The sequence below is a fragment of the Mycolicibacterium septicum DSM 44393 genome, from assembly GCF_000455325.1.
Taxonomy (GTDB): domain Bacteria; phylum Actinomycetota; class Actinomycetes; order Mycobacteriales; family Mycobacteriaceae; genus Mycobacterium; species Mycobacterium septicum.
In genome coordinates this window covers 247623-304264 of record NZ_HG322951.1, presented here as the reverse complement: position 1 = coordinate 304264, position 56642 = coordinate 247623, and the positions used below count along the sequence as shown (strand labels likewise).

At 68.1% G+C, this 56642-nt stretch carries 56 protein-coding genes and 1 pseudogene (2 of these 57 cut by a window edge); 27 read left to right on the top strand and 30 right to left on the bottom strand.

From position 1 onward, the window contains the following. Both TX88_RS01495 and TX88_RS01490 read right to left on the bottom strand, forming a co-directional pair. Positions 1–72: the 5' portion of a PDR/VanB family oxidoreductase gene (locus TX88_RS01495; protein ID WP_244438315.1), read on the bottom strand. The gene continues 954 nt to the left of window position 1, outside the view; only the first 72 of its 1026 coding nucleotides appear in the window; the start codon lies at positions 70–72; the stop codon falls past the left edge of the window. Between the two features lie 133 nt (positions 73–205). Then, on the bottom strand, positions 206–1105 hold the full coding sequence (locus TX88_RS01490; protein ID WP_244438313.1) for a metal-dependent hydrolase: 900 nt from the start codon (positions 1103–1105) through the stop codon (positions 206–208). A gap of 240 nt (positions 1106–1345) precedes the next feature. On the opposite strand from TX88_RS01490, the gene TX88_RS01485 reads away from it, so the two are divergent. The 3 genes from TX88_RS01485 to TX88_RS01475 are packed head-to-tail and all read left to right on the top strand — an operon-like array spanning position 1346 to position 3523. Further along, positions 1346–2218 (top strand): cyclopropane mycolic acid synthase family methyltransferase, encoded by an 873-nt coding sequence (locus TX88_RS01485; protein WP_044514115.1) that lies wholly within the window; start codon positions 1346–1348, stop codon positions 2216–2218. A gap of 43 nt (positions 2219–2261) precedes the next feature. Continuing rightward, positions 2262–2825, top strand: coding sequence for an ECF RNA polymerase sigma factor SigK (gene sigK, locus TX88_RS01480; RefSeq protein WP_044514112.1), 564 nt, complete (start codon positions 2262–2264; stop codon positions 2823–2825). Continuing rightward, the gene (locus TX88_RS01475) at positions 2822–3523 is read left to right on the top strand and encodes an anti-sigma factor (RefSeq protein WP_044514110.1); all 702 of its coding nucleotides are present in this window, start codon (positions 2822–2824) and stop codon (positions 3521–3523) included. Before sigK ends, TX88_RS01475 begins: the two co-directional genes overlap by 4 nt. Positions 3524–3548: 25 nt before the next feature. On the opposite strand, the gene TX88_RS01470 is transcribed toward TX88_RS01475, so the two are convergent. The 3 genes from TX88_RS01470 to TX88_RS01460 are packed head-to-tail and all read right to left on the bottom strand — an operon-like array spanning position 3549 to position 5828. Continuing rightward, a complete protein-coding gene (locus TX88_RS01470; protein WP_044514107.1) occupies positions 3549–4364 on the bottom strand; it encodes an SDR family NAD(P)-dependent oxidoreductase in 816 nt (271 codons plus the stop codon). Positions 4365–4374: 10 nt separating this feature from the next. Next, complete coding sequence (locus TX88_RS01465) at positions 4375–4779, bottom strand: nuclear transport factor 2 family protein (protein WP_044514105.1); 405 nt, start codon at positions 4777–4779, stop codon at positions 4375–4377. Beyond that, the gene (locus TX88_RS01460; RefSeq protein WP_044514102.1) at positions 4776–5828 is read right to left on the bottom strand and encodes an alcohol dehydrogenase catalytic domain-containing protein; all 1053 of its coding nucleotides are present in this window, start codon (positions 5826–5828) and stop codon (positions 4776–4778) included. Before TX88_RS01460 ends, TX88_RS01465 begins: the two co-directional genes overlap by 4 nt. Positions 5829–5945: 117 nt before the next feature. Here TX88_RS01460 and TX88_RS01455 point away from each other — a divergent pair, with 117 nt between their 5' ends. Continuing rightward, positions 5946–6776: an IclR family transcriptional regulator gene (locus tag TX88_RS01455; RefSeq protein WP_044514099.1), complete on the top strand. Its 831-nt coding sequence runs from the start codon at positions 5946–5948 to the stop codon at positions 6774–6776. Here the strand turns inward: TX88_RS01455 and TX88_RS01450 are convergent. Both TX88_RS01450 and TX88_RS01445 read right to left on the bottom strand, forming a co-directional pair. After that, complete coding sequence (locus tag TX88_RS01450) at positions 6742–7452, bottom strand: fumarylacetoacetate hydrolase family protein (RefSeq protein WP_044514097.1); 711 nt, start codon at positions 7450–7452, stop codon at positions 6742–6744. The two genes, TX88_RS01455 and TX88_RS01450, sit on opposite strands and share 35 nt — an antisense overlap. Before the next feature lie 24 nt (positions 7453–7476). Next, positions 7477–9309: an acyl-CoA dehydrogenase gene (locus TX88_RS01445; RefSeq protein ID WP_044518986.1), complete on the bottom strand. Its 1833-nt coding sequence runs from the start codon at positions 9307–9309 to the stop codon at positions 7477–7479. A 139-nt stretch (positions 9310–9448) separates the two neighbouring features. On the opposite strand from TX88_RS01445, the gene hrpA reads away from it, so the two are divergent. After that, positions 9449–13345 carry an ATP-dependent RNA helicase HrpA gene (gene hrpA, locus TX88_RS01440; protein ID WP_044514094.1) on the top strand — a complete coding sequence of 1299 codons (3897 nt, stop codon included), beginning with the start codon at positions 9449–9451 and terminating at the stop codon, positions 13343–13345. Here hrpA and TX88_RS01435 read toward each other — a convergent pair whose 3' ends face one another. Genes TX88_RS01435 through TX88_RS01420 form a run of 4 tightly spaced genes read right to left on the bottom strand, consistent with a single transcriptional unit; the run spans position 13346 to position 17500 of the window. Continuing rightward, positions 13346–14251: a fumarylacetoacetate hydrolase family protein gene (locus TX88_RS01435; RefSeq protein WP_044518985.1), complete on the bottom strand. Its 906-nt coding sequence runs from the start codon at positions 14249–14251 to the stop codon at positions 13346–13348. Then, complete coding sequence (locus tag TX88_RS01430; protein ID WP_044514092.1) at positions 14248–15096, bottom strand: alpha/beta fold hydrolase; 849 nt, start codon at positions 15094–15096, stop codon at positions 14248–14250. Before TX88_RS01430 ends, TX88_RS01435 begins: the two co-directional genes overlap by 4 nt. Positions 15097–15144: 48 nt before the next feature. After that, complete coding sequence (locus TX88_RS01425) at positions 15145–16335, bottom strand: acyl-CoA dehydrogenase family protein (protein ID WP_084621755.1); 1191 nt, start codon at positions 16333–16335, stop codon at positions 15145–15147. Beyond that, complete coding sequence (locus TX88_RS01420; RefSeq protein ID WP_044514089.1) at positions 16298–17500, bottom strand: acyl-CoA dehydrogenase family protein; 1203 nt, start codon at positions 17498–17500, stop codon at positions 16298–16300. The genes TX88_RS01425 and TX88_RS01420 overlap by 38 nt, the downstream gene beginning before the upstream one ends. 59 nt (positions 17501–17559) lie before the next feature. On the opposite strand from TX88_RS01420, the gene TX88_RS01415 reads away from it, so the two are divergent. Further along, a complete protein-coding gene (locus TX88_RS01415; protein WP_044514086.1) occupies positions 17560–18696 on the top strand; it encodes an FAD-dependent oxidoreductase in 1137 nt (378 codons plus the stop codon). Here the strand turns inward: TX88_RS01415 and TX88_RS01410 are convergent. The 3 genes and pseudogenes from TX88_RS01410 to TX88_RS33040 all read right to left on the bottom strand — a co-directional run. Further along, positions 18672–19088 carry a cupin domain-containing protein gene (locus TX88_RS01410; protein ID WP_044514084.1) on the bottom strand — a complete coding sequence of 139 codons (417 nt, stop codon included), beginning with the start codon at positions 19086–19088 and terminating at the stop codon, positions 18672–18674. The two genes, TX88_RS01415 and TX88_RS01410, sit on opposite strands and share 25 nt — an antisense overlap. A gap of 101 nt (positions 19089–19189) precedes the next feature. After that, complete coding sequence (locus tag TX88_RS01405) at positions 19190–20410, bottom strand: esterase family protein (protein WP_084621955.1); 1221 nt, start codon at positions 20408–20410, stop codon at positions 19190–19192. A 121-nt stretch (positions 20411–20531) separates the two neighbouring features. Next, positions 20532–21377, bottom strand: a pseudogene (locus TX88_RS33040) (helix-turn-helix domain-containing protein); the annotation flags it as partial. 74 nt (positions 21378–21451) lie between these two features. Here TX88_RS33040 and TX88_RS01395 point away from each other — a divergent pair. After that, the gene (locus TX88_RS01395) at positions 21452–22045 is read left to right on the top strand and encodes a class I SAM-dependent methyltransferase (protein WP_044518984.1); all 594 of its coding nucleotides are present in this window, start codon (positions 21452–21454) and stop codon (positions 22043–22045) included. Here TX88_RS01395 and TX88_RS01390 read toward each other — a convergent pair. The 3 genes from TX88_RS01390 to TX88_RS01380 all read right to left on the bottom strand — a co-directional run bounded on the left by TX88_RS01390 (position 22014) and on the right by TX88_RS01380 (position 25166). Continuing rightward, positions 22014–23963, bottom strand: a complete 1950-nt coding sequence (locus tag TX88_RS01390; protein ID WP_209446941.1) for a CocE/NonD family hydrolase — start codon at positions 23961–23963, stop codon at positions 22014–22016. The two genes, TX88_RS01395 and TX88_RS01390, sit on opposite strands and share 32 nt — an antisense overlap. Before the next feature lie 65 nt (positions 23964–24028). Beyond that, the gene (locus TX88_RS01385) at positions 24029–24427 is read right to left on the bottom strand and encodes a heme-binding protein (RefSeq protein WP_044518982.1); all 399 of its coding nucleotides are present in this window, start codon (positions 24425–24427) and stop codon (positions 24029–24031) included. 301 nt (positions 24428–24728) lie between these two features. After that, on the bottom strand, positions 24729–25166 hold the full coding sequence (locus TX88_RS01380; protein WP_044514078.1) for a DUF4383 domain-containing protein: 438 nt from the start codon (positions 25164–25166) through the stop codon (positions 24729–24731). A 58-nt stretch (positions 25167–25224) separates the two neighbouring features. On the opposite strand from TX88_RS01380, the gene TX88_RS01375 reads away from it, so the two are divergent. After that, positions 25225–25710: a GNAT family N-acetyltransferase gene (locus tag TX88_RS01375; RefSeq protein WP_044514077.1), complete on the top strand. Its 486-nt coding sequence runs from the start codon at positions 25225–25227 to the stop codon at positions 25708–25710. A gap of 4 nt (positions 25711–25714) precedes the next feature. On the opposite strand, the gene TX88_RS01370 is transcribed toward TX88_RS01375, so the two are convergent. Beyond that, positions 25715–27262 (bottom strand): acyl-CoA carboxylase subunit beta, encoded by a 1548-nt coding sequence (locus TX88_RS01370; protein WP_044518981.1) that lies wholly within the window; start codon positions 27260–27262, stop codon positions 25715–25717. Positions 27263–27311: 49 nt separating this feature from the next. Here TX88_RS01370 and TX88_RS01365 point away from each other — a divergent pair, with 49 nt between their 5' ends. Next, complete coding sequence (locus TX88_RS01365) at positions 27312–27752, top strand: PPOX class F420-dependent oxidoreductase (protein ID WP_044514075.1); 441 nt, start codon at positions 27312–27314, stop codon at positions 27750–27752. 1 nt (position 27753) lies between these two features. Here the strand turns inward: TX88_RS01365 and lipE are convergent, their stop codons facing one another. The 5 genes from lipE to TX88_RS01340 all read right to left on the bottom strand — a co-directional run bounded on the left by lipE (position 27754) and on the right by TX88_RS01340 (position 31273). Continuing rightward, on the bottom strand, positions 27754–28998 hold the full coding sequence (gene lipE / locus TX88_RS01360; RefSeq protein ID WP_044514072.1) for a lipase LipE: 1245 nt from the start codon (positions 28996–28998) through the stop codon (positions 27754–27756). Next, the gene (locus TX88_RS01355; RefSeq protein ID WP_210742446.1) at positions 28995–29504 is read right to left on the bottom strand and encodes a peroxynitrite isomerase; all 510 of its coding nucleotides are present in this window, start codon (positions 29502–29504) and stop codon (positions 28995–28997) included. Before TX88_RS01355 ends, lipE begins: the two co-directional genes overlap by 4 nt. Positions 29505–29536: 32 nt before the next feature. After that, the gene (locus tag TX88_RS01350; RefSeq protein ID WP_044514071.1) at positions 29537–30172 is read right to left on the bottom strand and encodes an SRPBCC family protein; all 636 of its coding nucleotides are present in this window, start codon (positions 30170–30172) and stop codon (positions 29537–29539) included. Next, the gene (locus TX88_RS01345) at positions 30169–30522 is read right to left on the bottom strand and encodes an ArsR/SmtB family transcription factor (protein ID WP_044514069.1); all 354 of its coding nucleotides are present in this window, start codon (positions 30520–30522) and stop codon (positions 30169–30171) included. The genes TX88_RS01350 and TX88_RS01345 overlap by 4 nt, the downstream gene beginning before the upstream one ends. A 115-nt stretch (positions 30523–30637) precedes the next feature. Further along, positions 30638–31273 carry a class I SAM-dependent DNA methyltransferase gene (locus TX88_RS01340; protein ID WP_044514068.1) on the bottom strand — a complete coding sequence of 212 codons (636 nt, stop codon included), beginning with the start codon at positions 31271–31273 and terminating at the stop codon, positions 30638–30640. Between the two features lie 62 nt (positions 31274–31335). Here TX88_RS01340 and TX88_RS01335 point away from each other — a divergent pair, with 62 nt between their 5' ends. The 4 genes from TX88_RS01335 (at position 31336) to TX88_RS01320 (ending at position 35099) form a co-directional block, all read left to right on the top strand. After that, positions 31336–31878: a hypothetical protein gene (locus tag TX88_RS01335; protein WP_044514066.1), complete on the top strand. Its 543-nt coding sequence runs from the start codon at positions 31336–31338 to the stop codon at positions 31876–31878. Between the two features lie 108 nt (positions 31879–31986). After that, positions 31987–33387: a PepSY-associated TM helix domain-containing protein gene (locus tag TX88_RS01330; RefSeq protein WP_044514065.1), complete on the top strand. Its 1401-nt coding sequence runs from the start codon at positions 31987–31989 to the stop codon at positions 33385–33387. After that, entirely contained in the window at positions 33380–33886 is a 507-nt protein-coding gene (locus tag TX88_RS01325; RefSeq protein WP_044514063.1) for a copper chaperone PCu(A)C, read from the top strand. Before TX88_RS01330 ends, TX88_RS01325 begins: the two co-directional genes overlap by 8 nt. Then, positions 33879–35099, top strand: a complete 1221-nt coding sequence (locus tag TX88_RS01320) for a Dyp-type peroxidase (RefSeq protein WP_044514062.1) — start codon at positions 33879–33881, stop codon at positions 35097–35099. The genes TX88_RS01325 and TX88_RS01320 overlap by 8 nt, the downstream gene beginning before the upstream one ends. A gap of 2 nt (positions 35100–35101) precedes the next feature. Here TX88_RS01320 and TX88_RS01315 read toward each other — a convergent pair whose 3' ends face one another. Continuing rightward, entirely contained in the window at positions 35102–36202 is a 1101-nt protein-coding gene (locus TX88_RS01315; RefSeq protein ID WP_044514060.1) for a helix-turn-helix transcriptional regulator, read from the bottom strand. Between the two features lie 355 nt (positions 36203–36557). On the opposite strand from TX88_RS01315, the gene TX88_RS01310 reads away from it, so the two are divergent. Then, positions 36558–37226 carry a GNAT family N-acetyltransferase gene (locus tag TX88_RS01310; RefSeq protein ID WP_044514059.1) on the top strand — a complete coding sequence of 223 codons (669 nt, stop codon included), beginning with the start codon at positions 36558–36560 and terminating at the stop codon, positions 37224–37226. An 11-nt stretch (positions 37227–37237) separates the two neighbouring features. Here TX88_RS01310 and TX88_RS01305 read toward each other — a convergent pair whose 3' ends face one another. Further along, entirely contained in the window at positions 37238–37828 is a 591-nt protein-coding gene (locus TX88_RS01305; RefSeq protein WP_084621754.1) for a TetR/AcrR family transcriptional regulator, read from the bottom strand. A 119-nt stretch (positions 37829–37947) separates the two neighbouring features. Between TX88_RS01305 and TX88_RS01300 the strand changes: the two genes are divergently transcribed. The 6 genes from TX88_RS01300 to TX88_RS01280 all read left to right on the top strand — a co-directional run bounded on the left by TX88_RS01300 (position 37948) and on the right by TX88_RS01280 (position 44114). Continuing rightward, positions 37948–38955: an NAD-dependent epimerase/dehydratase family protein gene (locus TX88_RS01300; RefSeq protein ID WP_044514058.1), complete on the top strand. Its 1008-nt coding sequence runs from the start codon at positions 37948–37950 to the stop codon at positions 38953–38955. Continuing rightward, complete coding sequence (locus tag TX88_RS01295; protein WP_084621753.1) at positions 38952–41183, top strand: acyl-CoA dehydrogenase family protein; 2232 nt, start codon at positions 38952–38954, stop codon at positions 41181–41183. Before TX88_RS01300 ends, TX88_RS01295 begins: the two co-directional genes overlap by 4 nt. A gap of 79 nt (positions 41184–41262) precedes the next feature. Continuing rightward, complete coding sequence (locus TX88_RS01290) at positions 41263–42414, top strand: thiolase family protein (RefSeq protein ID WP_044514056.1); 1152 nt, start codon at positions 41263–41265, stop codon at positions 42412–42414. 5 nt (positions 42415–42419) lie between these two features. Continuing rightward, a complete protein-coding gene (locus tag TX88_RS01285) occupies positions 42420–42842 on the top strand; it encodes a Zn-ribbon domain-containing OB-fold protein (RefSeq protein WP_044514054.1) in 423 nt (140 codons plus the stop codon). A 44-nt stretch (positions 42843–42886) separates the two neighbouring features. Next, positions 42887–43171 (top strand): hypothetical protein, encoded by a 285-nt coding sequence (locus TX88_RS33035; RefSeq protein WP_084621752.1) that lies wholly within the window; start codon positions 42887–42889, stop codon positions 43169–43171. A gap of 52 nt (positions 43172–43223) precedes the next feature. After that, positions 43224–44114 (top strand): SDR family NAD(P)-dependent oxidoreductase, encoded by an 891-nt coding sequence (locus TX88_RS01280; RefSeq protein ID WP_044514053.1) that lies wholly within the window; start codon positions 43224–43226, stop codon positions 44112–44114. Here TX88_RS01280 and TX88_RS01275 read toward each other — a convergent pair. Together TX88_RS01275 and TX88_RS01270 are read right to left on the bottom strand one after the other, a co-directional pair. Further along, positions 44111–44785, bottom strand: a complete 675-nt coding sequence (locus TX88_RS01275) for an enoyl-CoA hydratase-related protein (RefSeq protein WP_044514051.1) — start codon at positions 44783–44785, stop codon at positions 44111–44113. The two genes, TX88_RS01280 and TX88_RS01275, sit on opposite strands and share 4 nt — an antisense overlap. Beyond that, positions 44769–45398, bottom strand: coding sequence for a TetR/AcrR family transcriptional regulator (locus TX88_RS01270; protein WP_044518977.1), 630 nt, complete (start codon positions 45396–45398; stop codon positions 44769–44771). The genes TX88_RS01275 and TX88_RS01270 overlap by 17 nt, the downstream gene beginning before the upstream one ends. Positions 45399–45536: 138 nt before the next feature. Here TX88_RS01270 and TX88_RS01265 point away from each other — a divergent pair, with 138 nt between their 5' ends. From TX88_RS01265 to TX88_RS01245, 5 genes are all read left to right on the top strand, one after another. Next, a complete protein-coding gene (locus TX88_RS01265; RefSeq protein WP_244438312.1) occupies positions 45537–46220 on the top strand; it encodes a TetR/AcrR family transcriptional regulator in 684 nt (227 codons plus the stop codon). Further along, complete coding sequence (locus tag TX88_RS01260; protein WP_044514050.1) at positions 46220–48802, top strand: ABC transporter ATP-binding protein/permease; 2583 nt, start codon at positions 46220–46222, stop codon at positions 48800–48802. The genes TX88_RS01265 and TX88_RS01260 overlap by 1 nt, the downstream gene beginning before the upstream one ends. Continuing rightward, positions 48799–50535: an ABC transporter ATP-binding protein gene (locus TX88_RS01255; protein WP_044514048.1), complete on the top strand. Its 1737-nt coding sequence runs from the start codon at positions 48799–48801 to the stop codon at positions 50533–50535. Before TX88_RS01260 ends, TX88_RS01255 begins: the two co-directional genes overlap by 4 nt. A gap of 122 nt (positions 50536–50657) precedes the next feature. Continuing rightward, positions 50658–51863, top strand: a complete 1206-nt coding sequence (locus TX88_RS01250) for a cytochrome P450 (RefSeq protein ID WP_110917989.1) — start codon at positions 50658–50660, stop codon at positions 51861–51863. Then, positions 51860–52363, top strand: a complete 504-nt coding sequence (locus tag TX88_RS01245; protein WP_044518975.1) for a hypothetical protein — start codon at positions 51860–51862, stop codon at positions 52361–52363. Before TX88_RS01250 ends, TX88_RS01245 begins: the two co-directional genes overlap by 4 nt. A 4-nt stretch (positions 52364–52367) precedes the next feature. Here the strand turns inward: TX88_RS01245 and TX88_RS01240 are convergent, their stop codons facing one another. Next, the gene (locus TX88_RS01240) at positions 52368–53630 is read right to left on the bottom strand and encodes an amidohydrolase family protein (protein WP_044514045.1); all 1263 of its coding nucleotides are present in this window, start codon (positions 53628–53630) and stop codon (positions 52368–52370) included. A 24-nt stretch (positions 53631–53654) separates the two neighbouring features. Between TX88_RS01240 and TX88_RS01235 the strand changes: the two genes are divergently transcribed. Further along, positions 53655–54521 (top strand): AraC family transcriptional regulator, encoded by an 867-nt coding sequence (locus TX88_RS01235; RefSeq protein WP_209446940.1) that lies wholly within the window; start codon positions 53655–53657, stop codon positions 54519–54521. Here TX88_RS01235 and TX88_RS01230 read toward each other — a convergent pair. Further along, the gene (locus TX88_RS01230; RefSeq protein ID WP_044514041.1) at positions 54430–55248 is read right to left on the bottom strand and encodes a DUF2127 domain-containing protein; all 819 of its coding nucleotides are present in this window, start codon (positions 55246–55248) and stop codon (positions 54430–54432) included. The two genes, TX88_RS01235 and TX88_RS01230, sit on opposite strands and share 92 nt — an antisense overlap. 27 nt (positions 55249–55275) lie before the next feature. Next, a complete protein-coding gene (locus TX88_RS01225) occupies positions 55276–55935 on the bottom strand; it encodes an O-methyltransferase (RefSeq protein ID WP_044514039.1) in 660 nt (219 codons plus the stop codon). A gap of 29 nt (positions 55936–55964) precedes the next feature. Here TX88_RS01225 and TX88_RS01220 point away from each other — a divergent pair, with 29 nt between their 5' ends. Continuing rightward, a protein-coding gene (locus TX88_RS01220; RefSeq protein ID WP_044514038.1) for a histidine phosphatase family protein crosses the window boundary here: on the top strand, positions 55965–56642 show its 5' portion. The gene runs 15 nt beyond the window's last position; 678 of the gene's 693 nt are visible here — the first part of the coding sequence; it begins with the start codon at positions 55965–55967; its stop codon lies off the right edge, out of view.

The window sequence follows — 56642 nt, the reverse complement described above, 5'->3', positions numbered from 1 at the left end:
GATGCCGTAGCCGAGCTCGGGAAGGTCCCGATCCCCGCCCAGATGCGTCACCACGGATACGAAGTGGGACACGGCTGCCCCCGCCAATCGGATGGTGACATCGGGGCGAGAAGTTCGGTACAGCCCTGGCGGAGGTTCACCGGAATACGGTCTGAGCAGCCGCCGTACCGGCCGGGGTAAGCGGCGCACGCGAGCGTCGTCCGCCTCAGGCATGGGCCGCGCGTCCCGCCGGCGAAGTGGCCAGATATGCCACCGCTTGCGCGGTGATGCCCTCGTCGGCCGGGTTGTAGTCACGCCTGAGGAACCGCAGCCCCGAGCGCATCATGAAGCCCGCAGTCGGGATGGTTCCGCGCTTGCCGGAGGCGCGCAGCTTCCACAGGATGCGCAGGTACCCCGGATTCGGTAGCGCCGGATCCTCGTGGACGAGGAACTTCGTGGCCCTCAGCAGCAGCGTGAAGAACGCGACGCTGACCAGGACACCCGATATGGTCTGCGCGACGAAATCCATGCCGAAGTACCGGGCGACGTTGTAGGACACATGGCGGTGCTCCACCTCCTCGGCGCCATGCCACCGGTAGAGGTCGCACAACATCGGATCGACGTCCATGTCGTCCCAGGAGTTGTTGAGCGCCCAGTGGCCCAATACGCCGGTGAAATGCTCTGCGGCGCAAAGCGCATGGGTCCCCGAGGCCAGCGCTCTACGCCGACCCGGTCCGGTGTCCTCGGGCATTCGCCGGTCGAACTGGTCAGCGACCCACTCCAGTTGGCGACAAAAGGGCTCCGGATCGATCCCGTGCCGCCGCACATACTCGACAAGAACGTCGTCATGAGTCTTGGCGTGCACCGTTTCCTGGCCGATGAAGCCGATGATCTCCTCCCGCAGGCGCTCGTCGCGCACGTACTCCAAAGCACTGGACAGCAAATTGCTGAACCATCGTTCGGCGACCGGCAGAAACAGATTGAGCGCCGTCACGACATGCGAGCCGTAAGGATCCGCCGGAATCCAGTGCAAAGGCGCGGTCTCCCAATCGAACTGAACATGTCTTGGGCGCAGGGCCACTTCCTCGGGGGTGAACTGGTCCGCGACGCCATGGTTTGAAATCACTCCCGTGCGGCATACAGATGCCATCACTGCCCCCACTCGTTGGGGGACGGCATCCATCGCCGCCCCTCAATCGGTATTCGGAGCGGCGGGCGTGGCGGATGTGCCCTGAAGCGAAAATCCGCCTCCTGGAACCTCGGCAACAGTCGGAGTGATCCGCGAGGGTGTCGGCTCCGAATTACTTGAGCGGACGTGATGAACCGGCGCGTTCACCCGCACCTGTCAGAAAGGTGGACTCGACAAATGCCCAGTTTGATGCCGCACTTTGCGGACGTGCAGGCCCACTACGACCTGTCCGACGACTTCTTTCGCCTGTTCCTGGACCCGACACAGACATACAGCTGCGCCTACTTCGAACGTGACGAGATGACGTTGGAGGAAGCGCAGCTGGCCAAGATCGACCTGGCCCTCGGCAAGCTTCGACTCGAACCCGGAATGACGTTGCTCGACGTCGGCTGTGGCTGGGGAGCCACGATGCGGCGGGCGATCGAACGCTACGACGTCGACGTTGTCGGGTTGACGTTGTCGAAAAATCAGGCCGCACACGTGCAGGCGACGTTCGATGCGATGGACAGCCCACGACGCAGGCGCGTGATGTTGGCAGGTTGGGAGGAGTTCGACGAGCCGGTCGATCGCATCGTCTCGATCGGAGCGTTCGAGCACTTCGGTCATCAGCGGTATCCGGCGTTCTTCCAAATGGCCTACCAGGCGCTGCCGGCCGACGGGGTGATGTTGCTTCACACGATCTGCGGGCTGCATCCGAACGATGCCCGCCGGTTGGGCGTGCCGATCACATTCGAACTCGCCCGCTTCATCAAGTTCATCCTGACGGAGATCTTCCCCGGCGGACAGCTGCCCTCTGCGCCCATGGTGGAGCAGCGGGCAACCGAACAAGGCTTCGGGTTGACCCGCGAGCAGTCACTGCAACGGCACTATGCGACAACGTTGGACTTCTGGGCGGCAGCGCTGGAGTCCAATCGTCAGCAGGCCGTGGATATCCAGTCCGAGGACGTCTACCAGCGCTACATGAAGTACCTGACCGGCTGCGCGAACTTGTTCCGCAAGCGCCAGGTCGACGTCATCCAGTTCACCCTGGAGAAGTCGGGAGCACGGTGAACGATCGAATGCCACTACCCACTGACCGATACCGGCGCATCTGATGGCCGATCCAGGGCGGCCGGACGGCGATCTGGACAACGTGCTGAGGCGGGTGGCCCGGCAAGACGCCGCGGCATTCGCGATGTTCTATGACAGTACCCGCGCAAGGGTTTTCGGGCTGGTCAGCCAGATCCTCCGAGATCCGGGTTACAGCGAGGAAACCACGCAAGAGATCTACCTGCAGGTCTGGCGCAACGCGGCGTCGTTCGACCCCACGATGGGATCGGCGATGGCATGGCTGGTCACACTCGCGCACCGACGTGCAGTGGATCGGGTCCGGTCCGAGGAGGCCGCCCATCGCCGTGACTCCAGGTACGCGGCGACCTCGGGCGAACCGCCGGTCGACGTCGTGGTCGAGCGGGCCACGTTGTCCGAAGAACACCGCCAAGTCGTCGATTGCCTGGACGGACTGTCCGATGTTCAGCGGCGATGCATCGAGCTGGCCTACTACCGCGGCCTGACCTACCCGCAGGTGTCCGAGCGGATCGCCGTCAACCTCGCCACGGTGAAATCACGAATTCGGAATGGGCTGCGGAACCTCCGCCGCTGTATGGGGACGGCATGACCGGACCGGCGGAATCCGAACTGCTCGAGTTGGCGGCGCTCTATGCACTGGACGCCGTCTCAGACGGCGAGCGCATGGAAATCGACCGCAGGGTCGACGCTGCGCCTGCCGAGGTATCCGCAGCGTTCAACGACGAGCTGCGCGCCATACGGGAAATGATGGCCGTGTTGTCCAATCTCACCGCCGTCGAGCCACCCCCGGCTCTGCGGGAGCGGATCCTGTCCGCCATCGAGGTGCCGGTGCTGCGTCGAAATCGTTGGCGCACAGCCGCAGTCGCGGCCGCGGCAGCAGTAGTCATCGCCGGTGTGGGATTCGGTGCAGGCGTCGCCCTGCGGCCACCGTCACCGCCGCCGTCGGCGGCCGAGCAGGTGCTCGACGCCACGGACGTACGGTCGGTCAGCACGGTCGTTCCGGCCGGCGGTACGGCTACGGTCGTCTACTCCCGCGAGCGTGATACCGCGGTGCTCTTCTTGAGCAGGGTCAACCCACCCGCAGCCGACACCGTGTACCAGATGTGGTTACTCGATGACGGAAAGCCGCGGTCGGCGGGCGTATTGGGGGCTGCCGCCGTCGGCCCGTCGACGACCGACGTCGTCCGTGACCTCGGCGCCGCGAACACCCTCGCGTTCACGGTCGAACCGGGCACGGGTTCCGAACAACCGACAGGGGAGATATTCGCCCAGCTGCCGCTGGAGTGACCGGCGTCCGCTACCGGCGGGCCGGTCAGCCCTGACCCATCGCCGCGGTGACCGCCTGCGCGATGAACCGCACGGCGTCGTTGCGTGGAACCGCGGCCATCAGTTGTGCGGCGGCCTGGGTTTCGGCGCCCACCAGGCATGTCGGTCCGTCGGTGAGGTTGGCGAACGCGGCCGCCACCACATCGTCGACGGCGGCTGCCCCTGATGGGGCGAGGTCTGTGGACTCGATCTGGCCTCGTTCGTGCTCGAGCCTGCGCAGTGCGGGGGTGTCGGTCTTGCCGAGGATCAGCCCCAGCACATCGACGCCTTTGTCGTGCAGTTCGGTCCACAACGCCTCGGCGAACACCATGTCGAACGCCTTGCTCGCACCGTAGGCCACCATGTTCGGGCCGCCGGCGAATCCGGCGCCCGACCCGAACATGATGATGCCGCCGCGGCCCCGATCCACCATGGGCTGTGCGTAGTGGTGGCACAGCTGCATCGGCACCATGCAGTTGCGCTGCACCAGCGATTCGGCGTCCGAGAGCGGCCCGGACAAGAACGGTGCGAACTTGGGATCGGCACCCGCGCAGTACACCAGGAAGCCGATGTCCAGATCCGCGGTCGCCGAGATCACCGCGTCGGCGGCCCCGGGTGCGGCCAGATCGATTGCCAGCGTGCGGGTTCGCGCCCCGGTGCGGGCCGCGATACCTGCCGCGACGTCATCCAGGACGGCCTGGCGCCGGGCCAGCAGTGCCACGTTGAGGCCGCGCCGGGCCAGCTCTTCGGCCATCGCCGAGCCGACCCCGTCGGAGGCCCCGGCCACGAGTGCCCACGGCCCGTACTTGTCCGCGAATTCCATTGACGTCTCCCTAGACAGCTGTGACTCGGACCGGGGTGAACTGTCGCCGTGCGATGCGCCAGCCGTCGGCGGTACGCACCAGCTCGTCGTCGTAGAAACCGATGGCGTTGACGCCGGAGTTGTTGTCCTGCGCCATGATCAGCCCGTCGATGTAGGTCCGCGCCGTTGCCGAATCGCCATCGACGGCGATGGTGTGGTTGCTCAGCCGGTGCATGGTGTGCCCGGCCATCGCGTGGGATCGATCCATGAACTCGGTGACCGCGTCCACCCCGTTCCACTGCCCGATCTCGCCGTAGTCCAGCACGCAGTCGTCGGTGAACACGGTCCGGAACAACGGCCAGTCCCGCCGGTCGATACCGGTCGCGTAGCGGACCAGCACGTCGACGATGTCCAGGCGGTCTTCGTGGTAGGTCATGCGTGATCTCCGTTCGGATGCACAATGATTCGGGCCGGCCCTGCCGACCGGCGGGCCAGGTCGAGGGCGTCGGGAACCTCGTCGAGCGGCACCACCATGCCGATGCTGGGTGTCGGGTCCAGGTCTCCGGCGACGATGGCGCCCAGCGTCCCGTACCAGTCCTGCGGCCACGGCCCGCCGCCGAACTGCAGGGTCACGCCCTGGCGGGTGGCGGTCGTGATGTCGAGGGTGTCGCCGGTGTACCAGCCGCCGGCGCAGTAGATGCGGGTGCCCATGTCGGATTCCTCGACGATCCTCTGGATCAGTCCCGACGCGCCGACGCATTCGAACACCACGGCCGCGCCCCACAGGTTGCGTTCGGCGCGCACCTCGCGCCAGGCCTCCATCGGTGAGCGTTCGGCCGGGTCGACGGCGATGTGTGCGCCGAACTCCTTGCAGGCCAGTGCGCGTCGATCCGCCTGGTAGTCCGAGACGATGATCGGTTCGACACCGCGGCGGGCCAGCGCCGCCACTGCGGACAGCCCGATCGCGCCGGCACCGATCACTATGGGGACCTCGCCGGGTTCGAGTCGAGCGCTGCGGACGTAGAACTCGCCGACCGCGAAGGCGTCGGTGAGCGCGACGGCATCGTCGGAGGCGTCGCCTGTGACGGCGCGGGCGATCCCTTCGGTGACCACCACCAACTCGGCGAAACTTCCCGGCGAATCAGGGTGCTGGCCGATGATGTGTGCGCCGTCCGCGCCGCCGTTGATCAGTTTGATGGGGATCGAGGTGACCCGGGTGCCCACGGGGAACTGGTCGCCGCAGCCGGGACCGTGGCCGATGACCTCGCCGACGAACTCGTGGCCGAGCACCACGTCCTGCGCGGTGTCGTACAGCGATCGGCCGGTCGGATCATTGAGCCCGAGTTCCGGGTGGTCCATGAAGTGGACATCGGACGCGCAGATCGCGGTACTGCGCACCCGCAGCAGGAGCTCGCCCGGACCTGGTGCGGGATCGGCGATCTCACGCACCCGGAGTTGACCGGCCCGGAGGACGACTGCGCGCATGTCACCTACCATTTCTCGAATAATCGAGATAGTCTCTCGAATTAACAAGACCGACTGTAGGAACCGTCCAGAGGGGAGTCAAGGGTGCGTGGTGCGGGCTCGGCGCCGACAAGCCGGGTGCTCGACGTGATCGAGTTGCTGGCGAGCGCCGGCGATGCGCGGTTGCGGTTCTCCGACGTGGTCAGCGCGCTGGACCTGACGCAGGCCACCGCGCACGCGATCCTCAAGACCCTGTGCGACCGGGGCTGGCTGATCCGTGATCCCGTGGACAAGACGTTCGCCATCGGACCGGGCCTGGCCGTGGTGGCCGCCCGAACCGAGGCCGTGCGCCCGCTGGCACATGCGGCCCGCCTTGCCGCGCAGGAACTTTCACAGCAGCTCGGCTATGCCGCCTCGGTGGTCGAGCGGGCCGCGGAGGAGCTGGTGATCACCGCCTTCGAAGGCGCGGGGCCACGGCCCGCGGGCACGCCGGGCGATCGGATCCGGTACGCACCGCCGTTCGGCGTCGCCTTCGCGGCCTGGGACTCGCCTGCGCAGCAGCGGGCCTGGATCGACCGGGCGCCCACGACGGGCGATGCTCTCACCGAACGGCTCATCGAGGTTCTGGCCCAGACCCGGGAGCGGGGTTTCGACGTCGACTGGACGACGCCGGAGCTGACCCGGGCGGCGCAGATGGTCGGCTCGCTGCCGAGTGACGGACTGCCCGACCACGTCCGCGGCATCACCGATCAACTGCTCGCCGAGTTCACCACCATCGGCCTGGCCCCGGCCGGAGCCGCGGCGGGCAAGTCGCAGCCGGTGGCCACGATCGCCGCACCGGTGTTCGACGCTCACGGCCGGGTCGCGCTGATCCTGTCGGTACACCCGCTGCGACCCATGACCGCACGCCAGGTGGACGCCGCTGGACAGCGGGTCAGGCGGGCGGCCGATCGGCTGAGCCGACCGTGAAGCTGAACTCCGCAACCCCGTCGACACCGCCGGACACCACATCGCCGGGTTGCATCGGACCGACGCCGGCGGGGGTTCCGCTGTAGATCAGGTCGCCGGGCGCGAGATCGACGGCAGCCGAGATTGCGCTGATGACCTCCGGCACCGACCAGATCAGGTCCTTGAGGTCACCGTGCTGCTTGAGTTCGCCGTTGACCCGCAGCCAGATCTCGCCGCTGTCGGGGTGACCGACTTCGTCGACGGGATGGATCGGGGTGCACGGGGCGGATGCGTCGAAGCCCTTGGCCCAATCCCAGGGCCGGCTGAGTTTCTTGGCCTCGTCCTGCAGGTCGCGCCGGGTCAGGTCGACGCCGACACCGTAGCCCCAGACCAGGCCCAGCGCGTCCTCCGGTGCCACGTCGCGGCCACCGGCACCCAGTGCCACCACGAGTTCGATCTCGTGGTGGAACGACGAGGTCAGCGACGGATAGGGGACGGTGCCCGCCGCATCGATCACGGCGTCGGCCGGCTTCATGAAGAAGAACGGCGGCTCCCGGTCGGGGTCCTTGCCCATCTCCCGCGCGTGGGCCGCGTAATTGCGTCCGACGCAGAACACCCGCCGCACCGGGAAGCGCTCGGGCCCGGTGCTCACCGGGAGCGACGCCTGCGGTGGGAGTGGGATCACGAAGTCGGCCATGGGAACCATCTTCCCCGGCCGGCGTCAGAACGCGTCGTTGTCCAGTCGCATGACCTCGTCGTCGACCGACTCGACCACCTCGCGAACAGCCGTCAGCAGCGGCAACATGTTGTGCGCGAAGAACTTCGCCACCGCGATCTTGCCTTCGTAGAACGGCCGGTCGCGGTCGGCGGCCTGCCCGGCCAGCGCGGTCTGGGCGGCCTGCGCGCCGACCAGCAGGCGCCAGCCGATGAGCAGATCGCCCACCGCCAGCAGGAACCGCACCGAGCCGAGGCCGACCTTGTACAGCTGCTCGGGCTGTTCCTGAGCGGCCATCAGGTAGCCGGTGAGCGTGGCCGCCATCGACTGCACATCGGCCAGCGCAGTGGTCAGGCGTGCGATCTCGGGTTGAAGACCATCGGTGTTGGCCTCGATCGTCGCCGAGATCTGGGCCGCGACGTGGGCCAGCGCCCCACCCTGATCGCGGACGATCTTGCGGAAGAAGAAGTCCAGCGCCTGGATGGCGGTGGTGCCCTCGTAGAGCGAATCGATCTTGGCGTCGCGGATGTACTGCTCGATCGGGTAGTCCTGCAGGTATCCGGACCCGCCGAGGGTCTGCAGCGATTCGGTCAGGATCTCGTAGGCCTTCTCGGAGCCGACGCCCTTCACGATCGGCAGCAGCAGATCGTTGACGCGGTGCGCCAAGCCGGCATCGGCGCCCGAGACATGTTGCGCCACCACAGAATCCTGGTGCGCGGCGGTGTACAGGTACACCGACCGCAGGCCCTCGGCGTAGGCCTTCTGGGTGAGCAGGCTGCGCCGCACGTCGGGATGCTCGATGATCGCGACCCGCGGTGCGGTCTTGTCGGTCATCTTGAGCATGTCCGAGCCCTGGATGCGGTCCTTGGCGTACGCCAAGGCGTTGAGGTAGCCCGTCGACAGGGTGCCCGCGGACTTCACCCCCACGGTCATGCGGGCGTTCTCGATCACGCGGAACATCTGCGCGATCCCGTTGTGCACGTCGCCGACGAGATAACCGACGGCCGGGGTGCCGTGCGCGCCGAAGGTGACTTCGCACGTCGGCGACGACTTGATACCCATCTTGTGCTCGAGTCCGGTGACGAACACACCGTTGCGCTCCCCGAGTTCGAGGGTCTCCGGGTCGAAGTGGAACTTCGGGACATAGAACAGGCTCAGCCCCTTGGTGCCGGGACCGGCGCCCTCGGGACGGGCCAGCACGAGGTGGAAGACGTTCTCGGCGGTGTCCCCGACCTCGCCACCGGAGATGAAGCGTTTCACGCCATCGATGTGCCAGGTGCCGTCGGGCAGCGCGATGGCCTTCGTGCGCCCGGCGCCCACATCGGATCCGGCATCGGGCTCGGTCAGCACCATGGTGCCGGCCCAGCCCTTGTCCATGCTGATACGAGCCCAGCGCTGCTGCTGCTCGGTGCCGACCTCGGCCAGAGTGTGCGCCATCGCCGGGCCGAGCCCGTAGAAGAACATCGCCGACGGATTGGCGCACATGATCATTTCCTGGATGGCCCACACCAGCGACGCGGGCGCCGGTGTCCCGCCTGCGTTCTCGGCGATCCCGATGCGCCACCACTCGGCGTCCTTGACGGCCTGCACGGTCTTGGCCAGCGGGCCGGGCACTGTGATCTCGTGGGTGGCCGGATCGAACTCGGGCGGATTCCGGTCGGCATCGGCGAACGACTCTGCGACGACGCCTTCGGCAAAGCGGGCGACCTCGTCGAGCATGGTCTGTGCGGTCTCTGTGTCGAGGTCACCGAAGGCGCCCGAGTCGAGGACCGGACCCAAGCCGAGAACCTGGAAGAGATTGAATTCGATATCGCGGACATTGGCGATGTAGTGAGCCACGATGGGCAAGCGTCACCGAGGCCCGATGGGGTACGCAAGCGTAGGTTGCAGCAACCTACGGCTACGGAACCGGAGGTTGCCAGCTCCGCGTGGGATGTGAGCTACATCACATTTGATTCCAGCCCCTATCCTTGACCGAGTGTCCGAACCGTCAGTCGCCGAGCTGCGCTCCCGTCTCGACGACCTGACCATCCGCGACGCCGACCGGTTGCGCCGGCGCCTGCGCAATCTCCGCGGCACCGAGCCGGCCCAGATCGCGAAGATCGCCGAGCAGGTCGCGGCAGCGGAAGCCCTCGTGCTCACCCGTCAGGCCGCCGTCCCGGCCATCACCTATCCCGACCTGCCCGTCAGCCAGCACCGCGATGAGCTGGCCAAAGCCATCAGCGAGAACCAGGTGGTGGTGGTCGCCGGTGCGACGGGCTCGGGCAAGACCACGCAGCTGCCCAAGATCTGCCTGGACCTCGGTCGCGGGATCCGTGGCACCATCGGCCACACCCAACCCCGGCGGCTCGCGGCGCGCACGGTCGCGCAGCGCATCGCCGACGAACTCGGCACCCCGCTGGGCGACGCAGTCGGCTACACCGTGCGCTTCACCGACCAGGCCAGCGATTCGACCCTGATCAAGCTGATGACCGACGGCATTCTGCTCGCCGAGATTCAAAGAGACCGCCGCCTGCTGCGCTACGACACGCTGATTCTCGACGAGGCACACGAGCGCAGCCTCAACATCGACTTCCTGCTCGGCTATCTGCGTGAGCTGTTGCCCCGCCGCCCCGACCTCAAGGTCATCGTCACCTCGGCCACCATCGAGCCGGAACGGTTCGCGGCACACTTCAACGATGCTCCGATCGTCGAGGTGTCGGGGCGGACCTATCCCGTCGAGATCCGGTACCGGCCCCTGGAAGTCACTGTCAGCGGCGCAGACGACGACTCCGAGGATCCCGACGATCCCGATCACGAGATCGTGCGCACCGAGGTGAGGGATCCGACCGAGGCCATCGTCGACGCGGTCCGTGAACTGGAAGCCGAACCGCCCGGTGACGTGCTGGTGTTCCTGTCCGGTGAACGCGAAATCCGGGACACCGCGGAAGCACTGAAGGACCTGCGGAACACCGAGGTGCTGCCGCTGTATGCCCGGCTGCCCACCGCCGATCAGCAGAAGGTGTTCCAGCCCAGCCGCACCGGCCGGCGAATCGTGCTGGCCACCAACGTGGCCGAGACCTCACTCACCGTTCCGGGCATCCGCTACGTCGTCGACCCCGGCACCGCGCGCATCTCCCGCTACAGCCGTCGCACGAAGGTGCAGCGCCTGCCGATCGAGCCGATTTCCCAGGCGTCGGCTGCCCAGCGGGCGGGCCGCTCCGGGCGAACCGCTCCCGGCGTCTGCATCCGGCTGTACTCGGAGCAGGATTTCGAATCCCGGCCCCGCTACACCGATCCGGAGATCCTGCGGACCAACCTGGCCGCGGTCATCCTGCAGATGGCCGCCCTGCAGCTCGGCGAGATCGCGGAATTCCCCTTCCTGGACCCGCCGGACGCCCGCAGCATCCGTGACGGGGTGCAGTTGCTGCAGGAACTCGGCGCGTTCGACACGCAGGGCGCGCTGACCGACGTCGGACGGCGCCTGGCCCGGCTGCCGCTGGACCCGCGCGTCGGGCGGATGATCCTGCAGGCCGACACCGAGGGCTGCGTGCGTGAGGTGCTGGTGCTGGCGGCCGCGCTGTCGATCCCCGATCCGCGCGAGCGCCCGACCGACCGGGAGGACGCGGCGCGGCAGAAGCACGCGCGCTTCGCCGATGAGCATTCGGATTTCATCTCGTACCTCAACCTGTGGAACTACCTGCGGGAGCAGCGAAACCAGCGTTCCGGCAGTGCGTTCCGGCGGATGTGCCGGGAGGAGTTCCTGCACTACCTGCGGATCCGGGAGTGGCAGGACCTGACCGGCCAGCTGCGCAGTATCGCCCGCGACATCGGGATCCGCGAGAGTGACGAGCCTGCCGAGCCGGCGGCCATCCACGCCGCACTGACCGCCGGCCTGCTGTCCCACGTCGGGCTGCGGGAAGGGGAGTCTCGTGACTACGCGGGCGCGCGCAACTCCAAGTTCGTGCTCGCGCCGGGCTCGGTGCTGACGAAGAAGCCGCCGCGCTGGATCGTGGTGGCCGATCTGGTCGAGACGAGTCGGCTGTTCGGCCGCATCGCCGCCAAGGTCGAACCCGAGGCGATCGAGCGGGTGGCCGGACATCTGGTGCAACGCAACTACAGCGAGCCGCACTGGGAGGCCAGGCGGGGCGCGGTGGTGGCGTTCGAGCGGGTCACGCTCTACGGGCTGCCTCTGGTTCCGCGCCGGAAGATCGGATACACCGAGATCGATCCGGAGCTGTGCCGGGAGTTGTTCATCCGGCATGCCCTGGTGGAGGGGGACTGGCAGACCCGGCACCACTTCTTCCGCGACAACGCCCGGCTGCGGGCCGAACTCGAGGAGATCGAGGAACGGGCCCGTCGGCGTGACCTGCTGGTCGGCGACGACGACATCTACGCGCTCTACGACGCCCGCATCCCGGCCGACATCGTCTCCGCCCGTCACTTCGACGCGTGGTGGAAGAAGCAGCGGCACAAGACACCTGACCTGCTGACCTTCACCCGCGACGATCTGCTGCGGTCCGAGGACGGTGCGGACAACCCCGACACCTGGCAGACCGGCGATCTCGAACTGCCGCTGACCTACCGGTTCGAGCCGGGGGCCGCCGACGACGGCGTCACCGTGCACGTGCCGGTCGGCGTGCTGGCCCGGCTCGGTGGTGACGGCTTCGCCTGGCAGGTACCGGCTTTGCGGGAGGAACTGGTCACCGCACTGATCAAGTCACTGCCGAAGGATCTACGGCGTAACTTCGTCCCGGCTCCCGACACCGCGCGGGCCATCCTGGGTGACATCGATCCGTCCGCGGGGTCACTGCTGGACGAGATCCAGCGCGAACTGCGCAGGCGCAGCGGCATTCTGGTGCCGATCGACGCGTTCGACCTCGGCAAGATACCGGACCATCTGCGGATGACCTTCGCCGTGGAATCGGCCGACGGCAAAGAGGTGGCCCGCGGCAAGAACATCGACGCGCTGCGCGAGCAGTTGGCCGTGCCCGTCGCCCAGGCTGTGGCCGAGGCGCTGGGCGGCGACCTGGAACGCACCGGGTTGCGGGCCTGGCCCGAGGACCTCGACGAGCTGCCGCGCACGGTGGAGAACGTCAGTGGCGGGCACACCGTCCGCGGATACCCGGCCTTCGTGGATACCGGAAAGGCCGTCGACATCAAGGTGTTGGCGAATCCGGCCGACCAGTCCGCGGCCATGCGCCCCGGTCTTCGCCGGCTGCTGCGGCTGACCGCGCCGTCGCCGGTCAAGGCGATCGAACGAGGCCTGAGCACCCGGACCCGGCTTGCGCTCAACGCCAATCCCGACGGCACGCTGGCGGCGCTGCTCGACGATTGCGCCGATGCGGCCGCCGACGTGCTGGTTCCCAAGCCGGTGTGGACGAAGGCCGAGTTCGCCGGCATTCTGGCCCGGGCCGGCAAGGAACTCGGCCCCACCACGCAAGCCGGGGTGACCCGGGTCGAGAAGGTGCTGGCCGCCGTGCACGAAGCGCAGGTCGCGCTGCCCGACAAGCCGTCGCCCGCCCAGGCCGATGCGGTCGCCGATGTCCGATCGCAACTGGATCGCCTGTTGCCCAAGGGTTTCGTCACAGCGACCGGCATTGCGCGGCTGAACGACCTGACCCGATACGTCACCGCGATCACCCGGCGGTTGGAGCGGTTGCCGCAGGCACTCGCCGCCGATCGGGAGCGGATGTCGCGGGTGCATGCCGTCGAGGATGCCTATGACGAACTCGTCCAGGCGCTTTCGCCGGGCCGGGCGGCAGCCGCTGACATCCGTGACATCGCATGGCAGATCGAGGAACTGCGGGTCAGTCTGTGGGCCCAGCAGCTCGGCACCCCACGGCCGGTCAGCGAGCAGCGCATCTACAAGGCGATCGACGCCGTCATCAAGTAGTCAGGCGATGGTGTGTTCGATGCGGCCGATGTCGTCCAGGGTCAGGGTGAGGGTGTCCCCGGGGCGCAGCCAGTGACCCGTCTCCATGCCGCTTCCCCCGGGAAGTGTCCCGGTGCCGAAAAGTTCACCGGGATAGAGCGGTTCACTGCGTGACGCGTGCGCCAGCACCTCACCCAGGCTGTGCTGCATCCCGGCGCTGCTGACCGTGCTGACCACCGCCCCGTTGAGGGCGACGGAACCGGTGAGGGCGCCGACCCGGGGCAGGATCTCATCGGCGGTAACTGCGGTGTCCGACATCGAACTGGCGAAATGTTTGGACTTCTGCGGCCCGAAGCCGCTGAGCATCTCCGGACGCTGCACATCGCGGGCGCTGAAGTCATTGAGCACGACGAACGCGCCGATCGCCCCGGCCGCTTCCTCGGGTGTCGCATTGAACAACGGTGCGGCGAGGACGAATCCGATCTCCAGTTCGAAGTCGAGCGCCTGCGAATAGTCCGGTATCGCAACCGGCGTGCCGGTCGGCACGAAGGTCTGCGCGTTGGACATGTAGTAGATCGGCTGCCGGTAGAACAGCGGCTTGGGTTTGAACTGCGGCACCGGGCGGCCGGTGACGCGTTCGTACAGCGACGTCACCCGGTACAGGCCGGGATGGAAGCGCCGGATCAGTCCGCGAGCGGCGTCGATGTTGTGCTGCTCGTAGAGCATGAAGTCCCGGAACGACAGCGGCTGGAACGGCAGCAGATGGTCGCTGTGCTGCAGCTGACGTTCGGCCGAGGCCGCGAGCCACGCGTCGTCGAACACCCGGCCGCCGAGCGGCGCGATGTCGGAGTGCGCAGTCCAATTGCCATCGGAATCAAGCGCTTCCACACCCAGTCCGGTGGCCGTGCGGATACGACGCAGCTTCACCGGGCACATCCGAGTTGCCTGCGCAGGAACGCGGTGACATGCCCGGCCACCACATCGGGTTGTTCGAGCCAGGGCCAGTGGCCGGTCCCGGGCACCGGCTGGACCTCACAGTTCCGGAAGATCCGGCGGTACTCGTCGGTTTGTGCGAACGGCACATAGCGGTCATCGGCACCCCACACCACCAGGACGTCGCCTCCGTAATCGGCGAGCCGATCGACATACGGGGCAAGGGCATTCGGACCGGTGGACCGGTACAGCTTCACCACCGCATCGGGTGTGCCACGGGCGAACATGTGCTCGGCGATCGATTCCAGCGCATCGGGCGGCAGCCCCGGGTCCCGCATCGCGAGCACGCGACGTAGAACGGCCGGGTTGCCGACCCGCGACAGTGCCTCGGCCAGCACGGGTGTCCGCCACAGCTTGGCAGCGAAGTGGTTGATCACCACCGGGGCGTTGATCAACGTGATGCTGGCGACCGAGTCGAGATGGTCGACGGCCCACGCGAGTGCCCAGGGCCCGCCGAAGTCATGGGCGACCAGATGCGCGCGTTCGACACCGAGTTGGTCCAGGATCGCGTCGAGGTGTGCCGCGTAGGCAGCCACCGTGTACGGCCACTGGGCCGGCTTGTCGGCCGCGCCGAAACCAGGCATCTCCGGGGCGATCACCCGCGCGAAACCGGCGACCGGCGTCAGCAACCGGTCCCACCTGGCCCCGGCGTTGTTGCCGTGCACGAACACCACTGCTTCTGATGCTTGTTGCCGGTCCGGGCCTGACGGACCGGCAACAAGCACCGGCGACCGCACCCCGTCGACAGCCAGCGTGCGGTGTTCGGCAGCGCTGTCCATCAGCGGGATTTTACGGTCGCGCAACGCCTGCCGCGCGTTTTCAACCGATCATTGCGTACCCGTCGCCACCCACGGCGCGCGCTCGGCTTCCACGTCGTCGAGAACCAGTTCGGCCACCCGCGACCGGTGGGCCTCCGCACTGCCCAGCAGCGCGGCATCGGTGGTGGCTCGCTTGAAGTACAGATGCGCCTGGTGTTCCCAGGTGAATCCGATCCCCCCGTGCACCTGGATGGTGTCGGCAGCAACCTTTGCGAACGCCGCCGACGCGGTGGCCTGGGCGATGCTGGCCGCCAGCGCCGGGTCGTCGGTGCCGTCGGTCAGTGCCCACGCCGCGTGATAGGTCGCCGACCGGGCGTGCTCGAGATCCACCAGGCAGTCCGCCAGCCGATGCTTGACAGCCTGGAAGGAGCCGATCTGCCTGCCGAACTGCAGTCTCGATTTCGCGTATTCCACGGACAGATCCAGCAGATGCTGTGCGGCACCGACCTGTTCGGCGGCCAGCAGTGTGGAGGCCACCTGGAATGCGTGGGTGATGACGCGGTCGGCCTCGCCGCTGCCGGCCACCAGTTGCGCGGGGGCCGCGGTCAAGACGACGGTGGCCTGCGGCCGGGTGAGGTCGAGCGTGGTCAGCGGGTTCCGCTGCACGCCAGGGCCCGTCGCCTCGACCGAGTACAGAGCCACGCCGTCGGGTCCCGTGGCGGCCACCAGCAACACATCTGCCGCGTCGCCGTCCACGACGCGTTCGACCGTGCCGGTGAGTGTCCCGTCCTCGGCGACACTCACATTCACCGCGGCGGGATCGAAGGCGCCCGCCCGATCCGGGACCGCGAACGCCGCCGTGCGGGTGCCTTCGGCGAGTGTGCCGAGGAGTTCGTCGCGCACCGGACCTGCCGAGGAGGCGACCAGCGCCGGGATCGACAGCAACACGGTGCCGAACACCGGACCGCAGGCCAATGCCGCGCCGAGTTCCTCGACCGCGATGGCCTGGTCGACGAGTGTGCCGCCGGCTCCGCCGTCGGCCTCGGGAACCGCCAGGCCGAGCACGCCGAGCTCGGCACCCAACCGCGCCCACACCGACGGATCGAACCGGGGTTCGGACTCCATCAGGCCCCGCACGGTCTGCTCGTCGAAGTTCTCGGCACAGAACTTGCGGACCGCCGTCCGCAGCTGGGCCTGTTCGTCGGTGAACGTGAACTCAGAATCAGCCACGCGGGATCTCCTTCCACGGCATACCGGCATCGGCCCGCAGATCGCCGGGCAACCCGAGGATCCGTTCGCCGAGAATGTTGCGCATCACCTCTGACGTGCCGCCTTCGATGGTGTTGGCCTTGCTGCGCAGAAAACGCTGCTGGATGGGGCCGCGCCAGTCGGTGCTCTTCTCATCTTCGTCCCGGTCGCCCGTCCCGTACCCGTGATACAGGATCCCTTCGGGCCCAAGAAGATCCATGCACCACTGGTAGATGTGCTGGTTGAGCTCGGCGCCGACGAGCTTTCCGATCGAGCCTTCGGGACCCGGCCCGCCGACGGTGGCGGCCGCACGCGACCGCTCGGCGGTCAGGCGCTGGGCCTCGGAGCGCAGCCAGAGCTGGGTCAGCCGATCCCGCAGCACCGGAGTCCGCAGATCCGGGCGTGATGCCCACAGCGCCACGGCATCCGAGATGGTCCCGGCGCCGCGACGGTTGCCGCTGCCGCCGAGCGCGCTGCGCTCGTTCATCAGCGTCGTCATCGCCACGTTCCAGCCGTTGCCGACCTCCCCGAGCCGATGAGCGTCGGGAATGCGGGCGTCGGTGATGTACACCTCGTTGAACTCGGCCTGGCCGGTCATCTGCCGCAGCGGCCTGGTCTCGACGCCCGGCCCGTGCATATCCAGGACGAAGTAGGTGAGGCCTTTGTGTTTGGCCACATCGGGATTCGAGCGGGCCAGCAGCAGACCCCAGCGTGCCCGGTGCGCCAGGCTGGTCCACACCTTCTGGCCGTTCAGCACCCACTCGTCACCGTCGCGGACCGCGGACGTGGCCAGCCCGGCCAGGTCCGATCCTGCGCCCGGCTCGGAGAACAGCTGGCACCAGATGTGTTCGGTGCTCGCCAGCGGGCGCAGCCAGGACTTCTTGAGCTCCTCGGACTGAGCGTGTTCGCGCACCGTCGGGGCGGCCATGCCGTAGCCCATCGGATTGAGGCCCAGCGGTATGGGGCCGCCGGCGCCCTGCAGGATGCGGTCGGCCACGGCCTGCAGACCGCGCGACACCCCGAGACCGCCGAGGCCCTCGGGGAAGTGCACCCAGGACAGGCCCGCGTCGTAACAGGCGGCCAGGTACTCGGGGATCGGGACTTTCTTGGGGTCGTGGTCGGCCACGACCCGGCGGGCGAGGTCGGCGACCCGGTCCGCATCAGCGACGCTGCTCATCCAGCCACGATAGGGAAAGGGATTCAGCGGCCCGCGCGCGGGCGGTAGCGTCACCGGTCATGGACCGAAAGCGCGTGGTGATCGCCGGGCTCGGTGACACCGGCGTGCTCACCGCGATCCGGTTGGCACGCCGGTTCGACGTCGTCGGCATCTCGGTGAACCCCGGACTGGTCAGCGGTCAGGAGCTCGGCACGCGGCTGGCCCGACCCGATGACTGGGCACGCAATTACTGGATCGGCTTCGACCGGTTCCGCGAACTCGATCGCGTCCGTACCGTGCACGGCACGCTCACCAGCGCCGACTTCTCGGCCCGCACGGTCAGCGTGCGTGAGGCCGACGGGAACGAGCGGGTGGAACCCTATGACGCGCTGGTCATCTCCACCGGTGTCACCAACGGCTTCTGGCGACAAGCCGTTCTGCAGTCCGTGGGGGATGTCGATTCCGGGCTGCGGACCGCGCACGAGCGGTTGGGTTCGGCAGGGTCGGTCGCCGTCATCGGCGGCGGGGCAGCGGCGGCCAGCAGCGCGGCCAACATCGCCGTCCGGTGGCCGGATACCAGGGTCGGCCTGTACTACCCGGGCGAACACCCTCTGCCACAGCATCATTGGCGGGCCCGCAAGCGGGTCGAAGACAGGTTGGCGGCCGCGGGCGTGACGCTGCACCCCGGACACCGGGCAGTGGTGCCCGAAGGTTTCGACTGCGCGGCCATCACGTCCGAACCCGTTCACTTCAGCGGCGGCCAGGCGCCGGTGCAGGCCGATGCCGTGCTGTGGGCCATCGGCCGGGTGCGGCCCAACACGGCCTGGCTGCCCGCCGACGTCCTCGACGAGCGCGGGTTCGTGCGGGTGACACCGGAACTGCGGGTGCCCGGGCACGACGACGTGTTCGCCGTCGGCGATGTCGCGGCCACCGACCCGCTGCGCTCCTCGGCGCGCAACCGGGCCGACGGACTGCTCGCCCGGAACGTGAGTGCCTACTTCACCGGCGGCCGCATGCGCGGTTACCGTCCGCCGGCCAGTCGCTGGGGATCGGTACTGGGTGTGCTGCCGGACGGGCTGGAAGTGTTCGCACCCAACGGGTTTGCGTTCCGATTCCCGTCCTGGTCCATCGAACGGGTGCTGCAGCCGTGGATCGTCCGCCGCGGCATCTACCGTGGCGTGCGGTCCGACGATCAGTACATGGTCACCAACGGCTGATCGACCGGCACCACGTAGGTGGACAGCATCAGGGTCCGCACGGTGCCGACGTTGTGTGCGTTGTGGACGACGCCGGGCGGGATGAGGAACGGGTCTCCCGAATGCAGGTGCTGGGTCGGCCGGTCATCGAACACCATGTCCACGTCTCCCTGGACGATGTAGCCCACTTCCGGCCCCGGATGACTGTGGCGGCCCGACTCCTTGCCGACCGGGATCTCGAATCTGGTCTGGACGATCTCGAATCCCGGCGTGGGAGCCGCGGAACGCTGAAGCTCGGTGCGCGACACACCCGCGGTCGGGTCATCGGCGAGCGCGGCCGGCGCGGTGATCAGAGCGCCGGTCGCGGCGGTGGTCAAGGCGAAGGCGGCCAGGGCGAGGCGTGTGCGTGTCATGCCTCCATGACACTCGCCTCAGTCCATCGAGTCCAACGATGCTTTTTGATGAAAGTCATCAGCATCAGTGATGACTCTCTCTGGCGTTACGTACGCGATCGCTACCGCGGCAGCGCGACGGGCACCGTCTGCAGGCCGGGATATACCGGAGCGGGAGCAGCCGGCGCCGGAACCACACCTGGCACCCCCGCTACTCGGGGCACCCCGGCCACTCCGGGCACCTGGCCGGGTACTCCGGCCACGCCAGGAACCGCTGGTGTAGCTGGGGCTGCTGCCACTCCGGGGACCTGACCGGGCACCGGCGCGACCTGTCCGGGCACTCCTGGTGCCGGAGCCGCTGGTGCCGGCGGGGCAGCCGCCGCTGCCGCGTTCTGGCTGAGCACCCGCAGCAGGTCGGGCTTCATCTGCTGCAGCTGCGATCCCCAGTAGTTCCAGTTGTGGGTGCCGTTCGACGGGAAGTCGAACTTCGCGTTGCGCCCGCCAGCGGCCACGTACTTCTGCTGGAACTCCTTGTTGGAGTTGATGGTGATGTTCTCCAGGAACTGCGCGCTGTACAGCGTGCCGAAGTTGCCGCCGGAACCGTCGAGTTCGGAGGGAACGCCGTTGCCGCAGTACACCCAGATCGCGGTGTTGTTGGCCACCAGCCGGTTGATGTTGACCATCGGGTCGTTGCGGCGCCAGGCGGGATCGTTGGAGATGCCCCACATGTCGGTCGAGTTGTAGCCGCCGGCATCCTTCATCGCGAAGCCGATCATGGTGGGCCACAGGCCCTGTGACGGATTCAAGAACCCGGACAGTGCCCCGGCGAAGATGAACTGGGCGGGATGCCAGATGGCCAGGGTCAGCGCCGCTCCGCCGGACATCGACAGTCCGACGACGGCGTTGCCGGTAGGCGCCACGTCGCGCTTGGCGGCCAGGTAGGCCGGGAGTTCCTGGGTCAGAAAGGTTTCCCACTTGTAGGTGGTGGTGCCCGCGCTGCCGGCCGCAGGCCGGTACCAGTCGCTGTAGAAGCTGGACTGCCCGCCCACCGGCATGACGACCGAGATGCCCGACTGGTAGAACCACTCGAACGCGGCGGTGTTGATGTCCCAGCCGTTGTCGTCGTCCTGGGCGCGCAACCCGTCGAGCAGGTACAGCGCGTGCGGACCACCGCCCTGGAACTGCACCGTGATGTCGCGGCCCATTGCGGCGGACGGCACCTGCAGGCGTTCCACCGGCAGCCCGTCGCGCGAATACGCCGCAGCGGTCGGTGCCGGTCCGGCCATCACCAGTGCCGGCAACATCAACCCTGCCATCGTCGCGGCCGCCACGCGCCGGGACATCCGACCGAACATTCTCAGTCTCACACCGGCACGCTAACAACGCCTGAGTAGCGCCTACCGGGGCCGCGCCTGGCGTAACCCCTCCGTTATCAAGGTGATTCGGTTCCGATGCCGGAGGCCCGGATCGGCGCCACTCGCGCGGTGACCGGCCGTGCGCCCGTCGGAACTGACGGCTGAAGTACCCCGGGTCTGCCATGCCCACCCGCGCGGCGACCTCGGCCACCGAGAGGTCGGTATCGCTGAGCAGGGCACGAGCCCGACTCATCCGGCGCTCGTTGATCCACTCGCCGACCGTGCGCCCGGTCCGCCGGCGGACCAACGTGGTGAGATGACCCGCTGTCATTCCGACCTCGTCGGCGACATCGCGCAACGACAGCGGCTCCGACAACCTGCGGTCGATCGCTGCGAACACCTCGGCCAGCAACGGCTCTCCACTGCGCCGCAGGTCGCCGACCACGTCGTCGGCGAGACGCGCCAGGTCGATGAGCAACAGGGTCAGATGAGCCAGCGCGGCCTGACGATAGCCCTCCCGCCGGCCGGTGAGCTCCGCCTCGATCGATCGGATCGTGCTCTCCCACAGCGGCTGTCGATCGGTGGGGATGTGCAATTGCAGTAGTCCACCGGACTTCCCGTGGATGAACGGGAACAGCAGCGGGTGGGCCTGCCAGGTGGGCCATGGCGAGCCGGTGTCGTAGCCCAGCGCGGCGGGGTCGAAGTACACGCCGATCCCGTCGGACTCGGTGGTCAGCGGACGAGGGTCGATCACCTCGCCCGCTGCCACCACGTAGACCACCGCGTCGGTCGCCACGTACCAGAGCACCGGGAAGTCGTGGATGTGCGGACGGTGTTCGGGGAGGTCGGCGCGCCGGCCCCTTGTCACCGAAACCGGCGGGGCGTCACGGTCGGTCCAGTACCGGTAGACGGGGACGCCATCGCGGTGGCGGACCAGGCGGGACACGTCGGACATCACACCAAAGATAATCCTGATTCGCCCAATCTTCGCCCAACTATCCTTGCCCGATCCGATGAATCATGGAATTCATGACCGAACATCGTCCACATCTCCTGAAGAACCGGCATGACTACCTGCCTGCCGCGGGTCATGACGCATTCCTGCCCGGCTACGACCTCCTGACGCGGATCCTGGGGATGAATCCCGCCTACCGCGACCTGGTCGCGCAGGCCGGAATCGCAGACGGCCAGCGGGTCGTCGAAATAGGTTGTGGAACAGGCAACCTCACCGTCCGCGCCAAGAAGGCATGTCCCGGCGCCGACATCGTCGGGACGGACCCCGATCCACGGGCGCTGCGGCGGGCGGAACGAAAAGCCAAGGGCATGACCGGTATCGGGTTCACCCGGGCCTACGCCCAGGAATTGCCGTTCGACGACGGCGAGTTCGACCGGGCGCTGTCGTCGATGATGCTGCACCACCTCGACGAAGCCACCAAGATCGCGGCCGCCCGTGAGCTGTTCCGGGTGCTGCGGCCAGGCGGCAGCCTGCACGTCGTCGACGTGCGCGGCGACGCCCTCTCCCGGCTGTTCGAGGATGCCGGATTCGATTGCGCGGTGGTGGGATCCGGGCACATCCGGCTGGCCGGAAGGCTTACGTATCTCCGGGCGACTCGTCCGGCGTGAACGCCGCGGGGTCGGCGAGCGGGATGAGCAGGCTCGACGGCGCGCTTCCGCCCTGCCGGATCCGGTAGGTGCCGCCGGCCAGGGCCTGGCGGGCCGGCTGGGTGGGCACCAGGTGGGGGAAGTCGTAGGTGGTCAGGGTCAGCCGTAGCCGATGGCCCGGTTCGATCAGCGCCCCGGTGGGGAAGATCTCCAGGTCGTAGCGGGTCAGCTCACCGGGCACCACCGGCTCGGCGGCCGCGCGGGTGCTCACGTGATGCGGCCGGATGACCGTTCCGTCCGGCGCGTACCAGGTCTTCTCCGGATCCAGCGCCCGGTGCGATCCGAGCAGCGCGCCCTGGGTCAGCGGTCGGCTGGCCCCGTCCGGTGCCACATCGTCGAGGTGTGCCACCCACAGGGTCTCGGTGCTGTCGGCCGTCGCCTGCACGGTCAAAGTGACCGGTCCCGCGATGAGTTGGGCTTCGGTGAACTCGGCGGTGGTGTAGGTCAGGGCCTCTCGCTGAAGCCGGCGGTTGTCCAGGTCGTAGCGGATTCGCCGGCCCGCCTGGCCGGCCATGAAGCTGCCCATCCCCAGGGTCCACTGCTCGAGGCTGCGACCCGATATCGGACCACGCACCGCGTAGCGCAGGATGGCATCGGTCTGCTCACCGGCCGGTTCGGCGGCGAGGTGCCCGCCCTCGGCCAGATACAGCCGCGTCGGCGTGGCCTCGGGGAACGGATAGTCCTGTGCCTGGAACCAGGCCTTGCTGCCGATGGCCTGGAAGCGGATCGGCGAACCCGTGACCGCGGCATCGGCGTCGTCCTTGAGCCAGCGGTCGAACCACCGCAGCTGCAGCGCATGCAGATGCAGACCGTCCAGATCCGAGACGTGATACCAGGGGCCCATGATCAACTGCACCCGGTCGGTGAGCGGCTGGCCGGGCTCCATCGGAGCGTTGGTCGGTCTACCCGTGTAGGCGTTCTGCAGCGCGGCGTAGTTGAGCGGGGCGCCGCGCTGGAAGGCGTCGTGCCAGCCTCCGACCAGGAAGACCGCGACCTTGTTCTCGGCGATGTCGGGCAGCACGTCCGAGGCCCGCATGGTGTCCCAGAACGGACCGTCGAAGGCGGTGTCCCCGCCGGCTGTGGCGTCGCCGATCATGGTGCGGAAGTACTGGCGCTGGTCACGCCCGCGCTGGCGGACCGCGGCCAGGCCACCGACCCGGGGCCGCTCATGAGCGCCGCGTTTGGCGAACTCCAGCGCCGGGTTGACCACGTTGAGCAGTGAGTAGACCGCGCCGTAGGCCCGCACCGTGCGCATGTGCGGTACCCCGCCCATGGTGACCACGTCGCGGTAGAAATCGTTGGCGGCCATCACCGGGAAGATCGCCTTCAGCGGTGAGTCGGGGCCGACCGCGGCGGCGGTGAGAAGCTGGTTGATGGCCAGGTAGGAGATGCCGAACATTCCGACCCTGCCGTTGGAATTCGGCAACCGCGCAGCCCAATTGACCAGATCGACACCGTCCTGGACCTGGACGGCGCCAAGCATCTCGAACGAGCCGCCCGATGCCCCGGTGCCCCGCACATCGGCCATCACCTCGATGTAGCCGCGCCGGATCAGGTACGGGGTGGCCCCGCCGCCGATCTGGGCGGCCGGTGGCGGGGCCTTCTTGCCGTAGGGCGTGATGGACAGCAGCACCGGGAACGGTCCCACTGCCGGCGCGCCGGTCTCGGGGACCGTCGGATAGTGGATGTCGGCACGCAGCACCGTGCCATCGGAGGCGCGGATCGCGACGTTGTGGTGGACTCCGACGCCGTAGCGGGCCGCCGGGGCCGTCCAGGCCGGTTCGAGCGGTGACGGGTTGCGTTTACGGGCGCGTGCCGCCGATTGTCCGGCCACCTTGGTGCCGCGGTTGCCTCGGACCGTCTGCCACTGGTTCGCCATCCGTCCTCCTTGACGTGTCGGCCTGGCACCACGGTATCCAGTGGGCCGAACATCGTGCCGACGGACTACCCGGCCATGAACTCCGAGTAGGCCGAGGCCAGTTCGGGTGACAGTCCGGTCACGTTGCACGCGCGCTGCGTGTCCCCGATGGGCGCCAGGATGCCCCGCAGGTCGTGGTACTCCTGCGGGTTCGCGGTGAAGTACCCGCGCAGCGTGGCCGCGGCCTGCGGACGCGGCTGGTTGAACGCGGTGGTCACGGCCCGGTTGGCGCCCGGGTGGCTGTCCAGATAGGCGCGCGCGGCGCCGGTGGTGCTGCTGACTGTGCCGGCCACCCCGCTGGCGCTGCAGTCGGGTGCGGCGGCTGCCGTCGGCGCGACGATCATTGTCGCGGCCACCCCGCCGAGCAGGCCGGCGGCGCAAGCGCCGGCAATTCCGCGGCGTGCGGTGATACCAGTGAATTTCATGATCATTTTCCTTTGGGATTCTGGGATTCTCATCGGTTCGCGATTCTCGATCGCTGTCCCCGGCCCGAATTCGAAAGTAACCGCGATGAGGTCGAGCAAAACATCTGCGCTGTGAAACGGCTGTGACGGGTGTGGTGGTGTTACCGCCTGCGCCGTGAATTACGCCTCAATGCCGCCGAATTGCGGGCATTGATCTTGAAATGCCTCAGAGACCGGACGCCATTCTTAATTGATCGTGATCTGCGGCGCCCGATGTAGTGACCGAATCGTTATCCGGGAGACGCTCAGCTAACTGATCCGTTCATCGCTTGAGAGTTAGCCCGGACAGCGAGTTGCGCAGCCCGCCATCGCGGTAGATCTGCACACCTGCCACGGCCAGCATCACCGCAGCGGTTGCCAGATGCACGACGGCGTCGGTGGTGTTGTTGGGGAAGGCGAATACGTAGGCCACCTGGTTCGAGAAGAACGCCCAGATTCCCGGCAGGGCTCCGGCCACCGCGGCCAGGAGGAGATAGAGCACGGCCCAGGATTTTCGCCGGCACAACACCAGGCCGGGCCCGAACAATGCCAGGCCGGCCACCGCATGCCAGCCGTTGTAGTCCATGCCGAGAATGGGGGTGGTCGGTGCGTCGGGGCCGATCGCGAAACTCGGCTCGGCAATGAAACCGATGATTGCCTGCACCACGTGGAACAGCGAGATGATCAGCAGTCCCCACTGGGCGAAACTCCACCTGCGCATGTCGGGACGCTACGTCTACTACAGCGTGTAGTCAACGATGCGGCCGTATGGTCAGGACGTGGAGATCCGTACCGCCACGGCCGATGACATCGCCGAGATTGCGCCGTTCTTCCGGGCCATCGTCGCCGACGGCGAAAGCTACACATACCCCGATGACCTGACCGACGAGCAGATCCAAGAGCTCTGGCCGGCTCCCGCGCCCGGGCACACCATCGTCGCCGTGGTCGACGGGGCCATCGTCGGCACCGCGCGGATGGGGCCCAACAAACCCGGCCGTGGCGACCACGTCGGCACCGCGAGCTTCATGGTCGATCCGGCCTCGTCGGCGCGGGGCACCGGCCGGGCCATGGCGCGGTGGGTGATCGATTGGCACCGGGAGAACGGTTACCGGGCAATCCAGTTCAATGCCGTGGTCGAGACGAATACCCGGGCGGTCGCGCTCTGGCAGGACCTGGGCTTCCGGATCATCGGCACGGTGCCGAGGGCCTACCGGTCCCGGACCCAGGGCCTGGTCGGGTTGCACATCATGTACCTGGAGCTGTGAGGAGTCACCAGGTGTCGACGAACCGTGAACGGGCCGGGGGACGTTCGTGCTCCGCAGCCGCGGCCAGCGTGGCGGCGATCAGCCCCCGGGTCTCCGCCGGGTCGATGACATCGTCGATCTCGAACAGCGTGGCGGAGTTGAGGGCCCGTGCGTTCTCCTCGGCCGCCGCGGTGGCGGCCCGTACGGCCTGCTCGCGCTCGTCCTCGTCGGCGATGGCCTCCAGTTCCTTCCGCAGGCCCAGGCGGACGGCTCCCTCCAGGCCCATCGGGCCAAGGTGGGCACCGGGCCAGGCCACCGTGAGCAGGGGCTCGTGCAGGCTGCCCCCGCACATCGCCTGTGCCCCAAGCCCGTAACCCCGCCGCAGGATCACCGCGACCAGCGGCACCGTGAGCGCCGCACCGGCGATCAGCAGCCGTGAACCGCGCCGCACCAGGGCTTCGGCCTCGGCGGCCGGGCCGACCATGTAGCCGGGGCAGTCGACCAGGGAGACGACCGGCAGGCCGAATGCGTTGCACAGCTGCAGGAACCGGGCGGCCTTGTCGGATGCGGCGGCCGTGATGGCACCGGCCATCACCGTCGTGTTGTTGGCGATGATGCCCACCGGCCTGCCGTCGATGCGGGCCAGGGCCGTCACCATTTCCGGGGCGAACTTCTCCCGCAGCACGGTGACCGAGCCGGTATCGGTGAGCGTCTCGATGATCGGCGCGACCGGGTAGGCGCGCCGGGCGCGTTCGGGAACCATTGTGCGCAGGGCTGTTTGGTCGGCAGTGGGGCCGGGTTCGGCCGGCCCGGTGAAGTAACCCATCAAGGTCCGGGTGGCCGCGACCGCGTCCGCCTCGTCGGCCACCACGACATCGACCACACCATTGCGCGCCTGCACCGAGATCGGGCCGACGTCGTCGGGCGCGACATCCCCGAGGCCGCCGCCGGCGATCATCGCGGGCCCACCCATCCCGATGGAGCTGTCCTGGGTGGCGACGATCAGGTCGGCCGCACCGGCGATCACCGCATTGCCCGCGAAGCACCTGCCCTTGACCACAGCGATTCGCGGCACCACGCCGGACAGCCCCGCCCACAACGCGAATGCGCGGATCTCCAGGGACGAGACCGTCGGAATGTCGGTGTCGCCGGGGCGTCCGCCGCCGCCTTCGGCGAAGAACACCGTCGGCAGCTTCAGCCGCTCGATGATCTCGAACAGCCGGTCCTTCTTACGGTGGCCCAGGGCGCCCTGGGTACCGGCCAGGACGGTGTAGTCGTAGGACAGCACCGCGCACGCGGCGCCGCCGATCCGTGCGGTCCCGGCCAGCAGACCGTCCGCGGGCGTGCGTTCGACGAGATCGTCGAGGGCGCGACGTTGCCGTTGAGCCGCGATCGCGAACCGCCCGTACTCGACGAACGATCCCTCGTCGACCAGGTCGGCGATGTTCTCCCGCGCGGTGCGGCCCCCTGCCGCGTGCCGGCGGGCCACGGCATCGGGCCGGCCCGCGTCCTGCGTCAACGCCCTTCGGCGCAGCAGTTCGGCGAGATCGTCGCGGAGCGGTTCGTCGGGCATCGGCAGGCTCCTGGAATAGCGGGCGTGCGGTCGGAGGTTGCGCACACATGTGACCGCCACCTCATCTAACCCGTTCGATCCGCACGAACTCCTGGCCGAGGCCCGGTTGGGCGTGTTGGCCACCATCAAGGCATCCGGGATCCCGCAACTGTCACCGGTGACACCGTTCTACGACCGGGCCGCCGGCGTCATCTACGTCTCGATGACCGAAGGCCGCGCCAAGACCGTCAACCTGCGGCGCGATCCCCGCGCGGCGCTGGAGGTGACCAGTGCCGACGGCTGGGCCTGGGCCACCGCCGAAGGGCCGGTGACGTTGACCGGCCCGGGTACCGATCCGCACGGCCCCGAGGTCGAGGCCCTGGTCGACTACTACCGCAGCGCGGCGGGGGAGCACCCTGACTGGGATGAGTACCGGTCGGTGATGGTGTCCGATCGCCGGGTGCTGATGCGGCTGACCGTCGATCGGGCGTACGGGGAGAAGCTGCGCTGACTCAGCCGACCGGAATCTCGGCCGCGATCCGGTCCAGCACCGCGGGATAGCGGTTGGCCTCCCGGTGTGCCCCGGGCTTTCCGCTACTCACGACCGCGGCCGACAGGCTGCGTTGCGGGTCGGCCCACACCGCGATGTCGACCAGCCCGGTGTGCCCGAACGCGCCCTCGGTATTGCGGCCGAACGGCCCGAAACGCTTGCCGCCCAGCATGTATCCGGTGCCCCAGCGCATCGGCTTGAGCCCGGTTGCCACATCCGGTCGCATCCGCCGGGCCGGTGCCGTCGCGGCCTGCAACGTCTCCGGCTTCATGATCCGGACCCCGTCGAGTTCGCCCCCCCGGCGCAGGATCTCGGCGAACCGGGACAGCTCGTCGGCGTTGGAGACGGTGGTCGACGACGGGATGACACTGGTCAGGAACAGCGGGGTGTTGCTCAGCGGGATGATGCGGTCCAGCGTCCCGCCCACGGCGGCCCGGAACGCCGCGGCGATCGGTGCGGGCAGCGGCTTGCCCGTGACGTGGCTGGGTGCCACCAGCGGAACCTCTTCTGCTGCAACGCCGTAATTGGTCCACCGGAACCCCAGCGGGTCGAGGATCTCCTCGGCCAGGATGTCGCGGATGTTGCGGCCAGTGGCCGCCGAGACGATCTCACGGACCAGCGGACCCCAGGTCAGACCGTGATAGATGTGCACGAGGCCGGGCCGGTACACCGGTTTGAGCAGGGCGAGTTGCTCACGGGTGTACTCGCTGTCGTCCACGCGGGTGACATCGGGCCGCGGTCCGGTGTGGATCGGCACGCCGGCGCTGTGGGTGATCACGTGCCGGATCGTGGTGCGGTCCTTGCCGTGGCTGGTGTAGTTCGGCAGGTAGTCGCAGACCCGGTCGTCGAGGGAGAAATGTCCCTGCTCGACGAGCATGTGGACCACGGTCGTACTGATCGCCTTGGCCGCCGAGTAGACGCAGAACGGGGTCGCGGTGGTGACCGGAATCTTCTCGGCGTCCGGCGCATCGTCGGGGCCGTTGCCCCAGCCGTGGCCGATCGCGCGGTTCAGCACGGTTTTTCCGTTGCGCCGCAAGCACACTTGGATGGCCGGGTGCAGGCCGGCCCCGTACCAGTACCGGACGGATTCCCAGATCCGCTCGACGGCCCTCGGGTCGATCTCCGAACGGTCCTCGTCGCCGATGTCGGTGACGGCGTCCAGGTCGGAGGGGAGGGCGATCTTGCCGGTCGGCGCTTGTTGGCTCATTCGCTCTTCCTGGTCAGGGTCGCGGAAAGGTGGTGCTGCAGTGGCTGTCCGACGGCGCCCATCTGCAGGTCGTAGGTCAGTTGGTCTCCGGCGACCCGGACGGAACGCGACAGTGCCGCAACATTTTTGGCCGACGCGGTCAGCCCGATGGTGGTCGCGGAAAGGTCGAGGTCGATGCGCCCGTCGACGACGCGCACCGTGCCCTCCTGGATCTCGGTGATGCCGGTCGGATGCGCGAGCACCCACTCGACCCGGCCGGGTGCCGGGACCCGGAGATATCCGGTCTCGGCGTGCAGCGGCCGGCCGTCGTCGCGTGCCCTGGTGCGCTGGCTGTAGGCCAGGAACGGCTTGCCGACGTGGCCGAAGGTGATCTCTTCGAGGTACTCGAACGATTCGATCGTCGGATACTCACCGGCGCCGGGACCGGCCCAGGTACCGAGCAGCGGAGCCAGCACGGTCAGGTTCGGGTGGAGGTCGGGCACAACGACAGGGTACGGCGGCGGCATGGCTGGGCCCCATCGCGTCGCGTCGGCCCAGGTCAGCTCGCGGTGTAGGCCTCGGCGGTGCGATCTGCCGCGGCGCGGGCCTGTGCCGGATCCTCGCCGGCCGCCAGGTCCGCCTGGTACCAGAGTTCACTCGCCGTGGTCATGAAGCCACGGCCCTCCTCGCCGGCCGCCCACGCCGCGCCCTCCTCCGGCGTGATGCGGTCACCGCCAACGAGGTATCCGGCCAGGCCGAGAAGTGCCGAGTCCCAACCGACTCCGACCGCTCCCGGTCCGAACTGCAACCAGAACTCGTCGTCGTCGCCGGAGTGCATGATGTGGTCCAGCGTGAAGGTGGCCCGGTCCTCACCCGCGGCGGTGATGGTGACCTCGACCCAGCTGGTCGCCCCCATGGCCTCCCATGTGGTCGTGAACGAGCGCGGCGGATCGCAGCTCAGCACCTCGCCGGACGCGTTCCCTTCCAGCTGGAAACGGCCTCCCAGCTGCAGGTCGCCCGTGACCGGCAGGAACCAGCGGGGGATCCGTTCGATGCTGGTGCAGGCATCCCACAGGTCGGCGGCGTCGGTGTCGTAGGTCTGGCTGACGCTCACGACGCGCGCCTCACGGGCCTCGAACGTCTTGCGGCCCACGCTGCGGCGGACTGCGTTGAGCTGGTGTTGGACGTCGATCACGGGGAAGCCTCCTTGTTCGTGGTTCTTCTTCGTTCACGTTTGCCGCGCGCGATCTCGGTCGCCAGGGCATCCAGGTGCGGTGTCCAGTTGCGCCGGAACCGCTCCAGCCACTGGTCGACCTCGCGCAGCGGCGCGGTGTCGACGCTGTACAGCCGGCGGGTGCCCTCAGCTCGAACGCTCGCGAAACCGTTGTCCCGCAACACCTTGAGGTGTTGCGAAACCGCAGGCTGGCTGATCTCGAACTCGGCTCGGATCACGTCGGTGATGGCACCGGATGACATCTCACCCGTCTGGATGAGCTCGAGGATCCGCCTGCGCACCGGGTCTCCGAGGATGTCGAAGGCGTGCACGGGACCCAGAGTAGAAGTTGTTACTTATATAAGTCAAGACTGAACCTTGCACCGCGACCGACCGTGTCTGTACGCAACACGCCGCGAAACTGCGACCATTTGGGGTCGCTCGCGGTTACGACGTGTGCGCGATGACCATGGCCTGGGCGGTGGGTTCATCCAGTTGCGCCTGACGCGCCCGCTTGGTCGTCGCGTACACGGTGAAGCCCGATGCCTGAAGCGCCGCGCATACCGGGGCGATGTCGTGGCGGAGGAACGTCAACGCCACATCCCGGCCGAACGCGTGGTCGTAGACCGCCGTCTCGCCGTCGGTCTGGAAACCCAGCAGCAACCAGCCCGGATCGGTCAGGACCCGGCGGTACCCGGTGAACAGCTCAGGCAGTGCCTCGGCGGGAGTGTGGATGATCGAGTACCAGGCGCACACCGCATCGAAGGTCCCCGGCTCGAACGGGAGGTCGAACATGTCGGCGGTGTGAAACCGCACCTCCGGCCACTGTTGCCTGGCCAGGGCGATCATCGCCGCGGATCCGTCGACACCTTCGGTGCGCAACCCGCAGGAAGCCAGCTCGGCGGCGGCCTCCCCGGGCCCGCATCCCACATCGAGGGCGCTCGTACCGCCGGACCGGACCGCCAGGTCCGCGAAGGACCGCAGGACCGCACGATCGAAGGGGCGGGATTCGAACTCGCCGGCGAACGTCCGGGCGTACTCGTCGGCGATCACGTCGTACTGCTCATATGCCCGGCCACCCACCGCGCCAACTCTAGGGCCCGACGCCGGAAGCCCAGCTCAGGCCGCACGGTAAGGTTCCGCAGGTGAGCACGTCAGCCAAGCACGCCGCGCGTCTGCGCGGTGGTCTGGTCGGCGCGTGCTCGGCACTCACCGCAACGGTCGCACACACCGCGGCCGGCGGGATGGCCCCGACGAGCAGCCCGCTCATCGTGCTGTTGCTGCTGTGCGCGGCGCTCGGTGCCGCCGTGGGTGGCCTGAACCCGCAGACGCCCCCGGTCAAGACCGGTCTGCTCATCGCGGGCCTGGGCGCCGGGCAGCTACTCGGTCACTTCGCACTGGCGATGTCCGGCGGGCACCATCACGGGGCATCGCTTCTCACCGCACCCATGATCGGGATGCACGCCGCGGCCGCGGTGGGCCTCGGTTTGGTGATCGGCATGGCCGAGTACCTGTTCGTGGTCGGCGCCTCGGTGCTGTCCTGGTTGCGGATCTTCGCAACCGCCCGGATCCGCCCGTTGGTGCGTGAGCTCTGGTGGCCGTCGAATGTGGTTGTGGCGCGGCCTGTTCTGCTGCACGCCGGCCTGGGGATGCGGGCACCGCCGGCGGTGCCCGGCACGGTCGGCTGACGCCCACCTCTTCATTCTGAGCCCGTCGAACTGACGGGCTGTTACCCGTTTGTGCGCCCGCGCGCACTGTTCCGGTGTTCTCAAGATCTTTTCCGCGAAGGCATTTCCATGACCATCACCCCTGACGATCAACTACGCGACGAGTCCCCTCCGCCCGTCAAGTCCCACTCCATCCGCCCACTTCTGGTGCGGCTGCACTTCTACGCCGGCGTATTCGTCGGTCCGTTCATCCTGATCGCGGCCGTCACCGGTCTGCTCTACGCGCTGATCCCGCAGATCGACACCTTCGTCTACCGGCACGAGCTGACGGTCGCGCAGGTCGGGACCGAGCGGCTGCCGCTGGCCGACCAGCTGGCCGCGGCGCGCCATGCCCATCCCGAAGGCACGGTGGAGAGCATCCGCCCGCCCGCGGCCCCTGACGAGACCACCCAGATCAGCCTGCTGGTGGGTCCGGAATTCAAGGACGTCCCGCCGGACTACTCGCGCACGGTGTTCGTCGACCCCTACACCGGCGAGGTGCGCGGGGCGCTGACCACCTACGGACAGTGGATGCCGATGCGGGCCTGGTTCGACGAGCTGCACCGCAACCTGCATCTCGGGGCGTTCGGCCGCAACTACAGCGAACTGGCCGCCAGCTGGATGTGGGTGATCGCACTGGCCGGGCTGGCCCTGTGGGTCATGCGGCGCCGGGAGAACCGGGCGATGCGCGATCTGGTTCTGCCCGACCGGACGGCCTCGGGCCGTCGACGCACGCTGTCCTGGCACGGTGCGGTGGGCGTGTGGATCGTGGCCGTCCTGTTGGCGCTGTCGGTTTCGGGTATCACCTGGTCCCGTTACGGGGGCGAGACCGTCAACAGCATCCAGGCACGGCTGAACACCACGGCGCCCGCCGTGGACACCGCGCTGTCCGGGACCCCGGCGCCGGAGGTGGCACACCACGGGCAGCACGGCGGCCAGTCCGAGGTGCGCGGCGCCGATACCGTGCTGCGGACCGCCGAACAGGCGGGGCTGCGCGGCCCGATGTGGCTGTACCCGCCGGCCGAAGCCGGTGAGGCCTGGAAAGTCGCCGAGCGCAAACGTGATTGGCCCACCCGTGCCGACGCGATCGCGGTCGACCCTGAAACCGGGGCGGTGACCGATCGGGTGAACCTGGCGCAGTGGCCGTTGCTGGCCAAGCTCACGGACTGGACGATCGACGCCCATATGGGCCTGCTGTTCGGTATTGCCAACCAGATCGTGCTGGCGATCACGATGGTTGGGCTGATCACCGTCATCGTGCGCGGCTACCGAATGTGGTGGCAGCGCAGGCCCACGCGTGGTTCGGCCTGGGCCGTGGGCCGGGCGCCGCTGCGCGGCGCGCTGCGGCAGCTACCGCCCTGGGGCGGCGTGGCGATCGTCGCCGTGGCGGCCGTCATCGGGTGGTCCCTCCCGCTGTTCGGGTTGAGCCTGGTGGCTTTCCTGCTGGCCGATGTCGCTGTGGCCTGGTGGAAGGAACGATCGAATGTCTAAGGTCGCAGCTGTTCTGACGGGGGCCGCACTGGCGTTGGCGGTAGGACTGGGCGCCTGCACCGAGCAACATCACGACGAGAAGATGGCCGAGACGGTGCAGGTCAGTGAGCAATGGGCCAGCGCTGCCGACGGCGGAATGACCGCTGTCTTCGGCACGCTCAAGAACACCGGCCACCATGACGTTCGCATCGTCTCGGCGACCTCGCCCGCGGCCGGCATGGTGGAACTGCACGAGGTGGTCAGCGATGGCAACGGGTCGAAAACCATGCGGCCCAAGGACGGCGGGCTCAGCATCGCGGCCGGGGATACCCATGACCTGGTCCCCGGCGGGGATCACCTGATGCTGATGGACCTGAAGGCGCCACTGCAGCCCGGTGCCGACGTTCCGGTCTCGCTGGTGTTCGAGGACGGATCGTCCCTCCCTGTCACGGCCCAGGTGCGGGATTTCGCCGGCGGTAACGAGAACTATCAGCCGGCGTCCCCGCACGGACATGGCTGAGCCGTCCCGCCTCGCGGTCAATCGGCGGCGTCTCCTCACCGGAGGCGCTGCCGCGCTCGCCGGCGGCGCGGTCCTGAACCAGTCCGGCGCGGCCCATTCCGCCACTGTGCAAAGCGGTTTCGGTGTCGACGTGGAACCGTTCCACGGACCGCACCAGGGCGGGATCGCCACCGCACCGCAGTCGCACGGGCTGTTCGTGGCATTCGATCTGAACGAAGGCGCAAAGGCCGACGCGCGGCGCACGGAACGGCAAACCGTCGCCGCGATCCTCAGGTTGTGGACGGCCGACGCCGCCCGCCTGACTCGCGGTGCCCCCGCGCTGGCAGACACCGAACCCGAACTCGCCACCCGCCCAGCCAGATTGACGATCACGGTCGGACTGGGAATCGGGCTGTTCGACCGGATCGGGCCGGCGGGATCCCGGCCGCGGTCGGCCCGTGAGCTGCCGGTGTTCGACGTGGACCGGCTCGAAGACAGATGGTCCGGCGGTGATCTGGTGCTGCAGATCTGTGCCGATGATCCGGTGACGGTGGCCCACGCCAACCGGGTGCTGACCAAGAACGTCCGGTCCATGGCGACCCCGCGCTGGCGGCAGGCCGGGTTCCGCAATGCCCGCGGCGCCGACGCGAACGGCACCACCATGCGCAACCTGATGGGACAGGTCGACGGCACCGCGAACCTCACCGCCGCGGACTTCGATGATCTGGTCTGGATGTCCGGCCCGGTGCACCCGGGTCTGGCCGGCGGCACGCTGATGGTCATCCGGCGTATCGCCATGCACCTGGACACGTGGGACGAGCTGGACCGTCAGAGCAAGGAGTTCACCGTCGGCCGCACCCTGGATTCCGGGGCTCCACTGACCGGGAGCCGTGAGGCGGACGAACCGGATTTCTCCTTGATGCACAACGGAATTCCGGTCATTCCGCAGAACTCGCACGTCGCGCTGGCACACCATCGCGGCACGCGGGAACGCTTTCTGCGCAGGCCCTACAACTACGACGATCCGCCGGGGCCCGGTCAGACCTCGAACACCGGGTTGATCTTCGCGACCTTCCAACGCGATATCGACGAGCAGTTCCTGCCGGTGCAGCGCCGCCTGGCCCAGTTCGATGCGCTCAACCAGTGGACCACGGCCATCGGGTCGTCGGTGTTCGTGGTGCCCGGCGGGGTGCGGACAGCCGACGGCTATCTGGGGCAGGAATTGATCGGCTGAACTCAGGCCACCGGATGCAGGGTGAGCAGCAGCCGCACCAGTTCGACCTGGCGGTGCGTGTCGGTCTTGTCGAATATCCGGTGCAGATGCGTCCGCACGGTGGTGATCGATATCGACAGGTCCTCGGCGATGTGTTTGGGGTCGGCGCCGTGGGCGACGCGCAGTGCGATGTCGGCCTCGGTACGGGTCAGGTGGTACAGGCGTTGCAGGAGTGCCGTGCTGGGTTCGGCTTCGTGGGCAGGATCGACCAATATCACCAGCGCCCGACGCCGGTCCGGCTCCTCGAGGCGGTGTAGCGGCAGGATGTGGAGGATGAACGGCCTTGCATCCGAGGGTCTTTGGACGGTGAACGAGATCCCGCTGCGAATGTTGTCGGAGGTGCCGGTCAGTGCCGAATTGAGGGCGCGGTTGAGGGTTCTGTTGGCCGCGGCGTCGGCCGCCGTGATGCGACCGGCGGTGACCTGAAGTCCGTCATCGCCGCGCAGGGCTTTCTCGGCGGACGCGTTGAGGTTGAGCACCTGCCCGTTCGGTCCCACCACGACGATGCCGTGGTCCACCGAATCCAGTGCGGCGTGCAGGTCGGCGTCCTCGTGGGCGAAGCCGTCGAGCGCGCCTTGCGCTCGCAGTGCCTGTTGCAGGTGCGGTACCAGGCCGCTGAACTGCCGGATCCGCTCCCTCGTGCCGAACGGCTCGGACGTCACCGCGGAGTGCAGCAGGAAGCACGCCGGGTGAGAGCCCCGGGACAGCCGGATGAACAGGCCGTCCTCCAATTCGTTGGGGTGCAACCAATCTGCGTAGAACTCCGAGCGTCGAATCGGGATGACCAGTTCTGTTCCGGTGCGGACGGTACCCACCGCGCCCTTCTCCACCGCGGCCATCGGGGCGTCGAGCCGGTGGTAGTAGGCGGCATAGCCGGCGGCCGCGCCGGCCGGGAGGATCGAGTTCTGGATCGACCAGACGGACTGCTCGGCGGTGAGCAGCGCGCCACCGTTGCCGCCGATGGTGCGCTGGATGTCGCGGATCGTGGACTCCCAGTGCTGGGGAGCGATCGCGGCGGCGTAGATGCCGGCTACGAGGCGCGAGAATCCTTCGACCGTGAACATGTCACGGATCCCGATTCGTTCGTCGTTGAGTTCATGTGCCTGGCCCTGACGCCAGAGTAATCCACATCAATATCAACCGGATGAATGATGTATCGGCGCGAGCGGGGTGGTTGTCTGCGGGTACGAGCTAGCGAAGGGGGCCGGCCATGTTCTCGTCCACCCCGTCACGACCGATGAACGTTGCCCATCAGCCGTGGCATCTGCAGATCGACGGTCACGACCACGGCCGCCATCCCTTTGAATGCGCATCGAGGTTGGTCTATTTCGAGTGGTCGGAGATGGCGCGGGAAATGGACCGGCTCTGAGCTGACGGTTGCTCTGCACAGACCGCACACTGCTGATCTACTCTCGCGGTATGACCGATCACGACAAAGCCGCGGCCCGGCGCGAAATTGCCGACGCTCTGCTCAACGCCCTCAACCGGCGCCACGAAGTGCTCGACGTGATCGTGGACGCCGACGATCGCCCGGCTGCCATCGACGCGGTTGCTGGACTGCTCGGCACCTCGCACGCCGCGGCCGAAGCCGTGGTGGGGTTGTCGTTCGCGCAGATCACCAAGGACTCGCGACGCGCGATCGCGGCCGAGCTCGACGACCTCAACACCCAGCTCAGCTTCACGGTGTCGGAGCGTCCGGCGGCCTCGGGTGAGTCTCTGGATCTGCGGCCGTTCGCCGCCGAAACCGACCGCGACATCTTCGTCGCCCGGACCACCGACGTCGGTGCCTCCGGCGACGGCTCGGGCGCGCCCGCGGCCGATGTCGACGACGAGATCCGCGCGGCGCTGGGCCGGGTGGACGCCGAAGAAGCCGCCTGGTTCGTGGCGTTGGAGGGCGACCAGAAGGTCGGCATGGTGTTCGGCGAACTGACCCACGGCGAGGTCAACGTCCGGATCTGGATCCACCCGGACTTCCGTAAGCGCGGCTACGGCACCGCCGCCCTGCGTAAGTGTCGCTCCGAGATGGCGACGTACTTTCCCGCCGTACCGATGGTGGTGCGGGCGCCCGGGGCCCTTCCCGGGGCGTAACGCGCCGGCGTTCAGCCGGTCTGGCTGTGCAGGCTCGCGACGATGATGCGGGCCAGGCCTTCGGCGCGCTGCCGGGAGTAGTTCCGCCCCTCCGACAGGACCGGATAGACCACGCCGCCGAGCAGGGCGTCGGCCGCGGCTGACGCCAGGTCGGCGTCGATGTGATCGGCCAGCAGCCGGTTGCGCACGGATTCGACCAGCGGGCGGCTGAAGCCCGCGCGCAGTCGTGCGGCGGTGTCCTCGTGCTCGAGTGAGGCCGCGGTCAGGATGCGCAGCATGGCATTGCCGCGCTTCGTGGTCAGGGCCGAGGCCAGGGTTCCGGCCCAGGAGGCCAGGTCGGCGGTGACATCGTCGGTGTGCGGCATGGTGGCCAGAATCTTGTCGGCGTCCTCCAGCAGGACGTCGGCGACCAGTGCGGGCCGGCTCGGCCACCAGCGGTAGATGGTCTGCTTGCCGACTCCGGCTCGTGCGGCGACGGCCTCGATGCTCAGCCCGTCGAAACCCCGCTCCAGCAGTAGTGCGCGGGTGGCATCGATGATGGCCACCCGCGACTTCTCGCTGCGTCGCCGCGGGGGCGTCACCTCATCGGTAGTGGGGATCATCGGTACGTCCTCGTCGGTCCTCTGAACGGATCTTTACACGGCAAGCTACCCACCGTAGTCTCCCACAAGACGAGACGTAGCGTCTCGTGAATACCGGAGAACGACGGACGCAAGGGCGCATGGCAACAAAGAAACTGGTCATCGGGGCCAGCGGATTCCTCGGTTCGCATGTCGCCAGGCGACTGGTGGAGCGTGGCGAGGACGTACGGGTGCTCATCCGCAGCACCAGTTCCACCCGCGGGATCGACGACCTAGACGTGGAGCGGGTCTACGGCGACATCTTCGACGCCGATTCAGTGCGTGCCGCGATGGACGATTGTGACGTCGTGTACTACTGCGTCGTCGACGCCCGGGCGTGGCTGAGCGACCCGGCTCCACTGTGGAGAACCAATATCGAAGGGCTGCAAGAGGTCCTGGATGTCGCGGTCGAGGCGGGGCTGAGCAAGTTCGTCTTCACCAGCTCGATCGCCACCATCGGCATTGCCGAATCCGGCCCTGCCACTGAGGATCTGCCGCACAACTGGCTCGACGTGGGCGGTGACTATGTGCACACCCGGGTGCTCGCCGAACAGATGGTGCTGCGGTACGCCCGTGAGCACGGACTGCCCGCGGTGGCGATGTGTGTGTCCAACACCTACGGCCCCGGCGACTGGCTGCCGACGCCGCACGGTGGCCTGGTCGCCGCCGCGGTGCGCGGCAGGATGCCGTTCTACGTCAACGGCGCGGCTGCCGAGACCGTCGGCATCGCCGATGCCGCCGAGGCGTTGATCCTGGCCGGCGAACGGGGTCGGGTCGGTGAGCGCTACATCGTGTCCGAGCGTTTCATGACCGCCCGTGAGATCTACCGAACCGCCTGTGCGGCCGTCGATGTCGAAGCGCCCCGGCGCGGGGTCCCGATCCGTCTGCTGGCAGCGGCCGGCGCGGTGGTCGATCCCCTGGCCCGGCTGCGCAAGAAGGAGAACCAGCTCAGCCCGCTGACCGTGCGGCTCATGCATGTGATGTCGCCGATGGATCACGGCAAGGCGGTCCGCGAACTCGGATGGCAGCCGCGACCGACGACCGAGGCCATCGCCGAGGGCGCACGATTCTTCACCTCCAGTCTCTTCGCATCCAGGCGGCGCGCATGACCACCCACATCTCCATCGCACTGACACCCGAACAACAACAGCTGAGCCAGGCCGTCGAGCAGTTCGCGGGACGGCACGCACCGATCGACGCGACCCGGGCAGGACTCGACGACCTGGCCGCCGGGCGGCTGCCGTCCTGGTGGAACGCACTGGTGGACAACGGTTTTCATGCCGTACACCTGCCCGAAGCGGTGGGCGGGCAGGGTGGCGGGCTGGAAGACATGGCCTGCGTGCTGGAGGCCGCGGGATCGGCGCTGCTGCCGGGTCCGCTGCTCACCACGGCGGTCGCCGGGGCGGCCCTGGCCTCGCTGCAGGGCACCGACGCCGAGCCGTTGCTCAAGGAGATCGCCGCAGGTGCCACCGCCGTCGTGGTGTCCAGCGAGCGGTCCGACATCGCGGGCCACCCCGCCGGCGACGGTTGGCGCCTCACCGGTTCGACCGGCCTGACCCTGGGCATGTGCTCGGCGCAGCGCGTCGTGGTGCCCTTCGCCGACGAGACCGGTGCGCTGCGATGGGCGGCGTTGAGTCCTGCCGAGGGGCAGGTCGAGTCGCGCCGCGGCACCGACCTGACCACGGACCTGGGTCTGCTGCGCCTGCACGATCACGCGGTGCCTGCCGCTGCCGTGCTGACCGGGCTGGACGCCGATCTGGTCACCGGGCTGACCGTTGCGTTCACCGCGTCGACAGCGGCCGGCATCACCCAGTGGTGTGTGGACGCCGTCACCGAACACCTGCGCACCCGTGAACAATTCGGCAAGCCGATCGGGACGTTCCAGGCGTTGCAGCACAAGGCGGCGATGCTGCTGGTGAACAGCGCGTTGGCGACGGCGGCGGCCTGGGATGCGGTGCGCGCCCTCGGCGGATCGACGGACGTCGACCAGCACCGGCTGACGGCCTGCTCGGCCGCGGTGAGAGCCGTCATGCCGGTTCCCGGCCTGGTGCTCGAGGCGCTCACCATGCTCGGAGCGATCGGATTCACCTGGGAACACGACCTGCACCTCTACTGGCGCCGGGCCACCAGCCTGGCCGCCTCGATCGGCCCGGTGTCGCGCTGGACCCGCAACCTCGGCGAACTGTCGGCCACCGCCACGCGGGACGTGACGGTGAACCTCGGCGAGTCCGACGCCGATTTCCGGGCCCGGGTCAGCGAAACCCTGGACCGCGCACTCACCCTGTCCGACAACGGTTTCGGACGACAGGGTGACTATCCGGAGTTCGCGGTCGGGGCGCGGCGCGTCCTGCTGGCCGACGCCGGACTGATCGCTCCGCACTGGCCTGCGCCGTGGGGACGCGACGCGACGGTGCGCCAGCAGCTCATCGTGGACGAGGAGTTCGGCAAGCGATCCGGCCTGGTGCGGCCGTCGGTCGGCATTGCCGAATGGATTCTGCCCAGCGTCATGGCGGCCGGATCCCCGGAACTGCAAGAACGTTTCGTGCCCACCACGCTGCGCGGGGAACTGTCCTGGTGCCAGCTGTTCAGCGAGCCGGGTGCGGGGTCCGACCTGGCGTCCCTGAGCACCCGGGCCGTGCGCGTCGAGGGTGGATGGCGGATCAACGGACACAAGATCTGGACCTCGTTGGCGCATCGAGCCGATTTCGGCGCGCTGCTGGCCCGCACCGATCCGGACGCTCCCAAACACCGGGGCATCGGCTACTTCGTTCTCGACATGCGGTCACCTGGAGTCGAGTTCCGGCAGATCACCCAGTCCAGCGGGCGGGCCGAGTTCAACGAGGTGTTCCTCACCGACGTCTTCATTCCCGACGAGATGGTGCTCGGAGACCCCGCGTCGGGCTGGCAGTTGGCCATCAGCACCATGGCTCACGAGCGGGTGGCGATCAGCGGCTACGTCAACATCGACCGGATGGGCGCGCTGCGCGAGCTCGTCGCGGTGAGCCCGGATCCCGATCCGGTGTTGCACGCCATCGGCGAGATCGACGCCTACACAAACGCTCTCAAGGCGCTCGGGGTGCGGGAGACCCTGCGGCTGCTCGACGGGCAGGCCCCGGGGCCTGCGTCCAGCATCGCCAAGGTGGCCACCAACGTGATGTTGCGCCGGGCCGCCGAGCTCACCCTGGGCCTCACCGGACCACTGGCCCTGGAACAGGACAGCCAACCCGCCGTGGTGGCGCCGTACCTGGACCTGCCCGCCGAACTGATCGGCGGCGGCACCACCGAGATCCAGCTCAACATCATCGCCCAGATGATTCTGGGTCTGCCCCGAAAGTAAGGAGACGACATTGGGATCGCGTAGGGGACTACAGGGCGAGGCCGCGATCGTCGGCTACGTCGAACTGCCTCCCGAGAAGATGAACAAGGCGGGTCCGGCACCGTTCACCCTGGAACAGTGGGCGCTGCTGGCCGCCGCCGCTTTGGACGACGCCGGCCTGTCGGCCGAGCAGGTCGACGGCATCGTCACCTCGCACCTGGGTGAGTCGGAGATCTTCGTCCCGTCCACGGTGGCCGAATACCTGGGCGTACGAGCTAACTTCGCCGAGTTGCTCGACCTCGGCGGGGCCAGTGCGGCGGGCATGGTGTGGCGGGCGGCCGCCGCGATCGAACTCGGTTTGTGCGACGTGGTGCTGTGCGCCCTACCTGCTCGTTACATCACCTCGAGCTCGGAATTGAAGCCGAAGGCGCTGACCGACGCGGTGTTCTTCGGGTCGTCGAGCAACCAATTCGGTTCACCGCAGGCCGAATTCGAGATTCCCTACGGCAACCTCGGCCAGAACGGCCCCTACGGGCAGGTGGCCCAGCGCTACGCCTACGAGTACGGCTACGACGAGCGGGCGATGGCCAAGATCGTGGTGGACCAGCGGGTCAACGCCAACCACACCGACGGCGCCATCTGGAAAGACACTCCGCTGAGCGTCGAGGATGTGCTGGCCAGCCCGGTGATCGCCGATCCGCTGCACATGCTGGAGATCGTGATGCCGTGCGTCGGCGGGGCCGCCGTCGTCGTGGCCAGCGCCGAGGTCGCCGCCCGGGCCCGCAACCGGCCGGTGTGGGTCAAGGGTTTTGGTGAGCACGTGCCCTTCAAGACGCCCACGTACGCCGAGGACCTGCTCGACACACCGATCCGCAAGGCGGCCGATACCGCGTTCGGGATGACGGGGCTCACCCGCGATCAGATGGACATGGTGTCGATCTACGACTGCTACACCATCACGGTGCTGCTCAGCCTGGAGGACGCCGGGTTCTGCGAGAAGGGCAAGGGCATGTCCTTCATCTCCGATCACGACCTCACTTTCCGCGGCGATTTCCCGCTGAACACCGCCGGCGGCCAACTCGGTTTCGGGCAAGCAGGTTTGGCCGGCGGCATGCATCACGTTTGCGATGCCACCCGCCAGATCATGGGCCGCGCCGGCGCCGCCCAGGTCACCGATTGCAACCGCGCGTTCGTGTCGGGCAACGGTGGCATCCTGTCCGAGCAAACCACTCTGATCCTGGAAGGCGACTGAGACCGATGACCGGATTCGCCCGGCCGATGCCGGTGAAAACTCCTACCAGCGCACCGTTCTGGGATGCGCTGGCACAGCATCGCATCGTCATCCAATATTCGCCGTCGACCCAGGCCTACGTGTTCTATCCCCGGGTGCTGGCGCCCCGGACGCTCGCCGATGACCTCGAGTGGCGGGAGATCTCGGGGATGGGCACGCTGTATTCGTTCACCGTGGCGCGCCGCCCGGTCGGGCCGCACTTCGCCGACGCCGTTCCGCAAATTTTGGGTATCGTGGAATGGGATGAGGGTCCGCGGTTCTCGACGGAACTCGTTGACGTCGCACCCGAGGAACTCTGCGTCGGAATGCGGGTCAAGCCCGTTTTCTGCGATTACCCGGACGCCTTTGCTGGGACTGGTGTGACAATGCTGCGCTACACGCGGGCTTGATCACATCACTTGGCAGGAGGCTCACAGGAGAGGAGTATGGAGCCATGCTAACCATACGAAAACTCATGGGATCAGTGTTCGTAGCGGGAGCCGCAGCGGTGATTGCAGCAGGACCGACCGCCGCACTTATGACCGACGCACCTGCTTCGACAACGACAATCAGTGCTCAGCCCAGCGGCGGCGGCGACGCCGGCGGTGGCGGTGGCTGCGACAGCGGTCCCGGCTGGAACGGCTGTGGCGGCTGGAACCCGGGCCAGGGTGGCTGGGGCCACGGCTGCCTCAACGGTATCTGCGGTGGCTGGGACGGCCAGCGCGGCTGGGGCAACTGACATCCCGGTGGTGGTCGTCCCGGCATGACCTTGCCGGGATGGTCACCCTGCCATGACCACGCAGTGGACGCCCGGCCGTCTCGGCGATCTCACCGGCACCCGCGTCATCGTGACCGGGGCGACCAACGGGGTCGGCCTCGGTACGGCCAGGGCGTTGGCGCGCGCCGGTGCGCACGTGATCCTCGCGGTGCGTAACACCGATCTGGGCGCGCAACGCTCGGCCGAGATCGGCGGATCCACCGAGGTGATCGAACTCGACCTCGCCGACCTGTCTTCGGTGCGAGCCTTTCCCGGGCGCCTCGACGGTGACGTCGACATCCTGATCAACAACGCCGGTGCGCTCACCCAACACCGGACCGACACGGTCGATGGTTTCGAGATGACCATCGGCACAAACCTTCTCGGCCCGTTCGCGTTGACGAATCTGCTGTTCGGCCGGATCCGCAGGCAGATCGTCAACGTCGGCTCGGAAGCGCACAAGTCGGCGACGTTGCGGCTGGACGACATGCACCTGCGCCACCACAAGTGGGCCGTGATGGGTGCATACGGCCGGTCGAAGCTGGCCGTCATGTTGTGGGGCCTGGAGCTCGACCGCCGCTTGCGGGCTGCCAAATCGCCGGTGGTCACCCAACTCACGCATCCGGGCTGGGTGGCTTCCAACCTGCCGAACGTCTCGGACAAACCGTTGATGAGTGCGGTGCAGCGCGGCGTGAAGGCGGTGGCTGACGTGTTCGCCAACGACATCGACGCCGGCGCCGCACCCACGCTGTACTGCCTGAGCGAGCCGATCCCGCCCGGGAGCTATGTCGGCGTCGACGGCAGGTTCGGCCTGCGCGGCGGACCGGTGCTCATCGGGCGCTCCGCGGTGGCCTGCGACTACGAAATCGCCGCAGGCGTCGTAGAATTCGCCGAGCGGGAGACCGGCACCGTCATACCGGTCTAGCGGGCCGCCCCCGAACCGGCAGCGGTCAGGGCGACGACGGCGGGGCCGAACATGCCCTGCTTGATCGCGCCCAGGGTGCCGGAATCCTTGCCGCCCAACGGGCGCAGCAGATCGGTGGCCGCAGTGGTCACCGAGCCCTCGGGGGCGGTGGCGTCGACCAGTCCGTAGGCCTTGGCATCGACGCCGCCGAACCGGCGGCCGGTGGTCATGGACGCGACCGCCGCCTGCGGGGTCAGCTTGGCCTGGATCAGCGCGGCCATTCCCGGGGTGAACGGGATCCGGATGTCGACCTCGGGGAAACAGAAGAAGCCGCGGTCGTCACGCATCACCCGGAAGTCGTGGGCGGTGGCGAGCATCGCGCCGGCACCGAAGGCGTGCCCGACCACCGCGGCGGCCGTCGGGATCGGCAGCGTCAGCATCCGCGCCAGCAGGCCCTGCACCCGGCCGACGTACCAATCGCCCTGATCACTGTGGGCGCCAAGCCAATCCAGATCAAGGCCGTTCGAGTAGAACTTGCTGTCGGCCGTGGTGACCAGGCCGTGCGCGCCCTTGGCCAGGACGGCGTCGAGTTGTGCGTCGACCTCGTCGAGGAACTCCGGGGAGAACCGGTTCTCGTCGTCGCCGAGGTCGAGGATGGCGATCTCGCCGTCGTAGTCAAGGGTTGTTGCCATGGGATTCCTTCTTTCGGGGGTTGGGGGCAGGACCCACTGCCAGCACGGCCGCCACGGCGGCATTGAGATGGTGGCGGGCAGTCGGGTCGTGGAGGCGGTTGCGATGCAGCAGGATTGCCGTGGGCAGGTCCACGATGCACGTCGTCACGGTGTCCACGGCGGCCCGGTCGCGCCGGTCCCACGCAGTCACCGCGAGTTCGATCATCAAGTCCACCAACTGCTTTTCCAGCTCACGTGCCTGCTCGGCCAACTCGGCGGGCAGATCGTGACCGAGCACCTGCTCACGCCGGACCTGCAGCAGCAACCGTGCCGAGGCCGGGTGGCGCTCGGCGAAGATCACCGGTGCGTAGGCCGCCGCGGCGATCCCGTCGGCACCCTGTTGCGCCGCCTCGACCAGTTCGCGCTGCAGGGCCAGGAACCGTCGCCCGGCACGAAGCCAGACCTGACCGAGCAGGCCGGCCCGCGAGCCGAACGAGTGGTACAGCGCGCCGTTGGACAGCCCGACCGCGTCACTGATGGCCCGGATGGTCACCGATGCCGGTCCGGAGTGCACGGCCAGGGATTCCGCGGCGTCGAGGACCGCATCCGGGTCGTAGAGGCGAGGACGTGGCACCGCGTCACCGTAACAGAGCAATCGCTCTGTTACTAACGAAGCGGTTGACGATCAGTAAGGTGACCCTTAGTTTGTGGGGGTAACTTTCCTGTGGAGGTGGTCGTGGCCGGATCCGGTGTCCCCACGCGTGTAGCACGCGTGGGTGGGCGCCCGCCGCTCATCGCGGTGTCCGACATCGTCGCCGCAGGACGCGACCTCGGCATGCGCAACCTGAGCGTCAACGCGGTGGCCGCCCGCCTCGGGGTGTCGGCGACCGCGCTGTACCGCCACATCAGCGGCCGCTGGGAGCTCGAACGGCTGGTCGGGGAGAGCCTGCTGGCCGAGCTCGAGTTCGTCGACGATCCGGACAGATCGGTCGAGGACCATCTGCTGGCCTTCGGGGTCAGCCTGCACCGCTACACCCTGAACAACCCCGGCCTGGCCACCTACATGCAGGTGCTGTTCCCGCGCGGGGAAGCCGGTGCACAGCTGCTCGCCGACGAGATCGCCGCGCTGGGCCAGCGGGGCTACACCGCCGAGGGCGCGGCGCTGCTGAGCAGCTCGGTGGCTGTGCTGGCCATCGGGCTGGCGGCCCAGCACGAGCTCAAGGCGGAGGCCAGCGGCGGCGACGAATTCGTCGTGGAACGCGATGCCGCCGCCCAGCGCCTGGCCGGTGACGCCGCCCTGGGCCCGGTGCACACCGCGGGCATGCAGCTGAGCAGTCCGCAATATCTCGAACTTCTGATGACCGCGCTGATCCGGGGACTGCTGACGTCCGTGGCACCCGGCAGGCCGATTACCGACATCGTGGCGGATCTGACCGCCAGGGGAGGGGACCGCTGATGGCACGTGGATTCCAGGGAGTGATGATGCGCGGCTTCGGCGCGCGCGATCACCAGGCGACCGTGGTCGAGACCACCTACCTGACACCGAACCTGCTGCGCCTGCGCCTGGTGTCACCGACGGTGTTCGAGGACGCCGTCGCCGAGCCGACGTCGTACCTGCGGTTCTGGGTTCCCGATCCCGACGGGTCGAAGACCGAGTTCCAGCGGGGCTACACCATGTCCGAAATGGACCCCGCGACCGGGCATTTCGCGGTCGACGTGGTGCTGCACGAACCGTCGGGGCCGGCGTCGAAATGGGCCAGGACCGCCAAGCCGGGCGACACCATCCCGGTGATGGCCCTTGGCTCGACGGGATTCACCGTGCCCGACGACCTGCCCGCCGGATATCTGCTGATCGGAGACGCGGCGGCGACCCCTGCCATCAATGGGATCATCGGTGCTCTGCCACAGGACATTCCGATCGAGGTGTATCTCGAGAAGCATGACGAGAACGACCTGCTGATCCCCATCGCCGAGCATCCGCGGCTGCGCGTGCACTGGGTCGAGCGCCACGACACCGCGTCGCTGGCGGCAGCGGTCGAGGCGCGGGACTGGTCGGACTGGTATTGCTGGGTGACGCCGGAGGCCGGCTCGCTGAAGCATCTGCGTACACGGTTGAAGGATGAGTTCGGCTTTCCCAAATCTGAACTGCACGCCCAGGCCTACTGGACCGAGGGCCGGGCGATGGGCACCGATCGCACCGAAGCGACCCCCGAAGCCACCTCAGAAGCCGAAGTCAAAGCCGCCGAACCTGTTGCCACACCGGCCGCTGCTGCGCCGGCCCGCGGAACCTGGCGGGCACAGGGTGCGGGCCGACTGCTGGCCCCGCTGAAGACTCCGCTGATCGTGTCGGGTGTGCTGCAGGCACTCATCACCCTGATCCAGCTGGCCCCGTTCGTCCTGCTGGTCGAACTGGCCCGGCTGCTACTCGCCGGGGCCGAGGAATCCCGCTTGTGGACACTGGGTTTGACCGCGCTCTGGTTGTTGGGCCTGGGCGCGCTGTTGGGTGCCGGGCTCACCCTGTGGTTGCACCGCCTCGACGCACAATTCGCCCGTGAGCTGCGGACTCGACTGCTGACCAAGATGGCCCGATTACCGCTGGGCTGGTTCACCGCACGCGGGTCGGGCTCGATCAAGCAGCTGGTGCAGGACGACACCCTGTCGCTGCACTACCTGGTGACCCACGCGATCCCGGATGCCGTTGCGGCGGTGGTTGCCCCGGTGGCCGTGCTGGTCTACCTGTTCACCGTCGACTGGCGGCTGGCACTGGTGTTGTTCATCCCGGTGCTGACCTATCTGGTGCTGATGTCGGTGATGACCATCCAGTCCGGCGCCAAGATCGGTCAGGCTCAACGCTGGGCCGACCGGATGAGCGGCGAGGCCGGCGCCTACCTCGAGGGCCAGCCCGTCGTCCGGGTGTTCGGCGGTGCCGCGTCGTCGAGCTTCCGCCGCCGCCTCGACGAGTACATCGGCTTCCTGGTCGGCTGGCAGCGTCCCTTCACCGGGAAGAAATCGTTGATGGACCTGGTCACCCGGCCCGGCACCTTCCTGTGGCTGATCGCCGCCGTCGGCACCCCGATGATCATCGGCGGCTCGATGAACCCCGTCGACCTGCTGCCGTTCCTGTTGCTGGGCACCACATTCGGGGTCCGGTTGCTGGGCGTTGGCTACGGGCTGGGCGGAATCCGCGGCGGCATGCTGGCCGCCCGCCGCATCCAGAACGCCCTCGACGAGGCGGACCTCGCGCTGCTGGAGAACGAGGGCGAGCCGGGTGCCCCGGGTGCCGTGGTGTTCGACGGGGTGACCTTCGGGTACCGGCCGAGTGTCCCGGTGATCAAGGACGTGTCGCTGACCTTGCGCCCGGGCACCGTGACCGCGCTGGTCGGCCCGTCGGGATCGGGAAAGTCCACCCTCGCCGCGCTGCTCGCGCGCTTCCACGACGTCGACTCGGGATCGATCAGCCTGGACGGCAATGACATCCGGTCGTTGTCCGCCGACGAGTTGTACCGCCGGATCGGCTTCGTGCTGCAGGAAACCCAGCTCGTGGCAGGCACCGTCGCCGAGAACATCGCGCTGGCCGACCCGGAGGCCGACCCCGCACGGATCGAGCAGGCCGCGCGCGACGCCCAGATCCACGAACGCGTGCTGCGGCTGCCCGACGGGTATCAAACGGTGCTCGGTGCGTCGTCGGCGTTGTCCGGCGGTGAACGGCAGCGGCTCACCATCGCCAGGGCCATCCTGGCCGACACCCCGGTGCTGATCCTCGACGAGGCCACGGCCTTCGCCGATCCGGAATCGGAATACCTTGTGCAGCAGGCACTCAACCGGCTGACCAAGGACCGGACCGTACTGGTGATCGCCCACCGGCTGCACACCATCACCCACGCCGACCAGATCGTGGTGCTCGACGACGGACAGATCGCCGAAACCGGCACGCATGAAGAACTGCTGGCCGCGGGCGGGCGATACCACCAGCTCTGGCAGACCGGGCAGTCGCTGCACCCCGGCGACGCCGTCACGGCAGGAGAGGCCGCACGATGATCCGCACCCTGATCGCCCTCATCCCGGCCGACCGCCGTGGCAAGGTCGGCATCTACACCGCGCTCACCCTGGTCTCCGTGGTGATCCGTGCGGCAGGCACGGTGCTGTTGATTCCCCTCGTGGCAGCGCTGTTCAGCGACGCGCCGCGCGACGCGCTGCCGTGGCTCGGCTGGCTGACCGCCGCGACCGTCATCGGCTGGATCGTCGACACCGCGACCTCGCGGCTGGGATTCGACCTCGGCTTCGCGCTGCTCGATCACACCCAGCACGACGTGGCCGACCGGCTGCCCAGCATCCGGATGGACTGGCTGGGTGGCGACGGTGGCGCGAACACCGCAAATGCCCGCCAGGCGATCGCCGCCACCGGACCCGAACTGGTCGGCATGGTGGTCAACCTGCTGACCCCGCTGATCGGCGCGATTCTGCTGCCCGCGGCCATCGCGCTTGCCCTGCTGGTCATCTCGGTCCCGCTCGGGTTGGCCGCGCTGGCCGGCGTGGTGATTCTGCTCGGGGCGTTCTGGGCCTCGGGCCGGCTGAGCCGCAAGGCCGACGCGGTGGCCGACGAGACCAACCGGGCGTTCACCGAACGCATCATCGAGTTCGCCCGCACCCAGCAGGCGCTGCGCGCGGCCCGACGGGTCGAGCCGGCCCGCAGCATGGTCGGCGACGCGTTGGCCGCGCAGCACGGTGCCAGCATGCGGCTGCTGCTGATGCAGGTGCCGGGACAGCTGCTGTTCAGCCTGGCCAGCCAGCTGGCCCTGCTGATCCTGGCCGGGATGGCTACGTTCCTGACCGTGCGCGGCAGCCTCGGTGTGCCCGAGGCGATCGCGATGATCGTCGTCGCCGCGCGCTATCTCGAGCCGTTCACCTCACTGTCGGAGCTGGCCCCGGCGATCGAATCCACCAGGGCCACACTCGACCGGATCCGCGCGGTGCTCGACGCCCCGGTGATGGTCACCGGCACGGCCACGTTGACCGCGAACACTGCGCCCCGGATCGAATTCGATGGCGTCACTTTCGGTTACGGCAACACCCCGGTGCTGGAGGATGTCAGCTTCGTCCTCGAGCCCGGCGGCACCACCGCGATCGTCGGGCCGTCCGGCTCGGGGAAGAGCACCATCCTGTCGCTCATTGCGGGGCTGCACCAACCGAGCGCCGGGCGGGTGTTGATCGACGGCGTCGACACGTCCCACATGGACACCGAAACACGCAGGGCGGCAACGAGCGTGGTGTTCCAGCATCCCTACCTGTTCGACGGGACGATCCGGGACAACATCCTGGTCGGCGATCCGGATGCCGATGCCGGGCAACTCGCCACCGCGGCGCGGCTGGCTCGCGTGGACGAGTTGACCGGGCGGTTGCCCGACGGTGACGGCACCAAGGTCGGTGAGGCAGGCACTGCACTGTCGGGCGGTGAGCGGCAGCGGGTCAGCATCGCCCGCGCCCTGGTCAAGCCGGCGCCCGTGCTGCTGGTGGACGAGGCGACCAGTGCGCTGGACACCGAGAACGAGGCGGCCGTGGTCGATGCCCTGACCGCCGATGAGCGGTCGCGGACCCGGGTGATCGTCGCGCACCGGCTGGCAAGTATCCGGCACGCGGACCGGGTGCTGTTCCTCGACGGCGGACGGATCGTCGAGGACGGCAGCATCGACGAACTGCTGGCCGCGCACGGACGCTTTGACGAGTTCTGGAATCAGCAGCGCGAGGCCGCGGACTGGCAGATCACGCACTAGGGCGCCGCGACGCCGTCCGCGTACTAGCCGATCGGATACTTGAACTGAACCTACTGTAACCATTACAGTTGGGCGTCCCAGAGTGACATCGGGGCAGGTTGCCTATCCGGCCGGAGGTCATGTTGACGACGTCGCAGGTGGTGTTCGACCCGTTCTCGGCGGACTTCTTCAACGGTCCGTACGAGACGTATCGGCGCATGCGGGAGGAAGCGCCGGTCTATTACAGCGCCGAGTACGACTTCTACGCGCTGACCAGGCATGCCGATGTGTCCTTCGCGTTCAAGGACTTCGAGACGTACTCGTCGGCGTATGGGGTCGATCTCGCCATGGTGCGGACCGGGCAGAAGGTCCCGGCGAAGATGATCATCTCGATGGATCCGCCCGAGCACCGGCACATGCGCAGCCTGGTCAACAAGGTGTTCACGCCAAGGGCCATCAGTGCCCTGCAGGACATGGTGGCGCAGCAGATCGACCGCTATCTCGCGGGCGTCGATCCACAGGAATTCGATGTGGTCGCCGACTTTTCGGCGTTCTTCCCGGTCGAGGTCATCACCGCGATGCTCGGGGTCCCCGCGGAGCTACGCCAGCAGGTGCGGCTGTGGATCGACGAGCAACTGCACCGGGAGCCGGGTCAGATCGAGGTGTCCGAGGCCGGCGTCGAGGCGATGGCCCAGACCTGGCTGATGTACTACGACCTGATCAAACAGCGCCGTGCCGAGCCGCGCGACGACATGATCAGCCGGTTGATCTCCGCCGAGATCGAGCGTGAGGACGGCGAGCTGACCCGCCTGCGCAATTCCGAAATCGCCGGATTCGCCACCCTTCTCGGCGGTGCCGGAGCGGAGACGGTGACCAAGCTGGTCGGCGCGGCCGTGGTGATGTTCGGCCGTCACCCCGAACAGTGGCAGCGCCTGCGCGAGGACCGCGGCAAGATCCCGGCGGCGATCGAGGAACTGCTTCGCTACGAGGCCCCGGCCCAGTACAACGTGCGTCGCTCGCAGCGCGAGATTCACCTGCACGGCGTGACGATTCCCGAGGGCAAGCCGGTGTTCCTGGTCGGCGGCTCGGCGAACCGTGACCCCGACGCGTGGACGGAGCCCGACACGTTCGACATCGACAGGGACCGCACCGAAGCCCAGAACCTCGGATTCGGATATGGGATCCACAGCTGCCTCGGCGCGGCACTGGCGAGGCTGGAATGCAGTATCGCCTTGGACCGGCTCCTCGACTTCATGCCCCGCTACGAGGTGGCCTGGGACCGGTGCGAACGGGTGAGCATGCAGAACGTCGCCGGATGGGCGCACGTGCCGGTGCGGGTGCTGCGATGAGAGGCGAGAAGAGCTGCGGCGCCGTGGGATACCGCATGCACGTGATGGCCCGCGATGCCGCGGAACTGGCCGTCAACGCCGGGGGACTGATCGTCGACCGGATGATGAGTGGTTGGCGGGTCAGCGTGCAGCTCCTTGAGAACGCCGATGCGCCGGGTGACACTCGCCCGGTTCAGATTCTCGGCGCCGAGCTCGTTGATGAGGCGACATCATCGGGGCTTCCGGACGAGGAACAGTGTGTCCTGGTCATGGGTGCCGACGCATATGCCCGCGCGATTTCCGGTGACGGCCAACAGCTTCCGTCCGGCTACGTGGAGGCGCTGGTCTGGGGGGAATCGCCGGATCCGGCCCACCTGTTCGGGCACAGCCTGAGCGCGGCCGCACGGGCATTCAAAACCCTGGCCGTCACCGCCGCCTGCACCTCTGCCGACGAGGTGTCCGCCGCCGAGGCGTTCACGTCGATGAACGCACAGGGCGGCGGCCTACCTCTTCGCGCCTGACAGATCAGGCCTTGGTGAGCTGCTTCTGCTCGTAGAGGCGGGCCCACTCCGCACGCGGGCGGATCGAGGTGTCGACGTCGGTGGCGTTGGCGCGCAGTGCGCCGACGTTGGCCTGGTCACGTGCGGTGTGCTGGAACGGATCCCAGCTGAAGAACCGGGCCGAGTTCTGCCAGGTGATCTTGTTGATGTCGGAATCGCTCGCGCCCGCGGCATTCAGCTCCGCCAGCACCTGCTCGGGTGCGTCGGGCCAGAAGCAGTCGCTGTGCGGGTAGTCGCATTCCCAGGCGATGTTGTCGATGCCGATCTCGTGGCGCAGCTTGAGCGAGGTCTTGTCGGTCACGTAGCAGGCCAGCGAATGCTCGCGGAACACGTCGGAGGGCAGCTTGTCGCCGAAGTCGCGGCGCAGCCACTTCTGGTTGGTGTAGTGGCGGTCGCTGCGGTCCAGATAGAAAGGAATCCAACCGATTCCGCCCTCGGAGAAGGCGAACTTGAGGTCCGGGTAGTTGCGCATCGCCGGGCCCCACAACAGATCCTGCGCGCACATCGCCGAGACCTGGGTGGCCAGGATGATCAGGTTGTCGATCGGGGCGTCCTTGGCCATGCTGATCGCGCCGAAGCCCGTCCCGATGTGCAGGCACATCACCACGTTCTCCTCGGAAAGGGTCTGCCACACCGGGCCCCAGTAGTCCTCGTCGAAGTAGCTCGGAAGTCCTTCCAGGTGCGGCAGTTCCGGCATGGTGACGGCCCGGCAGCCCTTGGCTGCGACGCGGCGGATCTCGCGGCACATGGCCTCGGGGTTCCACGTCGGCAGGATCGCGATCGGGACGAACCGGCCCGGGTACGACCCGGCCCACTCGTCGATGTGCCAGTCGTTGTAGGCCGACACCATGACCAGCGTCGCCTCTTCGCGGTGCATGTTCAGGTGGCGTGCGGAGAACCCGGTGAACGTCGGGAAGCACATCGAGGCCAGGATTCCGTTGCGGTCCATGTCGCGGACCCGCTCGTGCACGTCGTACACGCCCGGGCGCATCTCGGCGAACCCGGCCGGGTCACGGCCCCACTCCTCGGCCGGCCACGACACCACGGCGTTCAGGCCGGACACGCCCTGCGGGCGGCCCTGATACATCCACTGGTCGACGCCCTTGTCGTCGGTCACCACGATGGGTGCCTCGGGCTTGTACTTGGCCGGCACGTGGTTGAGGAACATGTCGGGCGGCTCGACGACGTGGTCGTCGATGCTGATGAGGATCAGGTCGTCGGTCTGCATAGTCCAGTAGTACCCTCGGACAGCGTGACCGTCTCTGCACTTTCGGACAGAGGTTTGACTCAATCGGCCAACATGTCCAGGCCGGTCATCGAGTTGCGCCGTGGCGGTCGCGCGCTGGCCGGCAGCTACCTCTACGAGGGCGATGGGCTGATCACCGGATGGCACTCCCACGAGGTGCACCAGATCGAATACGCACTGCACGGCGTGGTCGAGGTGGAGACCGACGCCGCGCACTATCTGCTGCCGCCGCAGCAGGCCGCCTGGATTCCGGCCGGCCTTCAGCACCAGGCGGTGATGAACCCCGACGTCAAAACCGTCGCGGTGATGTTCGATCCGCAGTTGATCGCCGATCCGGGGGACCGGGCCAGGATCATCGCGGTCTCGCCACTGATCCGCGAGATGATGATCTACGGGCTGCGCTGGCCGGTGGACCGCGCGCACGGCGACGACACGTCCGACACGTTCTTCCGGACCCTGGCCAACCTCGTCGCCGACGCGCTCGATCACGAGGCGCCGCTGAGTCTGCCGACCACCGAGCACCCGATCGTGGCCGCCGCGCTGGCCCACACGAAGGAACACCTCGCCTCGGTGACCGCCGAGGATGTCAGCCGGGCCGTCGCGGTGTCCGAGCGGACGTTGCGACGCTTGTTCACCGAGACGATCGGAATCTCGTGGCGGACATACCTTCTGCACGCCCGGATGCTGCGGGCCATGGCACTGCTGGCCGGGCCGGATCAGTCTGTGCAGGCGACCGCCACCGCCGTGGGATTCGAGAACCTCAGCTCGTTCACCCGATGCTTCAGTCAGTTCTGCGGTGAGACTCCGTCGGCGTATCGGTCTCGCGCCCGTGAGGAACACCTGGAGCAGCCAACCCGGCCCGCTCGACACTGAGCAGGCTCTCGGTGTGATGCTCGGCCCGGTAGGCCACACCGCCGCCGTTGATCCCGAAAAGCCTTTTGCTCCAGAGCAACCAGATCACCGCGGCGAGGTTGATCGCCAGCGCACCGAGGCGCAGGACGGTCACCTTCTCGGTCAGCTCGTAGATCTCCAGCGGCAGGAAGACGCCGGTGGCGACCACCGCGAAGTACTCGCCCCACCGCTTCATCATCCACAGGCCGGCGGCTTCGACGAACTCCATCAGGGCGTAGGCGGCCACCCCGACGGCGATCCACAGCAGGGTTGTCGACGACAGCGTGAAGGCTTCACCGATGTGCCGGACGATCTTGGAATCGTCGATGTTCCAGCCGATCTGATCGGCCAGCGGCCGCATCAGCGGAACGTCCTTCTCGAACGCGTCCTGCAGCTCACTGCGGGACGCACGGACCTTCAGGATGCCGACTGCCAGCAGCACGAGGACGATGCCGCGGACAGCCCGCTCGGTGGCGAGCAGCCGCATGATGGTGCGGTCGCGCAGCAGCCGCCCGCGCGGGATCTCCGGTGCGGTGTCGGCAGGCCCGTGCCCGCGCGGCGGGCCGACCACGAACGTCTCGCACCGCAGGCAGCGCCATGCCTCCCCGACCGGGGTGTCTACCCGCAGCCGGTCGCGCAGCTCGGGTTCGTCGGGGGCGAACGTCGCGTGCCCCCGCAGCCCGCACGACCGCAGTGCGAAATCCACCATGTCAGCACCGTAACGGTGCGCGGTGCGCTAGACCCGGCAGCTGAGCTCCATGCTGTCGCTGTCGCGCGCGAGGAAGTTGACGCTGACATATCCGTTCGCCGAGTCCCGGACCCGATCCAGGTAGGGCTGGGTGTCGGCCATCGATGTGTTGTCCGCGACCACCAGGGCGCCGGTGGTCAGCTGGGGCTCCAGGAGCTGGAGCACGGGGAGATAGAGCTCCTTCCAACCGTCGAGCAGGACGAACCCGATGTCGCCGGTCACCGACTTCAGCGTCTCCAGCGCATCGCCTTCGAGCACGGTGATGACGTCGTCGAGGCCGGTCTCGGCGAACGTCTGCTTGGCCGCCGCGATCTTGGCGGCGCTGAGCTCGGTGGTGAAAACCCGCCCAGAACCGTTGTCGCGCACGGCCGATGCCAGGTGCAGCGCCGAGAGGCCGAACGACATCCCGAACTCGACCACGACCGCCGGCTTGGTGGCCCGCACCAGCGAGTACAACAGGCGGCCGGCCTCGGGGGTCACCGGCATGTAGATGTCGCTGAGCGCATCGGCACGTTCCTGGGCGGTGGCATTGGAGAGGTCGGCGAACCGGCGGGACCCGTCCTCACGCATTTTCTTGAACTGTTCGGCGGACGCGGTGTACATGCGGTCCAGGGCCCGTGCGACCCTGTCATCGTTAAGGGTAGTCATGCTAATGAAACTACGCGGAGAGGCTGAGAATGGGTCGGCTACAAATCCTGGGCGCGGTGATTGCGCTCGTCGTCGCGACCCTGCTGGCGCCGCCTGCGGCCGCAGGCGGCTACCGCTCCATCACCCTGACGTTCGTCCGGCACGCCCAGTCGGCGGGCAACGCCTCGGGACTGATCGACAGCTCGACCCCGGGACCGTCGCTCACGGACCTGGGCCGGGCGCAGGCCGTCGCCAGCGCGCAGCGGCTCGCGCCCCACCATTACGACGGCATCTTCGCCTCGACCATGGTCCGGACCCAGCAGACGGCCCAGCCCATGGCGGACACCCTCCGCGAGCCGGTCACCGTGCTGCCCGGACTCCATGAGGTCGAGGCAGGCGTCTACGAGGGCCAACCCGAGGCGAGCGCGGTCCAGACGTACTTTGCGGCGCCGGAGCAGTGGTTGCGCGGGGACCGGAGTGCGCGGATACCCGGTTCGATCGACGGCAACGAGTTCGACGCCCGGTTCGACGGGGCGGTGCAGCAGATCTACGACAGCGGCGACGACAACCCCGTCGCGTACTCGCACGGCGCCGCGATCATGTTGTGGGTCCAGATGAACGTCGGTAATCCCAATCCCCAACTGCTCATGCAACACCCGCTGGACAACACCGGCTATGTCGTCATCAAGGGCAATCCGACAGACGGCTGGACCCTGACCGACTGGGAC

Coding starts and splice junctions, on each gene's coding strand:
- TX88_RS01485 (WP_044514115.1), top strand. CDS start 1,346: ATGCCCAGTTTGATGCCGCACTTTGCGGACGTGCAGGCCCACTACGAC.
- sigK (WP_044514112.1), top strand. CDS start 2,262: ATGGCCGATCCAGGGCGGCCGGACGGCGATCTGGACAACGTGCTGAGG.
- TX88_RS01475 (WP_044514110.1), top strand. CDS start 2,822: ATGACCGGACCGGCGGAATCCGAACTGCTCGAGTTGGCGGCGCTCTAT.
- TX88_RS01470 (WP_044514107.1), bottom strand. CDS start 4,364: ATGGAATTCGCGGACAAGTACGGGCCGTGGGCACTCGTGGCCGGGGCC.
- TX88_RS01465 (WP_044514105.1), bottom strand. CDS start 4,779: ATGACCTACCACGAAGACCGCCTGGACATCGTCGACGTGCTGGTCCGC.
- TX88_RS01460 (WP_044514102.1), bottom strand. CDS start 5,828: ATGCGCGCAGTCGTCCTCCGGGCCGGTCAACTCCGGGTGCGTGAGATC.
- TX88_RS01450 (WP_044514097.1), bottom strand. CDS start 7,452: ATGGCCGACTTCGTGATCCCACTCCCACCGCAGGCGTCGCTCCCGGTG.
- TX88_RS01430 (WP_044514092.1), bottom strand. CDS start 15,096: ATGGACAGCGCTGCCGAACACCGCACGCTGGCTGTCGACGGGGTGCGG.
- TX88_RS01425 (WP_084621755.1), bottom strand. CDS start 16,335: ATGCCGGTATGCCGTGGAAGGAGATCCCGCGTGGCTGATTCTGAGTTC.
- TX88_RS01420 (WP_044514089.1), bottom strand. CDS start 17,500: ATGAGCAGCGTCGCTGATGCGGACCGGGTCGCCGACCTCGCCCGCCGG.
- TX88_RS01415 (WP_044514086.1), top strand. CDS start 17,560: ATGGACCGAAAGCGCGTGGTGATCGCCGGGCTCGGTGACACCGGCGTG.
- TX88_RS01410 (WP_044514084.1), bottom strand. CDS start 19,088: ATGACACGCACACGCCTCGCCCTGGCCGCCTTCGCCTTGACCACCGCC.
- TX88_RS01405 (WP_084621955.1), bottom strand. CDS start 20,410: ATGTCCCGGCGCGTGGCGGCCGCGACGATGGCAGGGTTGATGTTGCCG.
- TX88_RS01395 (WP_044518984.1), top strand. CDS start 21,452: ATGACCGAACATCGTCCACATCTCCTGAAGAACCGGCATGACTACCTG.
- TX88_RS01390 (WP_209446941.1), bottom strand. CDS start 23,963: ATGGCGAACCAGTGGCAGACGGTCCGAGGCAACCGCGGCACCAAGGTG.
- TX88_RS01385 (WP_044518982.1), bottom strand. CDS start 24,427: ATGAAATTCACTGGTATCACCGCACGCCGCGGAATTGCCGGCGCTTGC.
- TX88_RS01380 (WP_044514078.1), bottom strand. CDS start 25,166: ATGCGCAGGTGGAGTTTCGCCCAGTGGGGACTGCTGATCATCTCGCTG.
- TX88_RS01370 (WP_044518981.1), bottom strand. CDS start 27,262: ATGCCCGACGAACCGCTCCGCGACGATCTCGCCGAACTGCTGCGCCGA.
- lipE (WP_044514072.1), bottom strand. CDS start 28,998: ATGAGCCAACAAGCGCCGACCGGCAAGATCGCCCTCCCCTCCGACCTG.
- TX88_RS01355 (WP_210742446.1), bottom strand. CDS start 29,504: ATGCCGCCGCCGTACCCTGTCGTTGTGCCCGACCTCCACCCGAACCTG.
- TX88_RS01330 (WP_044514065.1), top strand. CDS start 31,987: ATGACCATCACCCCTGACGATCAACTACGCGACGAGTCCCCTCCGCCC.
- TX88_RS01325 (WP_044514063.1), top strand. CDS start 33,380: ATGTCTAAGGTCGCAGCTGTTCTGACGGGGGCCGCACTGGCGTTGGCG.
- TX88_RS01320 (WP_044514062.1), top strand. CDS start 33,879: ATGGCTGAGCCGTCCCGCCTCGCGGTCAATCGGCGGCGTCTCCTCACC.
- TX88_RS01315 (WP_044514060.1), bottom strand. CDS start 36,202: ATGTTCACGGTCGAAGGATTCTCGCGCCTCGTAGCCGGCATCTACGCC.
- TX88_RS01310 (WP_044514059.1), top strand. CDS start 36,558: ATGACCGATCACGACAAAGCCGCGGCCCGGCGCGAAATTGCCGACGCT.
- TX88_RS01305 (WP_084621754.1), bottom strand. CDS start 37,828: ATGATCCCCACTACCGATGAGGTGACGCCCCCGCGGCGACGCAGCGAG.
- TX88_RS01300 (WP_044514058.1), top strand. CDS start 37,948: ATGGCAACAAAGAAACTGGTCATCGGGGCCAGCGGATTCCTCGGTTCG.
- TX88_RS01295 (WP_084621753.1), top strand. CDS start 38,952: ATGACCACCCACATCTCCATCGCACTGACACCCGAACAACAACAGCTG.
- TX88_RS01290 (WP_044514056.1), top strand. CDS start 41,263: ATGAACAAGGCGGGTCCGGCACCGTTCACCCTGGAACAGTGGGCGCTG.
- TX88_RS01285 (WP_044514054.1), top strand. CDS start 42,420: ATGACCGGATTCGCCCGGCCGATGCCGGTGAAAACTCCTACCAGCGCA.
- TX88_RS33035 (WP_084621752.1), top strand. CDS start 42,887: ATGCTAACCATACGAAAACTCATGGGATCAGTGTTCGTAGCGGGAGCC.
- TX88_RS01280 (WP_044514053.1), top strand. CDS start 43,224: ATGACCACGCAGTGGACGCCCGGCCGTCTCGGCGATCTCACCGGCACC.
- TX88_RS01275 (WP_044514051.1), bottom strand. CDS start 44,785: ATGGCAACAACCCTTGACTACGACGGCGAGATCGCCATCCTCGACCTC.
- TX88_RS01260 (WP_044514050.1), top strand. CDS start 46,220: ATGGCACGTGGATTCCAGGGAGTGATGATGCGCGGCTTCGGCGCGCGC.
- TX88_RS01255 (WP_044514048.1), top strand. CDS start 48,799: ATGATCCGCACCCTGATCGCCCTCATCCCGGCCGACCGCCGTGGCAAG.
- TX88_RS01245 (WP_044518975.1), top strand. CDS start 51,860: ATGAGAGGCGAGAAGAGCTGCGGCGCCGTGGGATACCGCATGCACGTG.
- TX88_RS01240 (WP_044514045.1), bottom strand. CDS start 53,630: ATGCAGACCGACGACCTGATCCTCATCAGCATCGACGACCACGTCGTC.
- TX88_RS01230 (WP_044514041.1), bottom strand. CDS start 55,248: ATGGTGGATTTCGCACTGCGGTCGTGCGGGCTGCGGGGGCACGCGACG.
- TX88_RS01225 (WP_044514039.1), bottom strand. CDS start 55,935: ATGACTACCCTTAACGATGACAGGGTCGCACGGGCCCTGGACCGCATG.